This window comes from Sphingomonas crocodyli (genome assembly GCF_004005865.1).
Classification (GTDB): domain Bacteria; phylum Pseudomonadota; class Alphaproteobacteria; order Sphingomonadales; family Sphingomonadaceae; genus Rhizorhabdus; species Rhizorhabdus crocodyli.
In genome coordinates this window covers 562,365-618,575 of the sequence record NZ_SACN01000002.1, presented here as the reverse complement: position 1 = coordinate 618,575, position 56,211 = coordinate 562,365, and the positions used below count along the sequence as shown (strand labels likewise).

Annotated in this window: 56 protein-coding genes, 1 tRNA gene, 2 pseudogenes and 1 riboswitch (2 of these 60 running past the window's edge); of the genes and pseudogenes, 18 read left to right on the top strand and 41 right to left on the bottom strand. The window is 64.8% G+C overall.

Features of this window, described 5'->3' with window-relative positions; translation table 11 throughout:
* A protein-coding gene (locus EOD43_RS17595) for a vWA domain-containing protein (protein ID WP_127745327.1) crosses the window boundary here: on the top strand, nt 1–1,159 show its 3' portion. It extends 62 nt beyond the left edge of the window; the window shows 1,159 of its 1,221 coding nt (coding positions 63–1,221); its start codon lies off the left edge, out of view; the stop codon is at nt 1,157–1,159.
* 103 nt (nt 1,160–1,262) lie between these two features.
* Here EOD43_RS17595 and EOD43_RS17590 read toward each other — a convergent pair whose 3' ends face one another.
* The 5 genes from EOD43_RS17590 to EOD43_RS17570 all read right to left on the bottom strand — a co-directional run bounded on the left by EOD43_RS17590 (nt 1,263) and on the right by EOD43_RS17570 (nt 5,856).
* A complete protein-coding gene (locus tag EOD43_RS17590) occupies nt 1,263–1,541 on the bottom strand; it encodes a hypothetical protein (protein WP_127745326.1) in 279 nt (92 codons plus the stop codon).
* Nucleotides 1,542–1,608: 67 nt separating this feature from the next.
* Nucleotides 1,609–1,836 (bottom strand): ribbon-helix-helix domain-containing protein, encoded by a 228-nt coding sequence (locus tag EOD43_RS17585; protein ID WP_127745325.1) that lies wholly within the window; start codon nt 1,834–1,836, stop codon nt 1,609–1,611.
* A gap of 13 nt (nt 1,837–1,849) precedes the next feature.
* Complete coding sequence (phbB, locus tag EOD43_RS17580; protein WP_127745324.1) at nt 1,850–2,572, bottom strand: acetoacetyl-CoA reductase; 723 nt, start codon at nt 2,570–2,572, stop codon at nt 1,850–1,852.
* 33 nt (nt 2,573–2,605) lie between these two features.
* Nucleotides 2,606–3,574 carry a ferrochelatase gene (gene hemH / locus EOD43_RS17575; RefSeq protein WP_240653304.1) on the bottom strand — a complete coding sequence of 323 codons (969 nt, stop codon included), beginning with the start codon at nt 3,572–3,574 and terminating at the stop codon, nt 2,606–2,608.
* Nucleotides 3,575–3,585: 11 nt separating this feature from the next.
* Nucleotides 3,586–5,856, bottom strand: coding sequence for a xanthine dehydrogenase family protein molybdopterin-binding subunit (locus tag EOD43_RS17570; protein WP_127745322.1), 2,271 nt, complete (start codon nt 5,854–5,856; stop codon nt 3,586–3,588).
* 52 nt (nt 5,857–5,908) lie between these two features.
* Here EOD43_RS17570 and EOD43_RS17565 point away from each other — a divergent pair, with 52 nt between their 5' ends.
* Entirely contained in the window at nt 5,909–6,259 is a 351-nt protein-coding gene (locus EOD43_RS17565) for a GFA family protein (protein WP_127745321.1), read from the top strand.
* A gap of 150 nt (nt 6,260–6,409) precedes the next feature.
* Here the strand turns inward: EOD43_RS17565 and EOD43_RS17560 are convergent, their stop codons facing one another.
* Nucleotides 6,410–7,078 (bottom strand): hypothetical protein, encoded by a 669-nt coding sequence (locus EOD43_RS17560; RefSeq protein WP_127745320.1) that lies wholly within the window; start codon nt 7,076–7,078, stop codon nt 6,410–6,412.
* 151 nt (nt 7,079–7,229) lie between these two features.
* Between EOD43_RS17560 and lgt the strand changes: the two genes are divergently transcribed.
* From lgt to pgeF, 3 genes are all read left to right on the top strand, one after another.
* Nucleotides 7,230–8,072, top strand: a complete 843-nt coding sequence (gene lgt, locus EOD43_RS17555; protein WP_127745319.1) for a prolipoprotein diacylglyceryl transferase — start codon at nt 7,230–7,232, stop codon at nt 8,070–8,072.
* A gap of 35 nt (nt 8,073–8,107) precedes the next feature.
* On the top strand, nt 8,108–9,154 hold the full coding sequence (locus EOD43_RS17550; protein WP_127745318.1) for a class I SAM-dependent methyltransferase: 1,047 nt from the start codon (nt 8,108–8,110) through the stop codon (nt 9,152–9,154).
* Nucleotides 9,155–9,318: 164 nt separating this feature from the next.
* On the top strand, nt 9,319–10,083 hold the full coding sequence (gene pgeF / locus EOD43_RS17545; protein WP_127745317.1) for a peptidoglycan editing factor PgeF: 765 nt from the start codon (nt 9,319–9,321) through the stop codon (nt 10,081–10,083).
* 36 nt (nt 10,084–10,119) lie between these two features.
* Here pgeF and EOD43_RS17540 read toward each other — a convergent pair whose 3' ends face one another.
* Entirely contained in the window at nt 10,120–10,896 is a 777-nt protein-coding gene (locus EOD43_RS17540; RefSeq protein ID WP_164857296.1) for a DUF1134 domain-containing protein, read from the bottom strand.
* 127 nt (nt 10,897–11,023) lie between these two features.
* Between EOD43_RS17540 and EOD43_RS17535 the strand changes: the two genes are divergently transcribed.
* Nucleotides 11,024–11,115, top strand: a tRNA-Ser gene (locus EOD43_RS17535).
* A gap of 140 nt (nt 11,116–11,255) precedes the next feature.
* Here the strand turns inward: EOD43_RS17535 and EOD43_RS17530 are convergent.
* The 10 genes and pseudogenes from EOD43_RS17530 to EOD43_RS24225 all read right to left on the bottom strand — a co-directional run.
* Nucleotides 11,256–11,669: a BRO-N domain-containing protein gene (locus EOD43_RS17530; RefSeq protein WP_127745315.1), complete on the bottom strand. Its 414-nt coding sequence runs from the start codon at nt 11,667–11,669 to the stop codon at nt 11,256–11,258.
* Nucleotides 11,670–11,791: 122 nt separating this feature from the next.
* Complete coding sequence (locus EOD43_RS17525; protein ID WP_127745314.1) at nt 11,792–12,142, bottom strand: response regulator; 351 nt, start codon at nt 12,140–12,142, stop codon at nt 11,792–11,794.
* Between the two features lie 74 nt (nt 12,143–12,216).
* Nucleotides 12,217–12,411: a DUF6961 family protein gene (locus EOD43_RS24230; RefSeq protein ID WP_420822457.1), complete on the bottom strand. Its 195-nt coding sequence runs from the start codon at nt 12,409–12,411 to the stop codon at nt 12,217–12,219.
* Nucleotides 12,408–13,052 carry an SOS response-associated peptidase gene (locus tag EOD43_RS17520; RefSeq protein ID WP_127745313.1) on the bottom strand — a complete coding sequence of 215 codons (645 nt, stop codon included), beginning with the start codon at nt 13,050–13,052 and terminating at the stop codon, nt 12,408–12,410. The genes EOD43_RS24230 and EOD43_RS17520 overlap by 4 nt, the downstream gene beginning before the upstream one ends.
* A gap of 21 nt (nt 13,053–13,073) precedes the next feature.
* The gene (locus tag EOD43_RS17515) at nt 13,074–13,877 is read right to left on the bottom strand and encodes a hypothetical protein (protein WP_127745312.1); all 804 of its coding nucleotides are present in this window, start codon (nt 13,875–13,877) and stop codon (nt 13,074–13,076) included.
* Entirely contained in the window at nt 13,867–14,121 is a 255-nt protein-coding gene (locus EOD43_RS17510) for a hypothetical protein (protein ID WP_206363581.1), read from the bottom strand. The genes EOD43_RS17515 and EOD43_RS17510 overlap by 11 nt, the downstream gene beginning before the upstream one ends.
* Before the next feature lie 90 nt (nt 14,122–14,211).
* Complete coding sequence (locus tag EOD43_RS17505) at nt 14,212–14,874, bottom strand: SOS response-associated peptidase family protein (protein ID WP_127745310.1); 663 nt, start codon at nt 14,872–14,874, stop codon at nt 14,212–14,214.
* A 345-nt stretch (nt 14,875–15,219) separates the two neighbouring features.
* The gene (locus EOD43_RS24150) at nt 15,220–15,429 is read right to left on the bottom strand and encodes a DUF6771 family protein (RefSeq protein WP_127745309.1); all 210 of its coding nucleotides are present in this window, start codon (nt 15,427–15,429) and stop codon (nt 15,220–15,222) included.
* Nucleotides 15,430–15,456: 27 nt separating this feature from the next.
* Nucleotides 15,457–15,909, bottom strand: coding sequence for a hypothetical protein (locus EOD43_RS23985; protein WP_240653299.1), 453 nt, complete (start codon nt 15,907–15,909; stop codon nt 15,457–15,459).
* A 258-nt stretch (nt 15,910–16,167) separates the two neighbouring features.
* Nucleotides 16,168–16,314 (bottom strand): annotated as a pseudogene (locus EOD43_RS24225) (HNH endonuclease); the annotation flags it as partial.
* A 619-nt stretch (nt 16,315–16,933) separates the two neighbouring features.
* On the opposite strand from EOD43_RS24225, the gene EOD43_RS17490 reads away from it, so the two are divergent.
* Entirely contained in the window at nt 16,934–17,242 is a 309-nt protein-coding gene (locus EOD43_RS17490) for a hypothetical protein (RefSeq protein WP_127745307.1), read from the top strand.
* 22 nt (nt 17,243–17,264) lie between these two features.
* On the opposite strand, the gene EOD43_RS17485 is transcribed toward EOD43_RS17490, so the two are convergent.
* The 15 genes and pseudogenes from EOD43_RS17485 to EOD43_RS17415 all read right to left on the bottom strand — a co-directional run bounded on the left by EOD43_RS17485 (nt 17,265) and on the right by EOD43_RS17415 (nt 32,952).
* Complete coding sequence (locus EOD43_RS17485; RefSeq protein WP_127745306.1) at nt 17,265–17,915, bottom strand: HNH endonuclease; 651 nt, start codon at nt 17,913–17,915, stop codon at nt 17,265–17,267.
* A gap of 183 nt (nt 17,916–18,098) precedes the next feature.
* Complete coding sequence (locus EOD43_RS17480; protein WP_127745305.1) at nt 18,099–18,671, bottom strand: recombinase family protein; 573 nt, start codon at nt 18,669–18,671, stop codon at nt 18,099–18,101.
* Entirely contained in the window at nt 18,671–18,973 is a 303-nt protein-coding gene (locus EOD43_RS17475; protein ID WP_127745304.1) for a hypothetical protein, read from the bottom strand. Before EOD43_RS17475 ends, EOD43_RS17480 begins: the two co-directional genes overlap by 1 nt.
* Nucleotides 18,974–19,333: 360 nt before the next feature.
* Nucleotides 19,334–19,723, bottom strand: coding sequence for a hypothetical protein (locus EOD43_RS17470; RefSeq protein WP_127745303.1), 390 nt, complete (start codon nt 19,721–19,723; stop codon nt 19,334–19,336).
* 195 nt (nt 19,724–19,918) lie between these two features.
* Nucleotides 19,919–24,103, bottom strand: coding sequence for a hypothetical protein (locus tag EOD43_RS17465; RefSeq protein ID WP_127745302.1), 4,185 nt, complete (start codon nt 24,101–24,103; stop codon nt 19,919–19,921).
* A 1-nt stretch (nt 24,104) separates the two neighbouring features.
* Entirely contained in the window at nt 24,105–25,709 is a 1,605-nt protein-coding gene (locus EOD43_RS17460) for a hypothetical protein (protein ID WP_127745301.1), read from the bottom strand.
* Entirely contained in the window at nt 25,706–25,960 is a 255-nt protein-coding gene (locus tag EOD43_RS17455) for a hypothetical protein (protein WP_127745300.1), read from the bottom strand. The genes EOD43_RS17460 and EOD43_RS17455 overlap by 4 nt, the downstream gene beginning before the upstream one ends.
* Nucleotides 25,953–26,213, bottom strand: a complete 261-nt coding sequence (locus tag EOD43_RS23905) for a hypothetical protein (RefSeq protein ID WP_206363580.1) — start codon at nt 26,211–26,213, stop codon at nt 25,953–25,955. Before EOD43_RS23905 ends, EOD43_RS17455 begins: the two co-directional genes overlap by 8 nt.
* A gap of 927 nt (nt 26,214–27,140) precedes the next feature.
* Nucleotides 27,141–27,572, bottom strand: a complete 432-nt coding sequence (locus EOD43_RS17445) for a hypothetical protein (RefSeq protein ID WP_127745299.1) — start codon at nt 27,570–27,572, stop codon at nt 27,141–27,143.
* Nucleotides 27,573–27,786: 214 nt separating this feature from the next.
* Nucleotides 27,787–28,035 (bottom strand): hypothetical protein, encoded by a 249-nt coding sequence (locus EOD43_RS17440; protein ID WP_127745298.1) that lies wholly within the window; start codon nt 28,033–28,035, stop codon nt 27,787–27,789.
* Nucleotides 28,036–28,189: 154 nt separating this feature from the next.
* Nucleotides 28,190–28,381 (bottom strand): annotated as a pseudogene (locus EOD43_RS24220) (BRO family protein); the annotation flags it as partial.
* A gap of 243 nt (nt 28,382–28,624) precedes the next feature.
* Nucleotides 28,625–28,909 carry an antA/AntB antirepressor family protein gene (locus EOD43_RS17430; RefSeq protein WP_164857294.1) on the bottom strand — a complete coding sequence of 95 codons (285 nt, stop codon included), beginning with the start codon at nt 28,907–28,909 and terminating at the stop codon, nt 28,625–28,627.
* A 73-nt stretch (nt 28,910–28,982) separates the two neighbouring features.
* On the bottom strand, nt 28,983–29,342 hold the full coding sequence (locus tag EOD43_RS24215; RefSeq protein ID WP_420822459.1) for an HNH endonuclease: 360 nt from the start codon (nt 29,340–29,342) through the stop codon (nt 28,983–28,985).
* Nucleotides 29,343–29,385: 43 nt separating this feature from the next.
* The gene (locus EOD43_RS17420; RefSeq protein WP_127745295.1) at nt 29,386–30,741 is read right to left on the bottom strand and encodes a DUF6538 domain-containing protein; all 1,356 of its coding nucleotides are present in this window, start codon (nt 30,739–30,741) and stop codon (nt 29,386–29,388) included.
* 162 nt (nt 30,742–30,903) lie between these two features.
* Nucleotides 30,904–32,952 carry a transglycosylase domain-containing protein gene (locus EOD43_RS17415; RefSeq protein ID WP_127745294.1) on the bottom strand — a complete coding sequence of 683 codons (2,049 nt, stop codon included), beginning with the start codon at nt 32,950–32,952 and terminating at the stop codon, nt 30,904–30,906.
* Nucleotides 32,953–33,032: 80 nt separating this feature from the next.
* Between EOD43_RS17415 and EOD43_RS17410 the strand changes: the two genes are divergently transcribed.
* The 5 genes from EOD43_RS17410 (at nt 33,033) to bluB (ending at nt 39,996) form a co-directional block, all read left to right on the top strand.
* On the top strand, nt 33,033–33,542 hold the full coding sequence (locus EOD43_RS17410; protein WP_240653297.1) for an acyl-CoA thioesterase: 510 nt from the start codon (nt 33,033–33,035) through the stop codon (nt 33,540–33,542).
* Nucleotides 33,543–33,548: 6 nt separating this feature from the next.
* Nucleotides 33,549–33,764, top strand: a riboswitch (cobalamin riboswitch).
* Between the two features lie 172 nt (nt 33,765–33,936).
* Nucleotides 33,937–34,971, top strand: coding sequence for a cobalamin biosynthesis protein CobW (cobW, locus tag EOD43_RS17405; RefSeq protein WP_127745293.1), 1,035 nt, complete (start codon nt 33,937–33,939; stop codon nt 34,969–34,971).
* Entirely contained in the window at nt 34,971–38,771 is a 3,801-nt protein-coding gene (gene cobN / locus EOD43_RS17400; protein ID WP_127745292.1) for a cobaltochelatase subunit CobN, read from the top strand. The genes cobW and cobN overlap by 1 nt, the downstream gene beginning before the upstream one ends.
* Before the next feature lie 2 nt (nt 38,772–38,773).
* The gene (cobO, locus tag EOD43_RS17395) at nt 38,774–39,382 is read left to right on the top strand and encodes a cob(I)yrinic acid a,c-diamide adenosyltransferase (RefSeq protein WP_127745291.1); all 609 of its coding nucleotides are present in this window, start codon (nt 38,774–38,776) and stop codon (nt 39,380–39,382) included.
* Nucleotides 39,383–39,402: 20 nt separating this feature from the next.
* Nucleotides 39,403–39,996: a 5,6-dimethylbenzimidazole synthase gene (gene bluB, locus EOD43_RS17390; protein WP_127745290.1), complete on the top strand. Its 594-nt coding sequence runs from the start codon at nt 39,403–39,405 to the stop codon at nt 39,994–39,996.
* Here bluB and EOD43_RS17385 read toward each other — a convergent pair.
* On the bottom strand, nt 39,993–41,279 hold the full coding sequence (locus tag EOD43_RS17385) for an Hsp70 family protein (RefSeq protein WP_127745289.1): 1,287 nt from the start codon (nt 41,277–41,279) through the stop codon (nt 39,993–39,995). The genes bluB and EOD43_RS17385 overlap by 4 nt on opposite strands.
* Before the next feature lie 143 nt (nt 41,280–41,422).
* Between EOD43_RS17385 and EOD43_RS17380 the strand changes: the two genes are divergently transcribed.
* Nucleotides 41,423–42,286, top strand: coding sequence for a class I SAM-dependent methyltransferase (locus EOD43_RS17380; protein WP_127745288.1), 864 nt, complete (start codon nt 41,423–41,425; stop codon nt 42,284–42,286).
* Here the strand turns inward: EOD43_RS17380 and EOD43_RS17375 are convergent.
* Nucleotides 42,283–43,317: an endonuclease/exonuclease/phosphatase family protein gene (locus EOD43_RS17375; RefSeq protein ID WP_127745287.1), complete on the bottom strand. Its 1,035-nt coding sequence runs from the start codon at nt 43,315–43,317 to the stop codon at nt 42,283–42,285. The genes EOD43_RS17380 and EOD43_RS17375 overlap by 4 nt on opposite strands.
* A 200-nt stretch (nt 43,318–43,517) precedes the next feature.
* On the opposite strand from EOD43_RS17375, the gene EOD43_RS17370 reads away from it, so the two are divergent.
* Nucleotides 43,518–45,563 (top strand): TonB-dependent receptor, encoded by a 2,046-nt coding sequence (locus EOD43_RS17370; protein WP_127745286.1) that lies wholly within the window; start codon nt 43,518–43,520, stop codon nt 45,561–45,563.
* Nucleotides 45,564–45,717: 154 nt separating this feature from the next.
* On the top strand, nt 45,718–46,707 hold the full coding sequence (locus EOD43_RS17365; RefSeq protein WP_127745285.1) for a Rieske 2Fe-2S domain-containing protein: 990 nt from the start codon (nt 45,718–45,720) through the stop codon (nt 46,705–46,707).
* A 175-nt stretch (nt 46,708–46,882) separates the two neighbouring features.
* On the opposite strand, the gene EOD43_RS17360 is transcribed toward EOD43_RS17365, so the two are convergent.
* From EOD43_RS17360 to thrC, 3 genes are read right to left on the bottom strand one after another with little or no spacing between them, the layout of a single operon-like run.
* Entirely contained in the window at nt 46,883–47,749 is an 867-nt protein-coding gene (locus tag EOD43_RS17360; protein WP_127745284.1) for a class I SAM-dependent methyltransferase, read from the bottom strand.
* Nucleotides 47,750–47,758: 9 nt separating this feature from the next.
* Nucleotides 47,759–48,991 carry a M16 family metallopeptidase gene (locus EOD43_RS17355; protein WP_127745283.1) on the bottom strand — a complete coding sequence of 411 codons (1,233 nt, stop codon included), beginning with the start codon at nt 48,989–48,991 and terminating at the stop codon, nt 47,759–47,761.
* Between the two features lie 6 nt (nt 48,992–48,997).
* Nucleotides 48,998–50,398 carry a threonine synthase gene (thrC, locus tag EOD43_RS17350; protein ID WP_127745282.1) on the bottom strand — a complete coding sequence of 467 codons (1,401 nt, stop codon included), beginning with the start codon at nt 50,396–50,398 and terminating at the stop codon, nt 48,998–49,000.
* Nucleotides 50,399–50,576: 178 nt separating this feature from the next.
* Between thrC and EOD43_RS17345 the strand changes: the two genes are divergently transcribed.
* From EOD43_RS17345 to EOD43_RS17335, 3 genes are all read left to right on the top strand, one after another.
* Nucleotides 50,577–50,930 (top strand): hypothetical protein, encoded by a 354-nt coding sequence (locus EOD43_RS17345; protein WP_127745281.1) that lies wholly within the window; start codon nt 50,577–50,579, stop codon nt 50,928–50,930.
* A 247-nt stretch (nt 50,931–51,177) separates the two neighbouring features.
* Entirely contained in the window at nt 51,178–52,803 is a 1,626-nt protein-coding gene (locus EOD43_RS17340; RefSeq protein WP_127745280.1) for a cation:proton antiporter domain-containing protein, read from the top strand.
* Between the two features lie 176 nt (nt 52,804–52,979).
* Nucleotides 52,980–54,245 carry an MFS transporter gene (locus tag EOD43_RS17335; RefSeq protein WP_240653293.1) on the top strand — a complete coding sequence of 422 codons (1,266 nt, stop codon included), beginning with the start codon at nt 52,980–52,982 and terminating at the stop codon, nt 54,243–54,245.
* A 127-nt stretch (nt 54,246–54,372) separates the two neighbouring features.
* Here the strand turns inward: EOD43_RS17335 and EOD43_RS17330 are convergent, their stop codons facing one another.
* The 4 genes from EOD43_RS17330 to EOD43_RS17315 form a co-directional block, all read right to left on the bottom strand.
* Nucleotides 54,373–55,065, bottom strand: a complete 693-nt coding sequence (locus EOD43_RS17330; protein ID WP_127745279.1) for an aspartate/glutamate racemase family protein — start codon at nt 55,063–55,065, stop codon at nt 54,373–54,375.
* Nucleotides 55,062–55,685, bottom strand: a complete 624-nt coding sequence (locus tag EOD43_RS17325) for an SURF1 family protein (RefSeq protein ID WP_127745278.1) — start codon at nt 55,683–55,685, stop codon at nt 55,062–55,064. The genes EOD43_RS17330 and EOD43_RS17325 overlap by 4 nt, the downstream gene beginning before the upstream one ends.
* On the bottom strand, nt 55,682–56,053 hold the full coding sequence (locus EOD43_RS17320; RefSeq protein ID WP_127745277.1) for a DUF983 domain-containing protein: 372 nt from the start codon (nt 56,051–56,053) through the stop codon (nt 55,682–55,684). Before EOD43_RS17320 ends, EOD43_RS17325 begins: the two co-directional genes overlap by 4 nt.
* 76 nt (nt 56,054–56,129) lie before the next feature.
* Nucleotides 56,130–56,211: the final stretch of a cytochrome c oxidase subunit 3 gene (locus EOD43_RS17315; protein ID WP_127745276.1), read on the bottom strand. It continues 788 nt past the right edge of the window; 82 of the gene's 870 nt are visible here — the last part of the coding sequence; its start codon lies off the right edge, out of view; its stop codon occupies nt 56,130–56,132.

Sequence of the window (56,211 nt, the reverse complement as noted above, 5' to 3'; positions counted from 1 at the left end):
GCAAGAAGGATTGCCCCATATGCCGCCATACCGGACCTGGCTTGGTATTGCGGCTGGCCTGATCGCCCTCTCGGCATGCGGCCGGAGCGACGGCGGCGGCAACGCCACCACGCCGGATCAACTGTCGGACACGGCAACCGCACCATCCACCGCGCGCGACTATATCGCCCAGTTCATCACCGACGATCCCGACGCCTGCTTCCGCGAGGTCAGCCTTGAGCAGCCGAAGTTAACAGGCAAATCCGAAGCTCCCGCGATTTCCGGCGTTCCTACCCGCGTCGTCATCTTGATCGACGGATCGGGATCGATGGCCGCCCGGATCGGCGGGCGCACGAAGCTCGCTCTGGCTCGGGAGGCCGCGCTCGCCTTCATCGACGGACTGCCGCCCAGCACCGAAGCATCCCTGCTGGTCTTCGGGCAGCAGGGCGACAATCGCGAGACGGGCAAGGCACGCTCCTGCGCAGGCATCGACACCCTCGTTCCCCCCACGCAGGATCGCGCGGCGCTGCAATCCGCGGTCGGCCAACTCCGTGCTGTCGGCTGGACCCCGCTCGCCGCCGCTCTGTCGCGCGGTCAGGACTTGCTGAAGCGATCCGATGTCCGGGGCGAGCAGATCATCTACGTCGTGTCGGACGGGGAGGAGACCTGTGGCGGCGATCCGGTCGGCGTCGCAAGGCGCATCAATGGCGGCGCGACGCGGGCCATCGTCAACATCATCGGCTTCGGCCTGCCATCCCGCGAGGCGGCGGCGCTGCAGGCGGTCGCCTCGGCCGGCGGCGGCACCTTCGTCAATCTGCAGACCGAACAGGCGGTCGATCGGACGCTTGCAGCCGTACGCGAATCCAATCGTCATTCGGCGAATATGGTTCGGGCAAGCAATGCGGCGAGCGGCAATGCGGTGCGCTCGTCCGACGCCGCCAGCGACGCCGCGCTCTGCATCAGCAACATCGCCTCAAAGGAGTCGCTGCGTTTGAGCAACGATCTGTCGAGGCGCGGCACGGAGGGGCGGTATCCGTCATATGCGACGGAGGCGCTGAGGCTGATGCAGCAACGCCACGCCGATCTCCTCCAGCGCGAATCCGCCTTCAGCAAGCGGCTGATGCGCGACGACGAGAAGATGCGTGACGAGATCGATCGCGCCGAGGCGGCCGCGCGCTGATCAGGTCGGGCTCTTTCGAACGCGGCCAACTGCCAGCCTCACTCGCCCCATCCTCTCGAGAGGCAAGCCCGCAGCCCACATTACACCCGGACTTATCCAGAGATCATATGCGGGGCCTTCGCCAAACGCGGAACAGCAGGGCGAAGCCAAGGGCAAAACAACCCACCCCAATCCAGCCAGCGAAGAACGGCAGTTCGGCGACACAATGATCAAAACAGAATTCTGCAGGCGGCCGAACACCGAAAAATCGACTGAACTCCGACCAGTTCCCCATCACCGCAGCATAAATATAGGCGCGAACAATCGCTGCCTGGATGACCCAAGCAACTGCAGAAGCGACGAAAAGCAGGATCGCGCCTAGCAATCTTTTGTCTCTAGCCATGCCCTGCTCCGAGATTGCGGGCCTTGCATGACACTTGATATCGCGCCGATCAACCGACCGGCTATCCTCACCCCTCCCTCAACGCCCGCCGGAACAGCCATACGCGGATCGCGCTGGCGAGGTTGGGCAGGTCGTCCTGCTCGATCCGCTCGACGTCGATCCGCGCGACGAGGGCGTTGAGGGGAAGCCCCTCCTCCCCCGCTGCGCGGACCAGCGCGTCCCAGAAGATCGGTTCGAGCGTGATCGAGGTGGCGTGGCCCGCGATGCTGACCGATCGTTTCACCGGTCCAGACATCAGCGATCGACCATCAATACATGTGCTGGCCACCGTTGATCGACATGGTCGATCCGGTGATGAAGCCCGCATCCTCGCCGCACAGGAAGGTCACGCCGCGCGCGATCTCGTCGGCATGGCCAAGGCGGCCGACCGGCACCTTGGCGACGATCTTCGCCAGCACGTCCTGCGGGACGGCGGCGACCATGTCGGTGTCGATATAGCCCGGCGCGATCGCGTTGACGGTCACGCCCGCCTTGGCGCCTTCCTGCGCCAGCGCCTTGGTGAAGCCGTGGATGCCCGATTTGGCGGCGGCATAATTGACCTGGCCATACTGCCCCGCCTGCCCGTTCACCGAGCCCACATTGACGATCCGGCCCCAGCCGCGCGAACGCATGCCCAGGAACACGCCCTTGGCCATGTTGAAGCAACCACCCAGGTTAACGTCCATCACCTCTTTCCAATCCTGATAGGTCATTTTCAGGATGGTGCCGTCGCGCGTGATGCCGGCATTGTTGACCAGGATGTCGACCGGGCCGACTTCGGCCTCGATCTGTTCGATATTCGACTGGCAGGCATCGAAATCGCCGACATTCCACTTGCGGGCGATGATGCCGGTGCGATCGGTGAACTCCTGCGCCTTGGCGTCATTGCCGGCATAGTTGGCGACGACGGTGACACCCTTCTTCTGCAGGGCGAGGCTGATCGCCTCACCTATGCCACGAGTCCCGCCGGTAACGATTGCGACCCGTGCCATATTCACTCTCCCACAATGAGTTTCGAACCGAGCTTAAGAGGGCGCGAGCCAGCCATCAAGCTCACGAGTCAAGAGAATTTCGAACATTTCCAGACTGGCCGCCCCGTCATTGAGACAAGCCATGTAGGCGAAGTTTGTTCCACCCGCGGAAAGAAAAGTCTCGCGCCCGCGGATCGCGATTTCTTCCAGCGTTTCCAGACAGTCGGCGGAAAAACCCGGCGCGAACACCGCAACCTTCCGCATCCCCTGCCCCGGCAATGCTGCAAGGGTCGTATCGGTGGCCGGCTCTAGCCACTTGGCGCGTCCGAACCGTGACTGGAAGGTTACATTTAGCGGACGACCAAGGGCTTCACCCAACAGCCGTGCGGTCTCAAGGCATTGATCGGCATAGGGATCGCCCAGGGTTCGTGTCCGCTCCGGCATGCCGTGGAAGCTGGCGACCAGCATGTCGGGCACGAAATCGAGCGCGGCGAGGCTGTCCTCCACCGACGTCTTGAGCGCGGCGATATAGGCCGGGTCGGCATAATAAGGCGGCAGCGTGCGGATCGCGGGCTGCCAGCGCATCTCCCCCAGCGCCGCATAAGCCGCGTCCTGCACGCTCGCGGTCGTCGCCCCGCAATATTGGGGGTACAGCGGCGCGATCAGGATGCGATCGCACCCTTTCGCCTTCATCGCCGCCAGCCGATCGCCGATCGCGGGATTGCCATAGCGCATGGCGTAGTCGACCACCACGCGATCACCGAAATGCGCCGCGATCGCCGCCGTCTGCCGCTTCGTTATCGCGGCCAGCGGCGATCCCTCTTCGGTCCACACCTGTTGATAGGCGTGCGCCGATTTCTTCGGCCGGGTGTTCAGCACGATCCCGCGCAATATCGGCTGCCAGATGATCTGCGGGATCTCCACGACGCGCGGGTCCGACAGGAATTCGGCCAGATAGCGTTTCACCGCCGGCGCGGTCGGCGCGTCGGGGGTGCCGAGATTGACGAGCAGGAGGCCGATCATGCGCCCGTCACTCATGCATCTGCCAGACGCAGCGGCAGGTTGCGCAGGCGCTTGCCCGTCGCCGCGAAGATGGCATTGGCGATGGCGGGCGCGACCGGCGGCACCGCAATCTCGCCCGCGCCCCCCGCCGCATGCGGGGATTCGATCAGCTCGACCCGTATCTCGGGCGTATCGGTCAGCATCGGCAATCCCAGCCCGTCGAAATTTTGCGCCACGACCATCCCGTCATTGAGTTCGATCGGCATGCCGAACGCGTTGGACATGCCGAAGATGATCCCACCTTCGATCTGCTGCAGCACGATGTCCGGATGGATCACATGCCCGCAATCGACCGCGGCGCTGACGGTCAGCACCTTGACCATCTGATCGGCCGTCACCTCGACCTCGACCATCATCGCGACATGGCTGCCGAAGCAGCTATGGACCGCAATCCCCTGCCCGACGCCCGGCTGCCCGCCCTGCCAGCCGCCCAGCGCGGTCGCGGTCGTCAGGCAATGCGCCAGCCGGGGGGCGTTCGACAAAGCCGCCATGCGGAACGACAGCGGATCGAGCCCCGCCTGCAACGCCAGTTCGTCGGCAAAACTCTCATTGAAGAACGCCGTGTAGCTGTTGGCGACCGAACGCCACCAGCCCGTCCCCACCCCGGTCGTCGCGGCGGCATGGCTCACCGCCAGCGCGGGCGTCGCATAAGGCGGAGACGCACCTTCGACGGCGCCGCCCTCCGGCCCATGTTCGCCGGGCGCCTTCAGCTGCAATCGATCCTGCGCCTCGGCCTGGCTGGGCGGCGCGGCGATCGTAGCTTCCCACCCCGCAATCGTCCCGCCGGGGCCGATCCGCCCGCGCATCCGGCCCAGTGCAGGGGGCCGGAAGCGGCTGACGTGGATATCCTCGCGCCGGGGATAGACGAGCTGGACGGGCTTGCCCGCCTTCTTCGCGATGATCGCCGCCTCGCACGCCGCATCGACCTCGACCTTGCGGCCGAAGCCGCCGCCCAGCAGGGTCGGGTAAAGCGTCACCCGCGCCTCATCCATCCCCATCGTCTTGGCGACGGCGGCGCGGCAGATCCCCGCCGCCTGCGTCGGCACCCACACTTCCAGCCGATCGCCGGTGAAGCGCGCGGTCGCGGTCAGCGTCTCCATCGGCGCATGCGCGAGCATCGGCACCGAATAGGTCGCGGTCACGACATTGCTGCCGCCCAGCGCGCTTTCGATCTCGCCCTTCTCGACAAACGTCTTGGCGTTACCGCCCCCATTAAGCGTGGCATCGAGCGCGGCCTTGAGCGCACGCGATATCGTGATGTCGTTCGGGCGCGGGCCGGCGGTTTCGAAATCGGTCTGCAATTTCTGCAGGCCGGTATCCGCCGCCCACCAGTTCGTGCCGATCACCGCGATGAACTTCGGATCGATCACCACGCCCGCGACGCCCGGCGTCGCCTCGGCGTCGGCCAGCACATATTTGGCGGGCTTGCTGCCGCCATAGGGGCCGTGCGCGATCGAGGCATAGAGCATGCCCGGCAGGCGCACGTCCGCGCCGAAGCGCGCCGATCCATCCACCTTCGACGGCAGATCGAGCCGCGGCACCGAGGTGCCCACGATCGTGCGTTCGCCCGGCTCGCGCAGCGGCACCGGATCGGGCGGGGTAAGCGTCGCCGCCTCGGCCGCCAGTTCGGCGAAGCGCAGCCGATCCTCGCCGCGCACGACGAAGCCGTCCTTCGTATCGCACGCCGCCCAGTCGATCCCCCACCGTTTCGCCGCGACCATGCACAGCAGCGAGCGGGCAACCGCCCCCGCCTCGCGCAGCGGCGCTTCGAACGCGCGGATCGATGTGGATCCGCCGGTCAGGATCAAATTGCTGCGCATCGCGATCTCGCGCGCCGCCCAATGCGCGACGCTGCCCATGAAGGCGGGCACCTTCCCCGACAGCGCCTCTTCGATGATGAAGCTGTTGGCATAAACGGGCGACACTGGCGCCGGCTCGACGCCTACCGTCCGCCAGTCCGCGCCCAGCTCATCGGCCAAGATCTGCGGCAGCGAGGTATAGACGCCCTGCCCCATCTCCGCCTGCGGCACCGCGACGATCACGCGACCGTCCGCGCCGATCTTGAGGTACGCGCCGAAGATCGTCTCGCCGGGGGCGGCGGTCAGGTCGCTGCGATAGGTGCGCGGCCACAAGGCCCAGCCGACGACCAGGCCCGCGCCCACGCCGCCGCCGATCAGCAGCTTGCGCCGCGTGATCCCCTTGCCTTCCGATCCCCGTTTTTCGTTGGGTGCTTGCCCGTGCATCGGCCCATGATAGGGTCGGCCATCGCCCAAAGGAAGCGCGGAGGCTCGTGAAATGTCCTATTCCGGAAGCTGCCACTGCGGCGCGGTCGCCTTCACCGTCAACGCTGACACGCCAACCCAGGCGATGAGCTGCAACTGCTCGCACTGTTCACGCAAGGGCTTCCTGTTGAGCTTCGTGCCGGTCGAGCAATTCACCCTGACCTCAGGCGAAGCGGCGCTCAAAAGCTACCTCTTCAACAAGCATAATATCGAACACCGCTTCTGCACGACCTGCGGCACCCAAGCCTTCGCCCACGGCAAGATGCCCAACGGCTCCGAAGTCCGCGCCATCAACCTGCGCTGCGTTCCTACGATCGATATCGACGCGCTGGAGCTGCAGAAGGTGGACGGCGCGAGTTTTTGACCCTCCAAATCCTCTCCCGGAGGGAGAGGGGGACCACGCCAAAGGCGTGGTGGAGAGGTATTAGCCGGCAGCGATGGTCTAAGGGGCGAATACCCCTCCACCGGCTGCGCCGGTCCCCCTCCCCCTCCGGCGGAGGATTTTTTAGGGGGACTATCGTGACTGCGGAGGCTTCGCCGTCGCGATCATGGCAACCGGACGAACCGCTTCCCGAGCCAAGGTTGCCAGACCGTATCGATGGTAGCTCAGCGCATTTCCGTTCGAGATGAGGAGTGCGATGGCATTGTCGTCGATCAGTTCAGGCGCATCGAGTGCGGTTACGCCACGCGCCGCCCATGCCTGCTGGCCGGTCGCCACATTACCAATGAGGACGTCATATCTGGGCGTTGTCTCCGGCCTGTCGTCCCCGACAAGCGCCACATATGCCCGCCCAACCCCGTTGCCATCGTCAGCCGAGGCAGGAAGTATGTACCACTGAACCAGTTTCCGCTTGTTGTCTGGCAGGACATATCGGCTTTTGCCATTTCGAAGATCGATCAGCAGGACGTTGCGATCCTGCTGCTCAGAATAGGCGGCTGCATCGTTCGCCTGGGTTTTGATCGCCAAGAGCGACGTACCGCCAATTATCTTCGCATCGCTCAAGCTTGGCAGATTGTTAGCACTCTCAAATGCTGTCGGCCGTGCGGTCTCCTCGATCAAATGAGGCGTGCGCCCGATCACCTGCCATGCGCCGAAACCCAATAAGCCCAGTCCCATTGTGCCGCATAGCGCTACGACGAAGGCGTTGTAGCGCCATAGCTTCCGATACAATGAGCGCGGCACAGCGACCTCCCCAACGTCCCTTGCACGGCAGGCTAGCTTCATCGTCGCGGGACGCCAGTACAATCTCAGAGACCACATCCGAGCACGTCCGGGGTGACGCGCGCGGATCCCCCCGCTATGCCCCTCCCAAACGAACAACCGGGACGCACCCTTGATCCTGCAAATCCTGGCCGACGCGAGTTCGGCGATCCGTTTCACCGATCTCGGGCTCGATCCGATCGCGCTGTCGATCGGGCCGGTGGCGATACGGTGGTATTCGCTCGGCTATATCGCCGGGATCATGATCGGCTGGTGGTATCTCACCAAGCTGATCGCGCAGCCCAATGCGCCGATGGCGCGGCGGCATGCCGATGATTTCGTCTTCTATGCGACGTTGGGCATCCTGCTGGGCGGGCGCGTGGGATATGTGCTGTTCTATCAGCCCGAGCTGCTGCAGAACCCGATCGAGGTGCTGAAACTCTGGCAGGGCGGTATGTCGTTTCACGGCGGGGCGTTCGGCACCTTCCTTGCGATCATCTACCTCGCGAAGAAGAACGGGCTGAGCATCCTGCGCTTCGGTGATTATGTCGCGTGCTGCGGGCCGTTCGGGCTGTTCTTCGTCCGCATCGCCAATTTCATCAATGGTGAGCTGTGGGGCCGGCCGACCGACGTGCCGTGGGCGGTGATCTTCCCCGACGCGCCCGATCAACTGCCGCGCCACCCGAGCCAGCTATACGAAGCGGGGCTGGAGGGGATCGTCCTGTTCTGCGTCCTGTCCTTCCTGTTCTGGCGCACCGACGCGCGGCTGAAGCCGGGCCTGCTGGGCGGCGTCTTCCTGCTCGGCTACGGCCTGATCCGTTTCGGGCTGGAGTTCGTGCGCGAGCCGGACGTGCAGCTGGGCACGCTCAGCTGGGGGCTGACGATGGGGCAGACGCTGACCATCCCGATGCTGGTCGGCGGCGCATACCTGATCCTCACATCGGGCAAGCGCAAAGTCGTTTCGGTCGTCGATTAACCTTTTAACGACCTGTTTCTGCTAAGGCGCTGCGCATGGAGAGCCCTGCCGAACTGGCGGATCGGCTGATCGCGCGCATCGCCGCCGACGGACCGATCCCGGTCGCCGACTATATGGAGGCGGCGAACATCATCTATTACGGATCGCACGACCCCTTTGGCGTGCAGGGCGATTTCATCACCTCGCCCGAGGTGAGCCAGATGTTCGGCGAGCTGATCGGCATCTGGATCGCCGATCTGTGGACCCGCGCGGGCAAGCCCGACATCGCCTATGTCGAACTGGGGCCGGGGCGCGGGACGCTGGCCGCCGATGCGCTGCGCGCGATGCGATCGCAGGGGCTGGAACCGCCGGTCCACTTCGTCGAGACCAGCCCGGTGCTGCGCAAGCTGCAGGCTGAGCGCGTGCCCAACGCCATCTGGCACGACGATGTCCGCACTTTGCCCGACGATATCGCGCTGACCATCGTCGCCAACGAATTCTTCGATGCGCTGCCGTTCCGCCAATATGTGATGACCTATGGCGGCTGGCGCGAGCGGATGGTGCGGTGGAAGGACGATGCCTTTGGCCCTGTCCCCGGCGACGAACCCGCCGAGGATCGCGTGCCGGACCATCTCCACGGCGCGGTGGCGGGCAGCATCTACGAAACATCGCCGGTGGGCCTTGAGATCGCGCAGCGCCTCGCGCGGCGGATCGCGCGGCAGGGCGGCGCGCTGCTCGCGATCGATTATGGGCATGAGGATTATGATGCGGGCGATACGCTGCAGGCGCTGAACGCACATGCCTATGCCGACGTCTTCGCCAATCCGGGCGCGAACGATCTGACCGCGCATGTCGATTTCACCGCGCTCGGCAAGGCCGCGCAGACCGGCGGCGCGCGCGTCCACGGACCCGTAAGCCAGGCCTTCTTCCTCTCCACGCTGGGCATCGCTGCCCGCGCCGCCGCGCTCGGCCGGCTCCACCCCGACCGGATGGACGACATCGGCCTCGCCCACCGCCGCCTTGTGAACGAGGAGGAGATGGGCACCCTATTCCGCGCACTGGCGATGGTGGCGCCGAGGTGGCCGAACCCGGCGGGCTTTTAAAGATCCTCCCCGATACGGGGAGGTGGCGCCGAAGGCGACGGAGGGGGCGGGAGACTGGACGCATCGCCTGTGGCCTGCCCCCCTCCACCGCTTCGCGGTCCCCCTCCCCGTGCCGGGGAGGATTTAGGTTGGGCCGCACGCCTCACGCCGCTAAAGCATCCCCCATGCACCCCCACCCCATCCAGACCCCGCTCCTCGCCCACACGCCGCACGGCTTTTTCGGCCGCGAAGGGGGCGTTTCGACGGGGATCCATGCCGGCCTGAACATCGGCCTGGGTTCGGATGACGATCGCGACGCGATCCTCGAAAATCGCCGGCGCGTGGTGGAGGCGGTGACGCCGGGGCGCAGCCTCGTCACCGTCCATCAGGTGCATTCGCCCGACTGCGTGGTGGCCGACATCTGGGCCGACGATGCGCGCCCGCATGCCGACGCGATCGTCACCGACAATCCGGCCTATCTGATCGGCATATTGACCGCCGATTGCGTCCCCGTCCTCTTCGCCGATGCCGAACGCAACATCGTCGGCGCGGCGCATGCGGGGTGGAAGGGCGCGCTGACCGGCGTGACCGATCGCACGATCGAGGCGATGGAAAAGCTGGGCGCGAAGCGCGACGCGATCGTCGCCGCGATCGGCCCCTGCATCGCACGGGCCAGCTATGAGGTCGACGACGCCTTCGTCCGCCGCTTCGGCGAGGACGACCCCGCCAACGAACGCTTCTTCGCCGAAGGCCGCCGCGCGGGCCACGCGCAGTTCGATATCGAGGCTTATGTCGTCCACCGCCTTGCCACAGCCGGCCTCGGCCGCGTCATGGCGCTGGGCGAAGACACCTACGCGCAGGAAAGCCGCTTCTTCAGCTTCCGCCGCGCCACGCACAAAGGCGAGAGCGGCTATGGACGGCAGATTTCGGTGATCGGAGCGGCTGCTTAATACCTCCCCTCCCTTAAAGGGAGGGGTGAGTTGGGATCAGAACGGCAGCCACTTCGATTCCCGCGTGATGTTCATGTAGCCGACGTTCACGCCCAGTCGCCAGCCGACGCCCAGGCGGATCGGGATCAGCACCACGTCGCCACGGCGCAGATAGCTGGCCGTGAAGCCGCCGATCACATAGGCCGTGCCCTCCGCCGCCGGATAGCGGTGGAACAGATCGCCGCTGTCGTAGAGATTATAGACCAGCACGAAGCTCTTGGCGCCGTTCGCGCCGAAATCGAAGCCCAGCGACGGCCCGGTCCAGTAAACCGGCATCTGCCCCTCGACCTTGTGGAACAGGGTGCCCGAGCCGTAACGCAGGCCCACGACCACCGCGCCGCCGACTTCGCGGCCCGCAATGTAACCGTTGGGCTGGCCCTGATCCTTCAGAACCTTTTCGATCATCTTGGCGAGGCCCTCGGCCCCCTTGCCGAACACGCCTTCGGCGGCGGCGACGACATCGTCCTGATTATAGGTGCCGCCCTGCGACGCCTGCGCCGCATCGGCGCGCAGCGTGCTGGCCGGGGCGGGCGTGGCCTCCGCAGTCGCGGCGGCATCGGCGGTCGACGGAGTCGCCGGCGGTGCGGCCGGGGCGCCATCCTCGGCCACCGGATCGGCCGGAGCCAGATCGGCCTGCGCGGCGGCATTGGGATCGACCGTCTTCACGGCCTGCGCCGCGACGGGCGCGAGCGGCAGGGCCAGCGCCGACAGCAGGGCGATCCCCACAATCCCGAACCGCGACATCGCCCCCATCCTCATCCTCCAACTGATCATCGGAGGCGACCTTATCCGCCTTCCGCCTGTCGCTGCAATGAACGAACGACGGGAAGGTTTCGAGACGAGTCAAAGCGCTGTTGATCCCGCCCCTACTCCCGGTTATAGCGCCCGCTCTGCCGTTCGCGGACACGTGGGTGAGTGGCTGAAACCAACGGTTTGCTAAACCGTCGTACCCTGAATAGGGTACCCCGGGTTCGAATCCCGGCGTGTCCGCCAGCGCCCTAATGGGCCGCATAAACGTAGTGAAATCAACACTTTAGCTAATTCTGCGCGAGCTTCGTGTACCCCACGATGTACCCCAAGCTCGTACCCCGCCGCCCGAGAATCATTCTCGGCGCACGACAAGAGCGTCATTGTCAGCACGGGCGCGGACGAACATTCGAGCCCGCACCGCAGCCAGAGGCAACACCCCAGATAAATCTTTGGGCGTTCGGTGCGACATACCCACCGTTGTCCATCACTTGCGGCAGCACCTCATGGCGCACCCAGCGGTTGAACTCCTTCGCCTCAGGCTTGCTGCTACGCTCCACCAGCCGAAGCATGCCGGGCCGCGACACCGCGTTGACGGGCGCACCAGCCCCCATCCCACATTCAAATCTTTTGAGGGTGGACTTTTCATCCGCATCGAGCACCCGCAGCGCCATCGTGGTGTTCGACAAGCCGAGGCATTTGCACACGTCTGATGCAACGAACCATGCTTCGCCGTTGATCTTCACGCCGCGCAGCTGTGTGCCGTTGAAGGTGAACATGGGGATAACGTTGGTGGTCATAAGGTCGCTGCGGGCGGGAGGGGCGTTTGGCCGCTACCCTCTCCCCCGCCGTGACGAGGGGGCTCAATCACACCCGCAGCGCCCCGCAGGATATCAAATGGCCATCCCGAGGCAATCTGGGCCTACGCCGATCCTGCGATGGCGGCGTTAAATTGGCTCAGAGAAAACGGCTTAGCCAAATACGATATCCCAGCAGGAAGATCGTCGGGCCGCTCGCGGCCTGAGACTACTACTACCTTTAAGCTGGGCTGCCGCCTCAATGCCTCTCTCGCGACGTTCAGCCCGGAGCCGCCGTTTGCCAGCGTCAAATCGCTAACGAGTAGGGAAAATTGCTCCGCTTCGAGGCAGGCGATGGCCGAAGGCTCATCTCCAATTATCGTTGAGGAATGCCCTAGCTCTTCCAGCATATCGGCCATCATCGGCCCTAAAATCGGGCTATCTTCCACGATTAGAGCGGAGTTGTCGCCATCCATGTCTGCGGTCCGCTATAATTCGCCTGATAACGAATAACCCGCCGAACGGCTGAAGGTTGCCTTTTGGCAGCTTCTCACTGCACCGTGGAACCCACCCGGCCCTCAAGCTTCCCCAAGCAATCCAGAATCATCACCCACGTCCGCCCGCCCGCATCGTCGCCGGCCGCGAACAACTCGTCAGCCCGCCTGCTCGCGTAAAACCAAGCGTCTTCCCCTTTGGTCCTGAGGACCAACAAAGCGCAGGCCCATATTTCCTTATCGCCGATCATAGTAGCAGCGTGGGCTCAGGCGCTCGGGTACGCTTAATCCACGGCTCCTCAGTCCGCCGCATCTCGATCAGATCGCTGGGGAACCCTTTATCCTGAATGGCCACAACGTCCTCGAAGACCCCATTAAGCCACCTATCGTACTCATCAGGCATCAGCAGCACCGGCATGCGATCATGCACCGGGCGGATGGCCTCATTGCAGTCTGTCATCACGCCAGAATAGACCGGCCCCCACTCCGCGCTGTCACGCCACAGGCCTGCCCAAGCGAAGATCGGCTGGCCCTTCACGCTGAACCATGTGCGCGTCTTGGCTCCCTTCGCCCCCTCAGCCTCCGCAAAGCCCGACAGGGGTATCAGGCATCTCGCAGAGGGCTTGCGGGCTGCTCCGATCCACATGGGCTTCCTTAGGTCCGCGATGTTGTTCACCGGCTTCGGCTTGGAGGTCGGGGCCATCGACTTGAGCCGCAGGGGCCACCCCCAAGTCATCGACTGGAGCTGGCGGACACCTTCGGTTTCCCTGACGACTAGTCCTGGGGTGCCCGGATAGACTTCCTCTGGGGCGTTAGATGTGGAGGCTGCGCGGACCCCGAAGTGCGCAGCGACCTCATCTCGGCTGGGGCGGACGGTGTAGAGATTGCACATGATAAACAGCGCGCACTTTCCTCAGAACATCGACAGCAGAGGCGACCAGACCGATGGCGATGCTAATGCTGTGCCCGCCGCTCCGCCAAGCGCCCCTTCGATTATTGTCTTGAGAGACTTCCCCGCAGCTTTGATGATTGAGGGCTCCGGCTCATCAATCAATTGTGCCTCAATAGTGGCAACCTGCGCATCAGCCTTCCGCCGTTGGGCGGGGTCAAGGCCCAATTCATCTGCATGGCGTCTGTAAGTGACGACGGCTGCTTGGAGATCTCCATGCGAATAGCTCGTAGTTTGCTCCCCGTGGCCGCCCGTGGAAATATGTTGAAGCGGTGAATTGTTTAGCGATCCTATATTATAGGTCACGCTAGCAGGGCTCGTACGCCCATCGGCCTGCGAACTTGGGAACCTTTCATTAAAATATGTCGCAAAATCTCGGTTAAATGGCACGATAACCGCTGTCGTAATCTTTCTTAGGTTACCGACAAGCTTAGGCCCACTGTAATAATAAAGAAATGCGAAATCCAAGAACCATCGCGTATCTTTCGCACCGCGCTCTATCAAGTGGATAATCAGCCCAAGTTCTTGCTCGATGTCTGTCGGCCAAGAAAGCCTCGCGCTCCCAAGCGAACTTCCACCCTGACCGGAATCCTCGATGAATTTGTCGAAGTCTGCCTTAGACTTGAGCTCGGCAACTACAGGCGCAATCCCAGCATCTCCAAAAGCCCGCGCGATGCGCTCCAGTGGGCGTTCGAAGGTGTTGTAGTCTGCCAACTGCAAATCTAGGACCGCATTGTTAATGTCTCGAAGCGCACTCTCAATCGTCATCTACGGCTCCCTCTCCGGCTCGTGCGTCCGCCGCGCGTCTAAGGATTTCCTGTCGGCATTTTTCCTTCATATTGACGACTAGCTTGCCAACCATTTCGTTCCGACTGTAATCGCCCACGCGAGAGTCGATGGCGGACTCTGTTTGTTGGATAGCGATCTCAATACTCTGAGGATCAGATGGGTTGAACTGGACGCCGCCTACGTTGCCGTCTAGCGCAGCCACCGCCTTTTCTAGCTCGATCATCTTTCGCCTTAAGTTATCGAGACCTTTGATGGGCATCGTTTTATCTCCCGCCAGCCAGCCGCCGTTTAACCGGCACTCGTAACCACGTTATCAAAACTCGAGGCCGAACTGTGCACCTGCAGATGGTGGCACGCCCTCGCTGCGCCACAAGTCCTTTGTTGGTTCCACCCGCATCCTGTCAGCGGCGACCGGCGCTCCAAACTGCATGTCGATAACGTCGGCAATCGATCCCCGCAGCCACCTATCATACTCCTGCGGCTCCACCAGCACCGGCATGCGGTCATTCGTCGGCGGGATCGCCTCATTGGCCTCCATCGTCATCCCGGCATAGACCGGCCCGAACTCCGGCGTGTTCCGGCAGAACCCCGCCCAAGCCATGATGGGTTGATCGAGCAGCGAGAACCATGTGCGGGTTTTCTCGCCGGGATCGCCGTCCGGGTTCGCAAAGTGCGTCAGGACGATCAGGCAGCGGTAGCGCGGATCGACCACCAGTTTGTCCCACAGGGGGTTGGTAAGGTCGGCTACGAGCCCGATGCGGCCTGTAGGGTCTCCACGCTCCCGCATTTCCCTTGTGCGCCTTGGGAAACCCCACAGCATGGACCGGAGATGCCTGCGGCCATCCCGCTCGATCACTACAAGACCCGGCCAGCCTTCGATGGTCTCGGGGGGCACTTCAAGGCCTTCCGATACCTCCGCGCCGAAGTGGTCCGCAACGGCCTTTAGGGTCGCTTGGATGGTATGCAGGCGGGACATCTCGTCTAGCCCCGATGCCTCGCGACGAACCGCTTCCAGTCCCTCTCGTTCGGCATGGGAAAGCGGTTGTCAGTCACCTTGTTTCGCGACGGCTGAAGGACGGCCCGCTTGACCTTCTGCCGTGCCTGCTCGGAACACGGACGGCACCAGAAGCGCCCTTGGGCCAGTCGGAAGGCTTGGTCCCAATCCCGCACCGTGAAGTGCTGCCAGAGCCCATGAGGATCGAACACGGCCACATGGTTACACCCTCGGGCGGTGCAGATCACTTGGACCGTGTAGTGCATCATAGCGGCCTCCCAGATCGCCGTGGGATGCTTCAGGCCATCGCGGTACAGCGCCACGACATCACCGTCCCTGAGGCTCCGGAAGGGGGAGCGGCAGGGTCTTTCGGTCCCTCTCGTCCACCTCAAGGCCCAGCCGGTCCACTATAGTCGCTGCGAGGGCGTCTGCGGCCTGTTCGCGCATACGGGCATTGGGGACCGTGAGGCCCACGCGAGCCCATCCGGGGGCGTTCAGGAGGATGTCAGCGAGGCGGGGGATTGTGAGTCGTTCCATCAACATATGAGAACATAGAGGGAACGATCATGCAAGGTTTGGGGGCGGTTCGGGGATGCCTATGGCATTCGAATGGTACCGCGCGGCTTCCCGCTGAGCCCACTGTTCGTTGGCCCTTCCCACGATCACTAAGGCCGTTGGCAGCCCTAGAGATGACAGTAGGCAGATCGAAACCGATAGAAGGTAGTCGGCTTTCGCGCCATAATGCGGATGCCCGAGGTGCAGCTGGACCCGGTGCAGTTCTGTGGGATCACCTATGTGGGCCGGTGACGATCCCACGTATGTGTAAATGTCCTTCTGCTGACCTAAGAGCACCGGCGGCAGGAACGATGAAAAGCTTTCGATTCCGAACTCCGCCACAGTGCACGCGTGCGCGATTTTGGCTAGGGTGAGCGCCAGAGCGTCAGGGTCGAAGTCCTGCTTGAACGTGTAGGTATTTGAGCCGAGCAACGGCCATCTGGAGTTATCGTCGGGCTGCATTTGGCGAGCTTCGACCGTAGCGCCCACATAACTATCTGCCCGCTCAGGAGGGTCTCGGAACATCCCAGGCGGTGCAAAATGAACGACAGGAAGTATTGTTACCGCCTCGCTTGGGTTGAGAGATATCTCTAGGCCCGTGGCAGCATCGCGAGCCAACACCGTTTTGGGTCGCTCTGAGGGTCGCCGGGTCGGGAAGTTCAGCCGCACGCGGATGCTGCCAAACATCTTGCGAGTAAGTCTCTGCTCAAATGCTCCGGTGACAGCCGCACATGGCCGACAGCTTGCTTCGGGTAGCCTAGCTGTCCCCCCGAGACTGTAAGGGACAATGTGCTCCACCGTTAAGCCGTCGCGGCTACCACAGTAGATGCACTGACCGACTGGGCTGTAGCTCCGAGGCGAACTCATACTCTCAGTACATCAACCCGCTGTCACAACTCCCGGCGAGTGCGTGGGATGCGCCTTCAAATGAGCCGAGACATCCCTGTCCGCGTCGGCGCGATCTGAGCGGTTCGGACCAACCCAGCCGCCTGTCACACCATCGCTGGGGCAATCTTGGCAAGCTGCATAGTAGACGGTCGTCGGAGTGCCTGCATCTGATCCCCCGCCGGTGCGCTTTGGTCCGGTGCCGGGCGACGATTCGGTCCAGTCATCGCCAATAGTCTCAGCGCCATCAGGGACCGCTGGGTCTGCCTTAAACGGTGAACTGCCGGATGATTGTGTCATCGTCTCCTCCTTCGAGAACCAGTAGGGCGGCGTGAGGCTAACACGGAAGCATTGCGGCTCCAAAGGCACACGGGAATAACGCGGATGAGCCTAGCCGTGACAGGTCCGACCTTTTGCTGCGGGCACCGGGGAGCGTTTAGCCGCATCCTCTAGCCCCGCCGCAGCGAGGGCCGGAAAGCTTGCCCACAGCGGCCTCAGGTTACCCCAAGGCCTCACCTTCGCAAGCCTCACATGCGCTGGTCTCGGGCAGCAGGATTGCTACAGCCACCCGCAGTCCACTCATGGAGGCACTACGAAACGCTTGGCAGTCCTCATGTTAGCTTGGTGTTCGTCGGCCCACGCCTACGATCTGGGCAACCTGCTGCGGGAGAAGCCAGACGGCACCTTCAGCACCCCCAAACCGCTCTTTGAGGTCGAGCGGTGCTTGCTGCTGCGAGACTGGCGCGATTCCGTGTTCGTGTATCGAACCCCAGACCGCCCCGACGAGAGCCTCGTCTATTTCACGGGTGGCTTCAACGAACCCCGCGCGATTGAGCTTAGGAGGACTGCAGGAGGCACTGAGGTCGCCGTTCACAGCATCGCGGTTGCGAAGGCGCAGGAGTGCGGCTGAGCCGATCCCCAACGAGGTAGCCTTAGTCGACATGCCGCCAAGATTTCCTCGCGACGACGGCATGAATCGCCGCAGCAGTCACGCCATACCGCGTGGCCAGCTCCTTGTTCGTTTCCGTACTAGCGCGGATCGCCCGAACGTCTTCCTTGGTCAGCTTTCGCTTGTGCTCCCCGTTAGGCTTGGCGTCCCGAGCCCCCGGCAGCTGTGCCCATGTCTGGCCTCTGACGGCGCGGCGAGCCGTCGACTGCGACACATTAAAGCGCGCAGCAATCTCTTCGATTCTGCCGCCCAGTTGCCGCATTGCTGCTGCGCGCTCTCGACGTTGCGCGAACGGCGTGCGGCAAGACCGTCGACGGCCTGCCTTAATCGTGTCGTCAGCATTCTCGGCGTGCGTCCCTACGGCAAGATGGTCTGGACGACAGCACGCGGGGTTGCTGCAAAGATGGCGGATAGGGAACTCGGTGGGCGGCAGGTCACCCATTGATACGAGGTAAGCGCACCGGTGCGCACGATGCTGCTTCCCCTCAAAATAGAGGCCGTATCCGTACCCATCGGAGTTGACGCCTTTCGTCCAGTTCCAGCAGCCGCTGACGGTGTCCAGAGTTACGCGGGCTTCCATCTTAGCAGCTAATTCGGGGTGATAGACGCGAGTAAAGCGTGGAATGTAGGTCATTAGTGTCTCCTTGAAATGAAGCAGTGATTTTCAAACGAAGCAGGGCCGTAGACACCCGCGCGCTGACTGATGGCCCAATCGAAGGCCGGGCAGATCCGCCGAACCGCAGGCCAGCAGAAACAGAAACGGACCCCGAGGGTGTCCCGAGGTCCGCTTGAGGTGTCCTGTGGTGATCTGGGAGCGTTAGGCGGGTTCGGCCTTCTCCCGCTCTGCCCTAAGCACCTTGTGGACGGTCACGCGATTGCAGCCGACTTCGCGAGCAATATCCGCCGGTTTCATGCCCTCGCCTGAAAGGCGCAGGATCGCCGCCCTGTCCAACTTTGCAGGACGGCCACGATACTTCTCGGGGTTGGCGGTCATGGCCTTATCAATGCCATCCCGCTGACGTTCCTTGCGTAGCGCAGTCTCAAATTCAGCAACCGCGCCCAAGATGCCCAGGACAAGTTTTCCCATGCTGGACGTCGTGTCGACGGCGCCCTGCTGGATGCACTGAAAGAACACGCCCTTCGCGCTCAAGCGATCCACGATGGCATAGAGGTCAGAGCCTGAACGGGCGAGCCGGTCTAGGCGGGTAACGACGAGAGTGTCGCCGGAGCGGACGAAGTTAATCGCCTGCTCCAGCGCCTCCCGCCCCTCCGTCGTCGTGCCCGACTTCTTCTCCGCAAATACCTCCTCGCACCCGGCTTCGCGGAGGAGGGCCTCCTGAACGTCAAGCGATTGCCCGACTGAGGAGACACGTGCGTAGCCGACACGCATCAGGCTTGCCCGATGACATCGGTAAGTACGAACCCGTGCGCCGCAGCGTCCTTTCGGCGGGCTGCGCGAAGCTGCTTCTTGTGAATGCTGGGGCTGCGACGGCGACGGCCTTCGGCCTTCTCTTCGGTTGCCAACTCGCGGCTACGTAGACGCTCCCACTGAGCGAACGCCTCCCGCTGGGCCTCGCAGAAATCGGTAGGCCAGTCACCCCAGACCACCTTGGCGAAGCGGGCGCGGACACCTTCTGCGATCAGGTCGGGGTAGGCGTCGGTGATCTGGGTCGATGTCGTAAACTGCAGCATGAGCGGTGATCCCCTTAACATTGAACCTACACCCGCCAGCCATCGTAGCCATTGGGTCTAGACCATGACTAGATGGCGTAGCGTATTTTCGATGTCAACCCTTAGGCTACCATAAAAACGTAGCTGACCTGCGTTGCCCTCGACTATACCCATTGAATACGCCCGCCCTTGCGAAGCCCCTGCCCCTCTTTTCATGGAGGGCCTAGCCCGCCGGGCCGCCGCCGATTGCAGTAGGATTTCCCAACGGATTTCGAGGGCCGAGCGGTGCACCCACACCCCCACGGGGGGAAGGGCCGTGATCGTCTCTCCCATATGCCGCTTCGGATTTTTGCAGCAAAAGTGACGGGAGCCTCCGGCTGGCTAGATCGCCTTCAGGAACTTCGGCACACCCTCAATCACCTGCCGCCCCCTGTAACTCAGACATAATAGCTTGCGGCGTCCGTCGAAGGGGCAAGAGCGCCTAACAAGCCACCCAAGCCCTCCGGGCCGCTTCGCGCTCGGAGGAAGAAAGACGGCATAGGTTTCCTTCAGCGATCCCCCGCTGACGTCCCCAACCATCTCCAAGAGTTCCGTCATGGTTTGCGGTTTCTTCGCTAAGTCGCAAAGCGCAGCAGCCGCGAAGAACGCCATTTGGGACATGGCCAGCCGGGAGGGACTTTGACGAGCCATATAAGTGCAGCACAGGCTCCATCGACCCAACGCCTTCAGCTCGCCAGCCAAGCCCGGCTGTGCCCCCAACTTGTCTTCCATTGGCCCTCCCGATGATCCGGAAGATGCACTGGGGCACGATGCTAAATCAACCGTGCCAAAGGAGCCAAATAGGTCTGCCAGCTCAAACCCTTAGCGTGATCCGAAACCCCGCAAGGAGAGACCATTCAGGGCAATTTTTTGACGGAGCGGCATAGTTCGAGGTGGGGCAGGCACCACCGGCACCTACCCCATCCTTCAGTTCCCCGCAGGTTCCCCCACGGTAATCCCCAGCTCCTTCGCGAAGCGAAGCGTCTCCGCATCCGCTTCCTCCACGGTTCGGCTCTGGCCGAGGAAGAGGTCGCGGTTGCGGGCCTTGAGGACATCGAAGGCGAACTTCTTGTCCTCTTGGATGAGCTGCTCAGTCGCGAGGCGGGCGTAACCCCGAACGGCATTCCGAACGGCGTCGAGCTTCTGCTCGCGTCCAGCGGTCGCCCACTCGGGGAGGCCGACGAGAGCCGTCAGCTTGCCTTCAGCCGTCAGACCAGAGGCGTCCGTGACGACCTGCCCCTTCAGTTCGAGCCATCGGCTGTACTGTGCCGAGGTCATCTCTACCCCGCGCTGCTTGCGCGAGGCAGCAGGCAAGTCGAAGTACAGGTCTGCCAGTTCGCGCTCCAACACGTCGTCCACCTCAGGGCCAGCGCGCACGCCGAACATGCGTTCGCCGGGCAGCATGTCGAGGGGACGCCCGAGGAGCGGGTCGCGCTTCACCGGCAAGGTGGCGGAGCCCCAAGACCCCTTCAGCCAACCTTCGATCAGCCCTTGGGCCTCCCGAACTTCGCCGTTGATGGCCTTGTCGAACTGACGCTGCACGCCGGAGCCAGGAACGAAACGCTGTCCCATGCCTGCCGCCAGTCGATCCAGCTTGGTCCCGAACGCCGCCTCATTGGTGGCCGCCATCGTCTCGATCAGCGGCGACATGCTCTGCAGCCAGCTCTTCGAGAGGATGCTCTTGAAGACCGCCCACATGCCCGCCTCGAAGACGCGCTCGGGGAGCCCGTCGTCGCTGTCAGAGGTGTGCCGCAGGCTTTCGACAAAGTCGGCCGAGAGACCCAGAACGGTCCCGAGGGGATCAGCTCGGTTGAACTCCCAGACATCACCGCCGATGCGGATGCTGTAGCTGGGGCGGGTCAGACGGGCCGAGTTGCGGATACCTCCGTTGTACCCGACGATGTCTTGGGTCGTGGTGAAGTAGATCCCCATCAGCATCATGCTGGTGGCGAGCGTGTAGCGAGCGGCGATCTCACCCCGAAGGGTAGTGTCGCCGGATGCCCACGCTTCCCTCACGGTGTTCTTGAGGAGGCCGAGGGGCGTGAAGTCGACGAGGGACCGCTCAAGGATGCGCAAGGGCGTCCGAATGAACGGCAATACGATGGTGCCGACGATGGGGACTTCACCCATTGCTGCCAGCGCATGCGCACCTCGCCACTCCACGTCATCCTGAAACAGGACTGACTTGGCAAAGTCCCTGCCCTCGTTCTCAAGCACGGCCTCAACGCCCGCATCGAAAGGCTCAGCGGTCGTCCCGTCGAGATGCTCGGCGAGGTCCATCGACCGCGCCTTCACATAGTCGAGGAGGGCCGCCCCCTTCAGTTCAGCTTCCATCGCTTCTTCGACGGCTTTGTCGATGGCGGCGGTGTGGGCACCTGCACGGAATGCGAGGCTCCCCATGAACTGGTCAGGGGCGTTGATGAACGCCGAGGTCATCAGGCGGCTGGCGCTGCCGGGGACGTTGATGGTCGTGGCGACAGCGCGCCCAAACCACCTCAGCCCCTCTTGCCCAAACCGGCCAACGGGCCAGTCTTCGGCCTCAGCAAGCACTGAGCGGAGGCGCTCGGGGCTGACGTACCAGCCGAAGCCCTGCCGGGTTTCGTCGCGCACGACACCTCGCACCACTCCGTCACCCGCCTTGATGGACGCCGCCTGGGCGCGCTTGGCGAACGCCTCGAAGCCTGCCGTGTCCGACAGGGCCGCGAGTTCGTTCAGCCCTTCCTTCTGGAGGAGCTTCCAAGTGTTCGTCATGGCGTCGGTGAAGGCGACCATCGGAGCGTGGACGTTCGCCCAGCTCTTCAGGAGATGCACCCGCGCTGCGAGCGCGTTGTCACCGCCCAGCCCCAGCCTCGACATGGCCATGTGGCCGGTCGATGCGAGGAGGTGGGTCATCGACTTCAACCCGAGCTGGGTCGCGCCCGACAGGACGTTGAAGTAGGCGGTCCCTGTCGAGAAGAGGTTGCCGATGGTGTCCCGAACGGCGGCGTCAGCCCTATTCAGGGCATTGCCATTGCGGACCTTAATGATCCGCGAGAGGGCCGGAAGGTCACCCTTCACCTCCTTCAGTTGGTTCAACAGGCGGAGCTTGCCCGCATCCGTCGCGACGTCCTGAAACAGGTCCGTGTACGCCTTCTGCGCCTTCTCCATCGTGTCGAGCTGCTTCCAATCGAGACCGAGCTGCTTGGCCACTGCACGCGGTTCGAGGCCGTGCTTGGTCGCGATGTCTCCCAGAGCTGCACTGTCCAGCTCATGCTGGGAGAGCTTCTCTAGGAACTCGATCACCTCGGGAGCAGACTGATCCACTTCCTTCGCGGCACGGGCGGCGTCCTTCGCATCCTTGGCGGCCTGTTTTTCGGCCTGTTTTGCTGCAACGCGCGCATCACGCGCCGCGTCCCTAGCGGCAAGTGCCCGAGCCTTCGCCAACGCGTCGGAAGCCTGCGCTGTGACGACTTTTCCGGCCTTTGTGACCTCCATCCGCATCTGCAGCGATTGGAGAGCCCGACCGACCTCACTGCCAGCGCCCCGAAGGACACCCAGCAGGTGAGCGTGGCGGTGGAGGTCTTCGAGGAACTGGTTGTAGGCTTTGCCCGCCGATCCCGCCGCCATCTCAGCGATGGCTTCGTCAACGCTACCCAGCAGCTTGTGAGCATGCTGACCAACGATAATACGCGCGCCCGTGAGCTTACCCGCCAGACCGGCGGTGTTCTGCATGACCCCCATGAGGACACGGGGCGACATGGCGAGCGCACGCGCTGACTTGATGGTCTCAGCGTTGGTGACGTGGATGCCCGTGCGGCCCGTTTTCTGGGTGATGCCATCGAGCAGCGTCCCAAGGCTGTCTTGGATCGCGATCAGCTTCGTCGGGTCGTCGAGCAGCTCGTAGTTGAGTTTCAGGGGATCGATGCCGAGTTGGTCGAGCGCGTTGTGCGGGTTCTCGACCAAGGCGGTCGCCAGCCGGTCGAGTTCGGCAGGGTCAGTAACATTGCCGACCACGCCCTTCGCATAGTCCATGAAGTCGTCGAGGGTCTCGATCCGCTTCGGTGCTGGGACCATCCGCGCTGCGTCGGCCGTAGAGGCTCCCTCGGTGGCCATTGGGAGCACCGGAGGAGCATCCGCATTCCCCGAAGGAGGCACCGCCTGGACTGCAGGTTCGACCGCCTTCGGTCCCGCCCCAGCCTTCGCCGGAGCATCGACATCATTGGCACCCTTGGGCACTGACACCGCGCCGACCTGATCCGCCGGGCGCTCACCTCCCGGCAGTCGCACGGGGCTATCCCCGAGGTCCGCGCGGGCATCCGCCAGCGTCCGCTTGATCGTGAGGTCGGACTGAGCCGCCTCCACCAGCGCGCGGCTTTCGGCACTGACAGAGCGAAGGTCGCGATACATGCGGAAGGCAGCGCCACCCGCAGCCATCGCGGCTTCCATACCGATGTCCAGCGGTAGGTTCGTCACCGCTGCCTTGACGCGAGTGGTGATGCCGTCTTCGTCGTTATGCGCCGCTAGGAAGTCGAGGGTCTCGCTATCGATGTTGAAGGTGTCCCGAAGAATTCCTGCGAGATTGTTCGCCGCTGGATCGACGTTAGCGAGGTTGGCGACAGTGCCCGCTGCAACGGCCTTGGCTGCCTTACCAACCGTGGTGACAGCCTCGACCCCGCGCATCGTCCGCATCGCCGCAGTGAAGGGCACGACGAACGAGCCGATGCCTCGGACTACCTTTTCAGCGGTCCCCGCGTTCTCTGAGCCGCGAGGCTGCGGGAGCTTGGCATCCATGAAGTCGCCGCCGACCGCCGCCGTGCGGCGCTGGTATTCGTCCCAGCGGACCACCTCAGCCACGCCGTTCGTGGCGAGCTTGCCCAGCACAAGGCTGGGGGCGTTGGTCTTCTCGGCAAGGTAGTCACCTGCGTCGTCAACGAAGTCGATGGCACCCTGCGCAGCGTCGCGCACCGCGCCCACACCTGCGCGCCAGAGGGAGAAGCCTTCCTTGGCGGCAGGTGTCGCGCGCGAGGCGTTGGCTTGCGCGAGTGCGGCGTCGCCGTGCTGCCTCGCTTCGATCAGACGCCGCTGCCGAAGGAGACCTTGATACTCTCGCTCATCGGCAGAGGTCCACGTCATGCTACTTCCCTTGTTGCTGTTTACGACGCGCTTCGAGCGCGGCGATGCGGCTATCGACCGAAGTGGCCGAAGGCAGCTTCTGGTTCTTCACGATGCGGGCGGCTTCGGCTGGGCGCTTGCCCTCGTCGAAGACTAGGTCGTGGTATTGCGAGAGGGCTTCTTGAACGAACACAGGGTCGCCCTTGGGGTTTGATAGGAGCGCCCCCGGTCCCTGCCGTCGCGCCCATTCGGCTACGCTCTGGCCGTAGCCACGGACATCGGGTCGATTGTTGATAGTCGTCAGGCCGTCGCGGTACGCGCTAAAGAGCGCGCCCATGTGGCTCGCGACCGCCTTCCCGCCACCTAGATCGCCCCGGCGCTGTAGCCTCTCGATTTCCTTGCCGAACGCCTCCGAGTTCATCGGCCCGTTCCCAAGCTTCCAGTTGATCGCGAGGGACGTAATCCCAACGGCGACTTCTGCGTCCCGGCGGTCCTGTTGGTCGGCCAGAGCGGAGCGGCGGCGCGAAGCGGCCTCGCGGGCTTCGCTCTCAAGATGGTTCTTCATCGAAAGGCCGACCGAGGGTGCGATATCGCCGCGCTCGATCATCTGGCCAATCTCGCCAACCGAAGGCTTATTGCCCGAAACCATGCGAGAGTAGAGGGCGTTGGCCCCTTCTTCCCAGCGGTCAGTACGCTCGCGGGTGATACGCTCCTCGCGGGCATCCTCGACAGCTTCCGCTGCCATTCGAAGCTGCGCCGTCACCCGTGCGCCGAAGAGCGGCGTTTTGCCGTCTTCTTTCTTCCGCTCGATCAGATCGAGGAGACCCTCAAGGTTCTCGTCTTGCTTTGCGCGGGCGACCACTGCCGTGACCCATTCGCCGATGGCAGCGGTCTTGTTGATCTGTGGCGGCAGGCTTTTGACGAATGCGTCGACATCATACGCGCCACCTGCGGGCTTCAGGTCGATAGACCCCGCGATGGCGCGGTTGAGCGCCTGCGACGCTTCCTCCTGCCGCATATTCTCTGCAACCTGAGGAAGCAGCTCCTGCGATAGCTGCGCCATGTGAGATGCGGCTTTGGCTCGACCTTCCGTGGTGAAAAGCCTGACATTGCGTGTCGCGCCAGTCTCAGGGTCAACAAAGATACCTTGATGGTGCCGCCGGATAATCTCGCGAGCGTCTTCGATGTCGTAAGGCTCGCCTGAGTTGGCGAGAGCCGCGATGTCAGTCTTGATCGCGCTGGTGACGTTGACCAGCTCTTCTGACATCAATCCATCTGTGCGCCACTTCCGGTAGGCTGCATGTTCGGCCATCTTCGTATCGTCCACCACGCCATTGAAGGCGTCGTCATTGGCCTGATCGCGGTCCTCTTTCGCCTCCCGCTCAAGACGCTGGACGAGCGTTTCCTGAAGTGCCCCGCCGACCGCTCCAGCCGCCTTCGAGACACCGCCGAGAACCCGAACGAGTTCCTCAGCCCCACCATCACCCCGCCGACCATTGCGCAGGTCTGCGAAGACCTGAAGCTCTGGCGCAGTGGTGTTTCGGCGGCTTGGGATGATCCCGTCTGAGTTCTTGCCAGGGCGACTTTGCGTGGTCAGCCGCGCGTCGATACGCGATACGTCGTTCATCGGTGCTTCGCCTGCTCGACGCTATCGAACAAGAGCTGCTCAATGCCCACGGAGTGGATCGTCAGGTCAACCTCTCCAGCGGCTGCGCTGATGCGCGCCTCTTCACGCAGCTTCTGCCGAGTAGCGCCTTCATCAGCGGCAACGCCCGACCGCCGCTTGGGACGCGGCCAGAATGCCGCAACGAGACCGACCACCCCAACTGCCAGTGCAGCACCCGAGATGAAGCTGATGATGACAGCGAGATTAAACATGGGTCACGTCCAGGATGCGGGTGGAGTTAAGCGCCCGGTCGAGCTTGGCGCGGATGACCGAGATGGCGGCGAGGTCGTACCTACCGTCCACGACGCAACTGCGGGGGACGGGGCGAACGGAGTGAAGAGCGCAGTTCGATGATGCGCAGGCAGCAACCTGTTCGCGCCAGTTGCCGACCGACAGGCGGTCGTAGATGCACTCGCGGCATTTGGCGTTGATCGCCGCCGCACGAGAAGTTCGGGAGGTTGTCATAGATGTCCTACTTGAACGCCCAGCCGCCATCGCGCCGCCGGGACGGCAGCGGAGACAGGGGAGCATGTTCGGTTTTGATGTTGATGCGGCATCGGGTTGAAGGTCGATGCGACGGAAGTAAGGTGCGTATGCCCGCGATGGTCGTGGGCCATTGTACTCTAGCCGGGGACTATCCCTGATTTTTCAACTACTCACGTCACCGGTAATCGGTGGGGTGCTAGCCCTCTTTGCAGCAGGAATCGGCCTCTTGGCCGCTTACATTTCACTTGAGACGGCGAGGCTGGAGCAACAGACCGCCCTCATCACTCTCAACGCTGCAAAGCAGTCTGTCCGCGCAGAATAAACGTGGGGAACGGGGCCGAGTTGACGCTCGGTCCCAGACCCAACTCAGGCGATTATCGAAGCCGTTGGCGACGCCGCCGAGCGCGCTCCACCCCCGCCGCGCTGTCGCAGGAGCGGCAAGCCACTCGTTTCTGATCCCACTGCCGCCCATCGCGACCAAAGCCGACCAGAGGCTTCGGCGAGGAGCAGCTCCAGCAGAACTTGAAGCCATCCGGCAGGGAAACTGGGGGTGTCTTGCGGGGTCGCATGGGTGCCTCGGGATCGTCGGTGGTCAGGGTGGAGACCGAGCCGCAGAACGTTTCTCTCTCCGAGAGTGCGGCCTATTCGCGGGAACGCAAACTGGCGGCCGCGCGGGGGCTCAACCAGCACCATTTACGTCTGGCGCACGCCGTTGCACGCGAGCATCACACAGATCGCTCTTGGATGCCTTAGGTGCTCTCTGGGCGTCGTCAGCCTCGCCCCCTATGCCAGTTGAGGGACAACGCCGATCCGACGGACTACGCTCGGTGGGCCGCCAGCTGGATACGCACCTAAGGTATATCCCACCCTCCGAAAGTGCGGCCTAATCGAGCAGCACTCATCCTGTCAGTCCTTGGCGTGAATCCGTCGCACACTGTCGCGAAAGTTCAGCTCTGCCTTGGAGGACCGGGCGGCCGCAAAACTGTCCTTGGAGGAAAGCTCGACGTAGTACCGCGCCCCGTCCTCCGCAGCTGATGTCCATAGATCCCGTTTGCCGCCGCGCTGGTGAGACGGCGAAAGCTCGTCAATCGCTACAGTGAAGCTAGTGTAAAGGTCGCTCCTCGATAGCATGGCGACGCGCTGAACAAGCTGGTCGAACATCATCACAGCTGCGCTAGCTGACGCATGCGGTTGCCGTGAAGTAGACGCTCGCAGCAATTTTCTCACCAAATCAGCCAGCTCATGGCCGACATACTCGGGATTGGCGTTCGCATACGGCAACCGCTCGGCAAGTTCCCTGATCTCCGCGCGGCGCTTTTCCTCGGCCTGATCGTCCATATTATCCCATCATATCAACTTTCGGCAGATCACCATGCTGGCCGATTGTATCGCTCGATGAAAGGGCGAAAGGGTGTTCCGTTGCAATCGTCCCTAATCGTTGTCGTAGACCGGACAGCGGTCGGTCACGAAGCTGGACGAGGACCGATACCGGGACGTGAGAACGTCTGGCTGTGCCGGGCCGCGCTCCGCGCAAGCCCAGACAACCTCACCGTTAGCGCAGTGCCTCACCGCAGGCTGCTACCAACCCACGCAGTTCCACGATTGCCGACGTTAAACTTTCTGCGATTGCCACTTGGCGTTCGAGGTCCTCTTCTTCAGAGCCCCGGCCTATTGTCAGCAGATTTTGGGACGCGGCCTGTAGTTCGATCAGCGCATCGCTCGCGGACTTGAGGACTTCGACCGCCATGAGGCCATTGGAAACGAACGAACTGCCTGCGACGGTCGTGAAGTTGGTAGCCATGTGGTTCTCCAGAGGTTTGATGAGGCACTTCAGGTGCCTCGCCCGGAACATCGGAAAAGCGTTTCCTAGTTCGGGAGTGCGGCACAATTGGATGCCGCTATACGCTGTTTTAAGCCATGCTAGAGCGCCTTCCTCGCCTCCCGCTGCTCAGGGCTCAATTTTCGGTCAGCACGCCCTGAGGTGGGTCTCCGGCCACTGAACAGGCTTTGCACCTGCGGCTGTGTGCTTCCCCATGCGTGGGGTTGTCCATCACCTGCGGCAGCACCTCGTGGCGCACCCAGCGGCTGAACTGCTTCGCCCCGGCCTTGTTCGAACGCTCGATCAGCTTGAACAGGCCGGGGCGGGATACGAAAGATAGAACACTGTCAAACTTACCGAAGAGGTGGGCGACGACAGGGTAAAGGGTTTCTCCCCGGCCCCCCCTTACGAACCGTCATCCTCTCATCTCTGTCCAAGCGGCACGTGTGCTGGGTCGTCCCGCCCCTCGTCGTCAGCCCGAGACAGATGCAAGCGTCAGTCGCGACGAACCACGGCTCGCCGTCGATCTTCACCCCGCGAAGCTGAGTGCCGTTGAAGGTGAACATGGGGATTACGTTGGTAGGCGCTCCTGCGCCATCTGATGGGCCACCTTCTCCATCTCGATGAAGTACCGGCGGGTCGCTTGGCCACGCTCGGTGCGCTCCACCATCGACAGCTCCTTGGCCATGTCGACGGTGAGCAGGTAGTCGGTGCGGGGGCGGCCGCCGGTTTTGGACACGGATGTCCGAAAGTCCGTGCCGTCTTCGAACCCGTACTCTTCGACCCGGCGGCCAACCCACTTATGCACAGGTGTCGAGACCTTCAGCCACGCATGCAGCTGGCGAGCGTCGATCATGGTGACCCCGTCGCGATCCTGAGGGATCACTGCGGCGTCGAAGGCGTAGCTCCTGTGGACTGCAATCCGCGACCTACGCGCCGAAGTCGGTACTCGCAGGCGACCCCGCGTAAACCCAGCCGAACTTGACTTCAATCAGCGCCTGCCAAATGAGGTCGCAGCCGGTCGGCTGTCTATCTCCCCGATCCTCGTTACAGCGTCGGTGTTTCATGACGCCGTTTAGCGTGTGGTAGGTGCCACCTTGTGCGCGGGACGTGACATGGTCGAACGTGGGGGCATCAGGATGGCTTCGGCGCTGATCGTCAATGTCTGGCACCGACATTCCGCAGCCTGCGCAGATGCCTCCCTGAGCGGCATAGATTTTGACCAGCTGTCGGCGACGGCGATAGCGCCTCTTGCGAACGGGCGGCGAGGCCTCGCAAGGCGCTCTCATCGCGTCGCCCAACGCCGCTTCGTGCTGCCCTACGTCCGACACACTAGGCTTCGGGCGGGATCGTCACCGCCGAGACCGCAGCAATCAAATCCGCATCGCTTGCTCGGCCGGGATAGCGGCCCATCGTCAGACCACCCGGCAGGCTTTCCGTATCGTGCCCGACCAAGTCAGCCAGCGTCCACAGGGTGACCTTCGCGTCCCGCGCCTCGCGGATGAACCAACGCCGCCAGCTATGAAAATCGACGTTGGACTGACGTTGGCCATCCACTCGCTCATCAACGCCAACGCGCCGCCGAAAGCGGGTGTATGCCTTACTCGCTGGCATAGAACGCTCACGGATGGAGTCATCGGGTGGCTTCGGCAGGTCATCGATCAGGAAGTCTGTAGGCTTCTTCGAGGCGCTCCTGCGGGTGATGATCGCGGCAAGCTGAGGATGGATGGGCACGCGCCGTGCCGCCGCCTCGGTCTTTCCCTTCCCATCGGCGTTCACATCGAACCAGCCGTTGGCACAGTCTCGCACCTTCAGGCCGCAAATCTCCTCGATCCGCATTCCAGACAGGGCACCGATCCAAGCTAGGTCCAGCGAGCGCCCATCGGTTTCAGCTACCGGCTCCGCATAGAGGAGCTTGGCCACCTCTTCCGTCGTATAGGGTCGCTTGCCGCCCTTGCCGCCCGTGTCCATGACCATCGACACGCGCTTGCGGGTTTTGCCCACGCCCTTGAACTGATTCCCCCAGGGCGACGCGCTGACGTAGCCTTTGCCATCCAAGAACGCCCAGTACCCGCTCAGGAACTTCGTGTAGGTCGCCGCTGACGGCACCGCCATGCGCTTTAGCAGGTCTTGAACGAAACGCCCCGCTACCTTCCGGTCGATCCGCTCGACAGCCGTAGGTTCGTCATTTGCTTCCGCCCAGTCTTGATAGACTCGCACGGTGCGGCGGATGCCATCGATGGTCCGGGGGGCGAGCCCGCAGCCATCAAGGTAGCTTTCCAGCATCGTGTCGATGGGCGTCACAAGCCCGCTGGCAATTTCGGAGAACTGCTGCGCAGCCTTCCATCCGCGCTCCTTCTCAAGTTCCTCAGCCCGATCGGTCATCAGCAGAGACAGCGTGTCCTGCTCTCGCGACGATGCAGCTGAGGCGATGTCTTTACGCCATCCTAGGGCTTCTTTGGTCAGCCCGCCGCCGGACCTCTCGGCCGCCGTGAATTGCCCTTTAAGCTCATGGATGACCGCGTGCTTGATCCGCTCCGCATTGGCAGGGCTATCCGTTCCGAGGGAGCGTTTGAGCCGCGTTGCACCGACTACCTCCTGCAGCGCCTTGGGCACCGGGAGAGACACGCGGATGGTCCCGTGATGCCATTCGAGGTACTGCCCCAAACGGGCCTTGCGGGATGCCATGAGGAAGCCTTCGGGTTGCTCTGCGTACCCGCCGTGTACCCGTGTCGTGTACCCCAGCGCAAGGCCAAAATAGCCCGGTATACGGGGTTTTCTGGCTCAATTCATCGCTCGGCGCACACTCCCGGCGTGTCCGCCACGGCCTTTCCCGCCGTCGCAATCGCATCACTCGCCGAAGGGCGGGTCGTCCTCGCGCGGGCGTTCGCGCCCGTCGCCACGATCATCACGGCGATCGTCCCTGCCGCCGCCCAGGAAGCCGGGGATCAGCCCTTCGATGAAGCGTTCGAAGGGGGATTGTTCTTCCTCCTCCAAGGCTTCGAGCGCCTCGAGCGCGCGCTGTTCGGCGGCAAGGCGCATCGCCTCCTGCCGCGCGGCAATGTCGGCGCGCAGACCTTCGGGGATGTCGAGATCGGCCTCGCGCAGGCGCGCATTGCTCATGAAGCTGCGCCAGATTTCGGCCGGAAGCTGCCCGCCCGTCACGCCGCGCATCGCGCTGTTATCGTCATTGCCGACCCACACGCCCGTCACCAGCCCGCCGGCGAACCCGACATAGAGCGCGTCGCGGTGATTCTGGGTCGTGCCGGTCTTGCCGAAGGTGGGGATGCCCAATGCGGCGGCGCGGCCGGTGCCCTGGTTGGTCGCGCTCCACAGCAGATCGAGCATCTTTTCGCGCGTGCCGGGATAGAGTTGGGCGATCTGGCGCGGGGTGCGTTCGGCCAGGCCACTGGGTTCGACCGGATAGGTTCCGCCCGCAATCGCGGCATAAGCGGCGGTGAGTTCGATCAACGTCGTGCCCGACACGCCCAGCGCCATCGAAGGGCCGGAGGCGAGTTCGGAGCCGATGCCCAGCCGCTTGGCCGCATCGGCGACGTTGCTGCGCCCGACCATTTCGGCCACGCGCACCGCCGCGACATTGCTCGATTGGGCAAAGGCGCTGCGCATCGGGATCGGCGGGCCGTAGCGATTGCCGTAATTGTGCGGTTCCCAGCCGTCGATCGTCAGCCGGCTGTTATCGACCAGACTGTCGGGGCCATAGCCGCGCTCCATTGCCGCGAGATAGACGGCCAGCTTGAACGCCGATCCCGGCTGGCGCTTCGCCTGCGTCGCGCGATTGAAGGGACTCGCGCGGTAGCTGCGCCCGCCGATCAGCGCGACGACCTCGCCATTGGGGCGCATCGCGACGAGCGCGGCCTGCGTGGCATGAACGCCACCGCCCCAGCGCGAGAGGATATTGGTGAGCGCCTTGACCGCGGCCTTTTGAAGGGTGGGGTCGAGCGTGGTGCGGACGGTGACTTCGCCCTTCCCTTCCTGCGCCTGCTCCTCGATCTGCGGGGCGACCCAGTCGACGAAATAGGTGCCGGCGGGCAGTTCGTCGGTCGCGACATTGGGGCGGGCGGGCCGGATGCGGGCGAGTTCTTCGGGGGTGATCATCCCCTCCTCCGCCATCGCCGCCAGCACCAGTTTCGACCGCGCCTGCGCGCCCTCCAGATTGCCGACGGGGTTGAGGCGGCTGGGCGCCTTCACCATCCCCGCGAGCATCGCTGCCTGCGCCGCGTTCAGCTTTTCGGGATTCTTGCGAAAATAATGATGCGCGGCGGCGCGCAGGCCATAAGCGCCGTCGCCGAAATAGATGGACGACAGATAGCGCGAGAGAATCTCGTCCTTGCTGAGCCACGCGTCGAGCCAGAGCGCGAGGACGAATTCCTGCACCTTGCGGCCGATCTTGCGGTCCGAGGTGAGAAAGTCGGTCTTGGCGAGCTGCTGCGTGATCGTGGAGCCGCCCTGCACCACGCCGCCCGCACGCATGTTGCGCCAGAAAGCGCGGATCAGCCCGCGCGGATCGACGCCCATATGGCTGGCGAAGCGGCGATCCTCGATCGCGATGAAGGCGCCCTTCACCTCGACCGGCAAAGTCGCGGCGTCGACCGGTGCCTCGCGCGTGCCGCGCCGCGCGATCGGGGTTCCGTCGCTGGCGAGGTAGAGGAAGCTGGGCTTGCGCGGCGGCTGCATATCGCCCCACGGCGGCGCGACCCAACTGGCCCACAGGATCGCGAAGGCGAACAGCCCGGCAAAGGCGATGCCGGTCCACTTGCCGATCCGCCGCCACGGCAGACCGCGCAAGGCATCGCGCAGCCTTTGCTGCCACGGGGCGGGCGGCGCGACCGGTTCGTCGCCCCCTTCGGGATCGGGGGTCGGCGCGTCAGCTTTTGGCAAGCGGAACCAGGAAATCACAAATCGCCCATGATGTGCCGATCTGATAGCGGATCGGACCTTTCGCGGCGTTGAATGGCCGCATGACAGGGTCTTTGACGATGGATTGGGATTTTTCAACTCGCCGACTGGGGTTCCGGCCCGACGGGACGCCGATCGCAGGGGGAATCGCGCCCGACCGACGCTTCCGCGCGACCTTCCGCGTCGAGCCGCAGCATATCGACGAGATGGGCCATGTGAACAATGCGGTGTGGCTGCTGTGGCTGCAGGATATCGCGGCCGCCCACTGGTATGCCGCCGCGCGCGACGAGGATCGCGACCGGCTGGTCGGCATCGTGCTGAAGCATGAGATCGACTATCGCGCCAATGTGGGCGTGGGCGCCGAGATCATTGTCGAAACCTGGATCGACGGCCTGCCGCAGGGGCTGCGCTGCACCCGCATGGCGCGCTTTACCGATGCGACGGGCAAGCTGTTGGTATCGACGACATCGCAATGGGGGATGCTCGATCGCGAGACGGGGCGGCTGGCGCGGATCGGCGCCGATGTCGTCACGCCCTTCCTGCCGCTTGCGGGGGCGGGCGATCCTTCCTAAAGCCGCGTTCGATCGCGTCGGTTCCCCGCAAGGGGATTGAATGGGAATGCGGTGCGGATGCCTGGCATCCCAATCCGCGGCTGTCCCTGCAACTGTAAGCGGCGAGCGCGATGCACAGGCCGGTCCTTCCCGACCGGCAGCCACTGGACCGACAGGTCTGGGAAGGCGTGCATCGGGTGACGACCCGCGAGCCAGGAGACCTGCCGGCGTCTGGTCGCTCTTGCCCTGGCCCAGGGGATGGCCACGGCACGGCTTGTCCGGCTGAGCGACGTGCAAGCGGCGGGGGCCGCGTGGGACGTGCGTGTCGGTCGCTTCAGGCGTCCGGCCGACAGGCGCGTCGTGCCGAAAGGCCTAGCCCCCCGCCTTGTCGTCCGACGCCGGAAGGATCGACAAGATGAGTAAGATTCCAGCCACCGTCATCACCGGATTCCTGGGGGCGGGCAAGACCACCCTGATCCGCCACCTGCTGCAGAACGCCAAGGGCCGCCGCCTCGCGCTCGTCATCAACGAGTTCGGCGATGTCGGCGTCGACGGCGAACTGGTGAAGGGCTGCAATGACGAGGCATGCCCCGAGGACGATATCGTCGAACTGGCGAACGGCTGCATCTGCTGCACCGTGGCCGACGATTTCCTGCCGACGATGATGAAGCTGCTCGATCGGCCGAATCCGCCCGAACATATCATCATCGAGACGTCGGGCCTCGCCCTGCCCAAGCCGCTGGTGAAGGCGTTCCAATGGCCCGACATCCGCACGCGGGCGACCGTGGACGGCGTGGTCGCGCTGATCGATGCCGATGCGGTGGCGGCGGGGCGCTTCGCGACCGACGAGGCTGCGCTGGCGGCGGCGCGCGCGGCCGATCCGACGCTGGACCATGACAGCCCGCTGGAGGAGTTGTTCGAGGAACAGCTCGCCTGCGCCGACATGGTCGTGCTCAACAAGACCGATCTGGTTTCGGCCGATGCGCTGGCGGGTGTCGAGCAGCAGGTCGGGGCCGAGACGCGCCCCGGCGTGAAGATCGTGCGTGCCGATCATGGCGCGGTCGACATCGCCGCCCTTCTGGGCATCACCGCGGCGGCCGAGGACGATCTGGATTCGCGCAAATCGCACATCGACGATGGCGAGGAGCATGACCATGACGACTTCGACAGCTTCGTGCAGACCGGCGGCGAGGTGACCGATCTCGACGCCCTGCTCGGGACAATGGCCGACGTGATCGCCAAGCACGACGTGCTGCGCATCAAGGGGATGGTCGCGGTGGCGGGCAAGCCCAGCCGCCTGATCATCCAGGCGGTCGGCCCGCGCATCCAGCATTTCTACGATCGCGCGTGGAAGGGCGACGAGGCGCGCAAGACCAGCCTGGTCGTGATCGGCCAGAAGGGGCTGGACCGCGCCGCGATCGAGGCCGAATTGGGCGCCGCGATCGCCTGATGCATCTGCTGGCCGCCACTCCGGGGACGGTATCGAACGGCGACGAGGCGATCGACCTCGATCAGTCGCCAGGCGACATCGTGTTCCTGACGGTGGCGGACAGCGAACTCGCCTGCTTCGCGCAGGCGGTGGCGACCTTGGGCGATGGCGCGCCGCGCGTGCGCCTCGCCAACCTGCTCCAGTTGAAGCATCCCTATTCGGTCGACCTCTATGTCGAAAAGGTGATCGCGCGCGCCAAATTCGTGTGCGTCGTCCTGCTCGGCGGCAAGGCGTACTGGCCCTACGGGATCGACGAGATTGCGCGGGTGGCGCGGGAGGAGGGGATCGCCTTTGCCGCAATCGCCGACGGGCGCGAGGGCGATCCGACGCTCGATCTCGCCTGCACCGTCGCGCCCGATATGGTCGAACGGCTGCGCGATTATCTGCGGCAGGGGGGCGTCGCCAACGCCGCCAATTTCCTGCGCCACGCCGCGCAATTGATCGGTCGCGACATCGGCACGCCCGACGATCCGGTGCCGATCGCCGATGCGGGCCTCTATGTGCGCGGGGTCGATCGGCCGACGATCGCCGACGTGCGGGCGCGCTGGATGCCGGGGCGGCCGACCGCTTTGCTCTGCTTCTATCGCGCGCTGATGATCGCGGGGACGCTCGACGCGGTCGATGCGCTGGTGGCGGCGCTGGAGGGGCAAGGGCTGAACGTCGTCGCGGTCCATGTCCGCGCGCTGCGCGAGCCGTTCGCGATCGATCTGCTGCGCGGGGTGATCGGCGAAGTCGCGCCCGACGTGATCCTGAACGCTACGTCGTTCGCCGCCTCGTCTCCGGGCGAAAGCCGGATCGCGAGCGTGCTGGAGCAGGCCGACTGCCCAATCCTGCAGACCGTGTTCGCGGGCGCGATCGAGGGCGACTGGCGCGACAGCCCGCGTGGCCTGGGTCCGCGCGATCTGGCGATGAACGTCGCGCTGCCCGAGGTCGACGGGCGCCTCTTCACCCGCGCGGTGGCGTTCAAGGCGGCCGAACGCTTCGACGCGGCGACCGAATGCGGGATCGTGGTGCCCAAGGTCGCGCCCGATCGCGTCGCCTTCGTCGCCGATCTCGCGGCGCACTGGGCGCGGCTGCGGGTGACGGCGAAGGCCGATCGCAACGTCGCGCTGGTGCTGGCCAACTATCCCAATCGCGACGGGCGGATCGGCAATGGCGTGGGCCTCGACACGCCCGCCAGCGCCGCCGCGATCCTGAAGGCGCTGGGCGATGCGGGATACGATGTCGGCAACGCGCCGACCGATGGCGCGGCGCTGATGGCGATCATGCTGGCGGGCGTGACCAATGCGGCGGACTCGCGCGATCGGCCGGCCGAGGTGCGGCTGTCGCTGGCCGACTATCGCGCCGGTTTTGATGCGATGCCGGCCGAGGTGCGCGCGGCGGTGGACGAACGCTGGGGCGATGCGGCGGCCGATCCGTTCGTGCGCGACGGCGCCTTCCATCTGGCGGTGCATCGCTTCGGCAATGTCGCGGTCGCGGTGCAGCCGGCGCGTGGCTATAATATCGATCCCAAGACGAGCTATCACGATCCCGCGCTCGTCCCGCCGCATGCCTATCTGGCGTTCCACATCTGGATGAACCGGCATTTCGGCGCGCACGCCGTCGTCCATGTCGGCAAGCATGGCAATCTGGAATGGCTGCCGGGCAAGGCGCTGGCTTTGTCCGAGACCTGCTTTCCCGAAGTGTGCGCAGGGCCGGTGCCGCAGCTTTATCCCTTCATCGTCAACGATCCGGGCGAAGGCACGCAGGCGAAGCGGCGGATCGGCGCGGCGATCATCGACCATCTGACCCCGCCCCTCACCCGCGCCGAAAGCTATGGGCCGTTGAAGGCGCTCGAGGCGCTGGTCGACGAATATTATCTGGCGGCGGGGATGGACCCGCGCCGGTTGAACCACCTGAAGGGCGAAATCCTCGATCTGGCACGGTCGCAGGGTCTGGATACCGATGCAGGCGCGAGCGGCGATGGCGAGGATGCACTGTCGGCGATCGACAATTATCTGTGTGAGCTGAAGGAAATGCAGATCCGCGATGGGCTGCACATCTTCACGAGGTCGCCCACCGAACGACTGCGCACCGACCTCCTGATCGCCTTGTCCCGCACGCCGCGCGGGCATGATGCGCCGGGGCAGGCTTCGCTGCTGCGCGCGATGGCGGACGATCTGGGGCTGGACTTCGATCCGCTCGATTGCGTGATGGGGGAGGCCTGGCGCGGGCCGCGGCCTGACGTGCTGGCGGCGGTGGCGAGCGATCCGTGGCGGACGACCGGCGACACGATCGAACGCCTCGAATTGCTGGCAACTGCCCTCGTCTCCTCCCTTCGTCACCCCGGACTTGATCCGGGGTCCCGCTTCTTCTCTGACGCGGACAAAGTTAGCGGGACCCCGGATCAAGTCCGGGGTGACGATGTGGGGGAGAGGACGTCATCCGTTATCGCGTCGATCCGCGATGACCTCGCTCCGCGCGTTGACGCCTGTGGCAACGCCGAGCAGGCCGCCTTGCTCGCGGGCCTCGACGGGCGTTTCGTCACCCCCGGCCCGTCCGGCGCGCCGACGCGCGGGCGGCCCGATGTGCTGCCGACCGGGCGCAATTTCTACTCGGTCGACACGCGCTCCGTCCCGACCGCGACCGCGTGGGATCTGGGGCAGCGTTCCGCACAGTTGCTGGTCGACGATTATTTCCAGCGCGAGGGGGATTGGCCCAAGGCGATGGCGCTGAGCGCGTGGGGCACCGCGAACATGCGGACCGGAGGGGACGATATCGCGCAGGCGCTGGCGCTGATGGGGGTGCGGCCGACGTGGGACTGGACGTCGGGCCGCGTCACGGGGTTCGAGGTGATGAAAGTCGCCGAGCTGCGCCGCCCGCGCGTCGACGTGACCTTCCGCGTATCGGGCTTCTTCCGCGATGCCTTCCCCGAGCAGATCGACCTGCTCGACAGCGCGGCGCGCGCGGTGATGGCGCTCGACGAACCGATCGAGGACAATCCCGCCGCCGCGCGCCATCGGGCAGAGACGGCGCGGCTGATCGATCAGGGCGCGGAGGCGAAGGCGGCGGCACTGCGCGCGGGCTTCCGCGTGTTCGGCTCCAAGCCCGGCGCTTATGGCGCGGGGCTGCAGGCGATGATCGACGAGAAATTGTGGCACGACCGCGCCGACCTGGCGAACGTCTATCTCGACTGGGGCAGCTATGCCTATGGCGCGGGCGTGGAGGGCGATGCCGAGCGCGAGCTGTTCACGCAGCGGCTCGCCTCCGCTGACGCCGTGGTCCAAAACCAGGACAATCGCGAGCACGACCTGCTCGACAGCGACGATTATTACCAGTTCGAAGGCGGCATCGCCTCGGCCGTAGAGCATCTCTCGGGCAAGCGCCCGCGCGCTTATCACAACGATCACAGCCGCCCCGAACGCCCGGTCGTCCGCACGCTGGAGGACGAGATCGGCCGGGTGGTGCGCGCGCGCGTGACCAATCCCAAGTGGATCGCGGGGGTGATGCGCCACGGCTATAAGGGCGCGTTCGAGATTGCGGCGTCGGTCGACTATCTGTTCGCCTTCGCCGCGACCACGCATGCGGTGCGCGATCATCATTTCGACGCGGTCCACGCCGCCTTCATCGAGGATGAGGCCGTGCGCGCCTTCATGGCGGACGCCAACCCGGCGGCGTTGCGCGAGACGGCGGCCCGGCTCGCCGAGGCGCTGCAGCGCGGGCTATGGAAGCCGAAATCGAACAGCGCGGGCATGCTGCTCGCCGAGATTGCAGGAGAGTGACGATGGCCGAGCGGACCGAGGAACAGCACAAGGCGAAGATGCAGAAGCTGCAGGCCGCGCATGACAAGATGGTCGCGGCCAAGACGATCGAAAAGGGCCTGCTGATCGTCCACACCGGCAAGGGCAAGGGCAAGACCACCGCCGCTCTCGGCATGGTCGTGCGCGCGATCGGACATGGCAAGAAGGTGGGCGTCGTCCAGTTCGTGAAGGGCGCGATGGCGACGGGCGAAAAGGCGGTGTTCGATGCCTTCCCGAACCAGATCGAGTTCAAGCCGATGGGCGAAGGCTTCACCTGGGACACGCAGGACCGCGCCCGCGACATCGCGGTGGCGCGCGAGGCGTGGGACGAGGTGAAGCGCATGATCCTCGACCCCAGCTATGACATGGTGCTGGCGGACGAGCTGAACATCGTCCTGCGCTACGACTATCTGCCGGTCGACGAAGTGATCGAGGTGCTGAAGGCGAAGCCCGAGATGACCCATGTCATCGTCACCGGCCGCAACGCGCCCGACGCGGTGATCGAGATCGCCGACCTGGTGACCGAGATGACCCTGGTGAAGCACCCCTTCCGCGAACAGGGCGTGAAGGCGCAGGCGGGGGTCGAGTTCTGACCGGAGACGATCTCGAGACGCTGCTCAGCTGGCGGCGCGACGTTCGGCACTTCGACACGCGACCGATCGACGCGGCGGTGATCGATCGGCTGTTCGAACTTGCGCAACTGGCGCCATCGGTGGGCAATGCGCAGCCGTGGCGCTTCGTGCGGGTGAAGACGCAGGCGTTGCGCGCGACGCTGGCGGAGCATGTCGATGAGCGGGCGCGGGCGGCAGGCGAGACCTATGGCGAGAGCGAGCGGGCGGCGCTCTACGCCTCGCTCAAGCTGCACGGATTGCGCGAGGCGCCCGAGATCGTCGCGGTCTTCTGCGACGAGGAGCCGCCGCAGGGCCACGGCCTGGGCCGCGCGACGATGCCCGAGGCGCTGCGTTATTCGACGGTGCTGGCGATCCACACGCTCTGGCTCGCCGCGCAGAATGAGGGGATCGGGCTCGGCTGGGTTTCGATCGTCGATCCGGCTTTCGTGACCGACCTGCTCGACGTGCCCGCGCAATGGCGCTTCGTCGCTTTGCTATGCATCGGCTATCCGATCGCGCCGTCCGACACGCCCGAACTCGAACGGCGCGGCTGGCAGGCCCGCGGCGACTGGCGCGCGAATATCAGTGAGCGTTAGGCGGTCCACTCTGCGAGGTCCGGCTCGCCGCCAATGAGCGCGAGGCCGTGGGCGATTGAGGTGAGTTCGCCGCCGGTTGCGATGCGATCGCTGCCGAAGCGCCGGTCGAACAGAGCGCGGATCGCGGGGATGAGCGAGGAGCCGCCGGTCAGGAACACGCGGTCGATTTCGTTGGCCGACACGCCCGCGCGCTCCAGCCCCGCCTCCATCGCGGCCTCGATGCGGCGCAGATCGTCGGCGATCCAGGCTTCGAAATCGGTGCGGCGGACGTCGCCGTCGATTTCGATGTCGTCGCCCGCAAAATGGAACAGGGCGTGTTCCTCGCTGGAAAGCGCGCGCTTGAGGCGGCCGACCGCGTCATAGAGCGGGAAGCCCTGTTCATGTTCGATCAGCGCGATCATCCGGCCGATCGGTTCGGGATCGACCGCGTCGCGCTGGAGCCGACGCAGTTCGTCCATCGTCTTGCGATTGCGCATCAAGGCGAGGCGCGACCAATCGGCGAAATCGTTGAAATAGCCGCCGGGGATTTCGAGCGTCTTGCCGAACGATCGGTAGGAGCCGCCCTTGCCCAGCATCGGCAGCACCAGATGTTCGACGATGCGGCGATCGAAGCGGTCGCCCGCAATGCCGATGCCCGATGAGGCGAGCGGGACGCAGCGGCGCGGGGCGCCCGGTTCGGCCACGCGCACGATCGAGAAATCGGTGGTGCCGCCGCCGAAATCGGCGACCAGGATCGTCGCAGGCTCGGTGAGGCGCGAGGCGTAGGAGTAAGCGGCGCCGAGCGGCTCATAGACATAGTGAAGCTCGACCCCGAAATTGTCGAACATCAGGTCGTAGCGTTGGCGCGCCAGCGCGGGATCGGGGCGGCCACCGGCATATTCGACCGGGCGGCCGATGATGATCCGCTGCGGCCGATTGTCGAGCTGCCCGCCCGCATGTGCCACCAGCTTCTGCAGGAACAGGCGGCCCATATCCTCGAACCGGAAGGGCTTTCCGAAGATCAGGGCGCGTTCGAAGGCGGCGCTGGCCGCGACCGTCTTGAACGACTGGACGAAGCGGCTGTCGAGCGGGGATTGGAGATATTCGGCGATCGCCCACGGCCCCGCTTCATGCGCAATCCCGTTCCAGCCGCGCTCCTCCTCCCAGAAACAAATCGCCGATCGGAAGATCGCGCCGGTCGCTTCCTCGCCCGCAAACTCGATCAGATGCGCGCCGCCCGCGCCGTCGGCCAAGGCCGCGACGGTGTTGGTGGTGCCGAAATCGAGGCCGAGCACGCCGGACACTTGGGTCTCCTGAACAGGGCGGGCGCCTATGGCATGGCGTGCCGCGAGCGACAAGTTTCGGTCCTCATCCGATCAATCTATTATTGATAATGACTCGCAATAGTATATACTGACACCCCATCAGATTGATAGGAGACCGGAGCATGAACGCGAACGCGCAGCAGGTGATCGACTGGAACGGCGATAGCGGCGCAAGCTGGGTCGCCTATCAGGAACAGCTCGATCGGATGCTCGAACCCTATGGTGCGGCGGCCTTCGCCAAGGCGGCGATCCGGTGCGGCGATCATGTGCTCGATATCGGTTGCGGTGCCGGCGAAAGCACGCTGGCGATCGCGTGGGAGACGGGGCCGACCGGCCGCGCGCTGGGCATCGACATATCCGAGCCGCTGATCCGCCGCGCGCGCGAACGCGTGTGGGATACGATGTCGCAGGCCGAGTTCCGGATTGCGGATGCGAGCAATGCGCCGCTGCCGGTGGCGGGGTTCGATTGCCTGTTCTCGCGCTTCGGGGTGATGTTCTTCGACGATCCGGTCGCCGCCTTCACCCATCTGCGCACCACGTTGAAGCCCGGCGGACGGATCGTCTTCGCCTGCTGGCGCGGGGCGGCGGAGAATGACTGGGCGACGTTGCCGCTGCAGGCGATCGAGGGGATCGTGCCGCCCCCGGCCAAGCCATCGCCCGCAGCACCCGGCCCGTTCTCCTTCGGCGATCCCGATCGGGTGCGCGACATATTGGCTAAGGCGGGTTTCGGCGGAATCGATATCGAGCCGGTCGATCATCCCGTCGTCTTCGGCGAAGGCGCGACCGGGGCCGCGGCGGTCGACGACGCGCTCGACCGCGCCTTTGCGGTGGGGCCGCTGCGCCGCGCGCTGGCGGGGCAACCCGATCTGGTGGTGGTGAAGGCAGCCGCCGCCGTCCACGCCGCCTTCACGCGCAAGCTGGTCGACAATCGGGTGCTGATTGACGGAGCGGGCTGGATCGTCTCCGCGCGCAACCGGGCACACTAACTCCGCTCACTAACCCGATAGACGACGCTGTAGCCTATATGATCGGACAGCATCGTTCCGTCCGCCTCGCGCCCGAACAGGGGCAGGCGGCGGACGGGGCGGATGGCGGTGGCGTCGGTCCCGGCGAAGAATTGCCAGTCGGTCGCGTGGGCGAGCGGCAGGTTCGACGCGATCGGCAGATCGAGGCCGCATTCGCCCCTGCCCTGCCCGCAGAACATCGCAGGTTTGCGCACCACGCCCATCGCGGTCGCAGGCGCCATGTTCCAGCGGCGGCCATGCGCCTGAAGCGCCTCCAGCCGGCCGATAGAATGGACGTTGAAGTCGCCCGCGAACAGGCGGACGTGTTTCGTGCCGCCAATCAGCCGATCGACAGCATCGAGTTGCGCGCGATAGGCGGTGAGGTTGCGCTGCGGCGACGTCATCGAGCTTTTGCGGCAGTTGAGATGGGTGGTCGCGATCTCGATCGGTTCGGCCATGCCGGGCGCCTTGACCGTCGCGACCAGCACGCCCTTGTTCGCGCCGCAATCGAGCCCCGCGCAGGCGGCGAACGCGGCCGATCGGGTGGCGAGGATCGGAAAGTCGGAGAAGATGGCGAGGCCGCTCGACAGGACGGGCGCGCTGCGCTCGCCCAGATACCAGCTGCGCTTCGCGACGAAATCGGCCGGCAACGGCATGTCGGTGCGCGACGCTTCCGCCGCCGGACCGAATGCCTGATAGCGATAGCCGGCCAGCCGCCCGATCGCGCGCGCATCCTCCGTAAAGGCTTCCTGCAGCACCACGATATGCGGCGCGACGCCCGCCTGCCGCAGCATGCGCAGCCGTTCGGCGATGCGGGCGAGATCCTCGCCACGGCCCGACTTGATCGGCCAGGGCAGCGCCTCGACATTGTAGGTGAGGACGCTGATCTCATCGGCGCGATGGTGGAGTTCGGGCGCGATGGCCTTTTCGCCCAGCCGCTGCACGCCGGGGCTGATCGGTGACGACCAGATCGCGCCGACCATCGCCAGCGCCGCCAGCAAGCCTGCCTTCATCGTTCGTCTCCGCCGCGATCGAAGTCACGGCGCTTTTGCGCGAAAAATGTTTCAGTCGCCCGGTCATCCGCATGTCAAAACGGTTGCTGAACGCATCCGACACAAGTCGATGAACAGCATGAGAGGTCGACGAACGGCTCTGGCCCCCAACGGGGCTTACTTTATTTCCCGATCATGCCTTTTATTACATCGTTGATCGCATGATGCGTCGTTTCAAGCCGCAGCTTTTCCTGGCTTTAGGCGCGATTACGGCCGCCGCATCGCCCGCCGCCGCGCAGACGGCGGTGAATGCTTATCCGGCCAGCTTCTTTACCCCCTTTTCCCCCGCCAACGCGCTGGAGATCGTACGGCGCGTGCCCGGCTTCGTGATCGAGAAGGTCGACGAGGATATTCGCGGCTTCAGCCAGGCGGCGGGCAATGTCGTGATCAACGGGCAGCGACCGATCTCGAAATCGGACAGTATCGAGGTGATCCTGTCACGCATCCCCGCCAACCGCGTCGTGCGGGTCGAGGTGGGATCGGGCGAACGCTTCGGATCCGAATATACCGCCAAGGCGCAGGTGCTGAACCTGGTGCTGAGCGATGCGGGCGGGATCGCGGGCACGGCGGAGGGCACGATCCGGCGCGACTTTCGTGGGCGGCTGACGCCCGAGGCGAGCCTGGCCGGGCTGCTGCGACGGGGCAAATCGACCTTCAACTTGTCCGCGCAGCTGACCAACGGCGTCTATACCGAGGAGGGGTTCGACCGGATCACCACCCTGCCCGCCGGCACGCTGCGCGAGTTTCGCGACAAGGTGAACACGCAGACCGAGCCGACCTATGCGCTGTCGGGCAGCTGGGCCTATGATGGCGGTACCAACCGCACCGCGCATCTGAACGCACGGATCGCGCAGGCGAACTTCAAGCTCGATCAGCGCAACAACGTTTTCCCCGCCACCGGCCCGGCCCGCAACGACGCGCTGACCCAGCGTTTCGACGTGCGGCGGATCGAGATTGGCGGCGATGTGACGCGGCCGCTGGCGGGCGGCGGGATCAAGCTGGTGGGTCTCGCCACACGGCGCGACCGCGATCTGGCCGACACCATCTTCCTGCGCGCGAACGGCGCGTCGCTGGGCGGCAACCAGCAGACGACCGACGATGTGAGCGAGGAGACGCTGGCGCGGCTTTCGTGGAACCGTGCGAACCTGCTCGGCTGGTCGGTCGAGATCGGGGGCGAGGCCGCGCTCAACAAGCTGGACAGCGATGTCGGCCTGTTCGACGTGACGCCCGGCGGCACGCGCAACCGCATCGACCTGCCGATCGATCAGGCGGTGGTGAAGGAGAAGCGCGGCGAATTGTTCATCAATGCGGGACGCCCGATCACGAAGACACTGCGCGCCGATTTGGGCTTCACCTACGAAGCGTCGCGCCTGACGGTGAGCGGCGATGCGCAGGCCGAACGGACTTTGCGTTTCCCCAAGCCCAAGGTAACGATCGACTGGCGCCCGCGCGGCGGATGGCACGCGCAGCTTTCGGTGTCGCGCACAGTCGCGCAGCTTCAGTTCGAAGATTTCATCAGCAGCGCGACCCTGGCCGCCGAACAGATCAACGGCGGCAACGCCAATCTGGTGCCCCAGCGCGCGTGGGAGGTGCTGGCGACGATCGAGCGGCCGATCCTGGGCGATGGCCTGATCAAGATCGAGCTGGGCCATGACAAGGTGCAGAAGGTGCAGGATCGCGTGCCGACACCCGAAGGATTCGACGCGCCCGGCAATCTGGGCAATGGCGACAAGTGGATCGCGCGCGCGAAGGTCGATGCGCCACTCAAGAACTTCGGGATCAAGGGCGGGCGGCTGACGCTCTACGGATCCTATGTCGGAACGTCGGTGGTCGATCCCTATACGTTGGAGAAAAGGCCATTCTCCAATTTCGATGCCTTCTATTTCGAGATCAATTTCCGGCAGGATCTGGGCAAGTTTGCCTGGGGCGTGGATGCGGAGGGCAACACCCATTCGACCACGTTCCGCCGCAACGAACGCGACCGTTTCTCGCGCCGCAATCCCGATACCAGCGTCTTCGTGGAATATCGGCCGACCGGGCGCACCACGCTGAACCTGACGCTGAACAACATCACGCAGGCGCCATCCTATCGCCGGCGCACCTTCTTCTTCCCCGATCGCACCAACCCCGATCCGGGCCAGTTGGAGATCCGCCAGCGCAACCGCCACATATTGCCGACGCTGAAGATCAAGCACAGTTTCGGATAATCGACCGATTTTCCGAATTGGCGTCAAAAATTATCGCCTCCTGCCTTGACGGCGGGCGCGATCCATTATGTGATGGCCCCGCTCAAAACAGAAAAAGGCTGGCCGTCCGCGCGCCGGTTCGTGTGCGGATCGCCTCCGGCGAGGAGAAGACACGATGAACGAGATGAGCCCCATTGAATTGCCGCCGATCCCGATGTCGCATCGCGACCAGACCGTCGGCTTCGGCAAAGGCTGGTATTGCGTCGCCGAAAGCGCCGAGATCAGCGCCGACACCTTGCTGCCCGTATCCTATTTCGACCGCGAGCTGATCGTGTTCCGCGACAAGAATGGCGATGCGAAGGTGGCCGACGCCTATTGCCCGCATCTGGGCGCGCATCTGGCGAGCGCGGACGGCTGCATCGATGCGGGCGAGATCGTCTGCCCGTTCCACAAGTGGCGCTTCGACGCGACGAGCGGCAAGTGCAACTCGATCCCCTATACCAAGTTCGTTCCCCCGCAGGCGAAGCTGAGCTTCTACCCGACGATGGAGATGAACGGCATGGTGCTGATGTGGTGGCACAATGCCGGCGCGGCGCCCGAGGCCAAGCCGTACAACGTGATCGAGGCGCATTCGGACAAGGTGTGGCTGCCCGCGTTCGAGCGCAGCTTCGAAACCACCGTGCCGCTGCGTGACCTGCATGAAAACATCTTCGACACTGCGCATATCCAGCAGCTTCACCGCAGCAACGGCATGCCCGAGATCGCCGACGTCGTGCGCCACGATTTCGGCCTCGAGGTCAATTTCGAAGCGATGCCCGATGGCGAGCGCACCGCGATCCACTTCATGCAGTTCAACTTCAGCGGGATGAGCATGGTCAGCCATGTCGTGCTCGGCACCGGCTATGGCTTTTGCCAGAACAACACGATCACCCCGATCGACCGCGAACGCAGCCTGATGCGGATCCGCATGTTCATGCTCGACACCGGTTCGCCCGAAATGAACGAGCAGATCGGCAAGGCCTTCGCCGCGCGCGTGATGACCGAGATCGATCAGGACATGAAGGTGCTGAACTTCAAGAAGCACCTCGAACGCCCGCTGATCTGCGCCGGCGACGGCCCGATCATGAAGTGGCGCGAATATGCCGAGGAATTGCTGGCGGCGTAATCGCGCCCTTTAAACTCCCCTCCCTGCCTGGGGAGGGGTTGGGGGTGGGTAAGAAAGGGTCGGGGGTCGATCCCCCGGCCTTTTCTTTTATCGAGCGGCGGAGAGTCTTTTGGCGCGCAGACGCGCGCACCCACCCCTCAATCCCCTCCCTAGGCAGGGAGGGGAGATAATAGGATCAGTCGTTCACCCAGCGCGCGAAGATAGCGGTGGGGAGCAGGAGGCCGCGGGCTTCCTCTCGCACCGCCATTTCGCCGACTTCGATGCGACCACCGAGGTCGCCGAGCATCTGTTCGAGTAGCGCCCCGATCGCCAGCGCCGACATGCGCACCGCATAGACGGTGAGGACCAGGAAACGCGAATTGCGATCCAGCACGTTGCGGCAATGCTGGATCAGGCCGGGAAGATGTTCCTCCAGCCGCCAGACTTCCCCATCCGGCCCGCGCCCGAATTTGGGCGGATCGAGGATGATGCCGTCATAGCGACGCGCCCGGCGCACTTCGCGGGCGGCGAACTTCACCGCGTCGTCGACCATCCAGCGGATCGGGCGATCGGACATGTCGGACAGGAAGGCATTGGCCTTGCCCGCCTCGACCGATTTCTTGGACGCATCGACATGCGTGACGCGCGCGCCCTTGCCCGCCAGCGCCAGCGTGCCGACGCCGGTATAGCCGAACAGGTTGAGCATCTCGCTGCCCTCCTGCGTGCGTTCGCGCGCCCATCCCCATTGGGGCATCATGTCGGGGAAGAAGGCGAGATGACGGAAGGGCGTGTTCTGCGCGAGGAAGCGAACCTCCTCCCACTTCAGATGCCAGCCGCCGCGCGGCACATCGCGCGAGAGATGCCACTTGCCGCCGCCATCCTCATCGGACGCGGCGATGAAGTCGCCATCGGCCTGCCAGTCGGACGTGGCGGGCGCCCACATCGCCTGCGGTTCGGGGCGGATGAAGCGAAAGCGGCCGAACCGCTCCAGCTTGCGCCCATGCCCGCTGTCGATCAGGCCGTAATCGTCCCAGGGTTCGGTGATGAGGGTCTTCAGTTCCATATCAATGCGTCACGCCGCCGCCTTCAGCGCGGGGCCGACCGTCGCCAGCGTCTCGCGCCCGGTGAGGATGCGGGTGCCGACGGCGCGGACCTGATCGACCTGGCAGGCATCGATCCGCGCGACGATGGTGGAGAGATCGAGCGGCTTGCCGTGAACCAGCGTCTGGAAACCCAGCCGGTCGGCGCGGCCTTGTACCGATTCCAGCGCCATCAGGATCGTCGCCTTGATCTGCGCCTTGGCGCGCGCGAGTTCGACGTCGCTCAGGGTCGCGGCCGTATCGTGCAGGATCGATCGTGACAGGTTCACCGCACCCGCCGCCTCGGCCCGCGCGGTCGCAAGATAGACGGTCATCATCCCGGTATCGCGCCACGCCGAAACCGAACTGCCGACCGAATAAGCGAGGCCACGCTCCTCACGCACCGCCTGGAACAGCCGCGAGGAAGAACCCTCGCCTGCCGCCTGGCTGAACAGCATCAGCGCGTAATAATCGGGATCGAGATAGGACAGGCCTTCATGCCCGAACAGGATGTGCGCCGATTCCAGCCGGCGCCGCTCGACGAAGTTGCCGCCTTCATAGACGGCCACGTCGGCCACCGGGCGGGGTGCCTGCTCCATGTCGCCGAAGCGGGTTTCGGCGAGCGCCACGAGCGCGTCGAAATCGACCTTGCCCGCCGCCGCCAGCACCATCGCGTCGGGCCGGTAATGCCGTTCGGTCCAGCCGAACAGATCGTCGCGGCCAATCGCCGCGATCGTTTCCTCGTCGCCCAGCACCGGGCGGCCGAAGGCCTGCTTTGGCCAGGCGGTCGAGTGGAAATGATCGTTGATGATATCGTCGGGCTGGTCGCGCGCCTCGCCCAGTTCCTGCAGCACCACATCCTTTTCGCGGACGAGGTCGCTCGGTTCGAAATGCGGCTTGCGGATCAGATCGGCGATCAGGCCGACGCCCAAAGGCGTATCATCGGCCAGCAGCCGCGCCTGAAACACCGTCTGATCGCGCGAGGTATAGGCGTTCAGATAGCCGCCGACATTTTCGATCGCTTCGCTGATCTCGCGCGCGTTACGGCCGCCCGCACCCTTGAACACCATATGTTCGAACAGGTGCGCGAGGCCATTGGTGCGCGCCTCCTCATGCCGCGCGCCGCAATCGACGTGCAGGCCGATGGCGACCGTCTCCACCCCCGCCATCGGATCGGCGGCGACGGTGAAGCCGTTGGGCAGGCGATGGATCAAAGGAGCCGACATGGCGACTTAAGCGTCAGCCCCGACTTGGTCGGCGACGAAGCCTTCGATCGCTTCCATCGTCGCGGGCAAGGTCGCGTAACGCTCCTCGCGCTCGAACAGGTTGCCGACACGGCCGGGCAGCGTCGGGCGCACGCCGGTCGCGCGCTCGACGGCGTCGCCGAACTTGGCCGGGTGCGCGGTCGCCAGCGTCACGACGGGAACGTCGGCCGGCAGATCGGCATCCTGCGCGGCAGCGAAGCCGATCGCGGTGTGCGGATCGAGCAGTTCGCCCGCCTTGTCCTGCCCCCAGCGCATCGCCAGCGCCATGCGATCGGCGTCGACGCGGGTGCTGGCGAACAGCCCTTCGACCTCACCGCGCATCGCGGCGGGGATGGCGAGCTTCTTCGTCTCCTCGAATCCGCGCATCGACGCGGCGAGCGCCGCGCCATCGCGGCCATGCATGTCGAACAACAGGCGTTCGAAGTTCGAACTGACCTGAATATCCATCGATGGCGCCGCCGTGGGCGTGACCGTGCCGACCGAATAATCACCGGCAGAAAGCGCGCGGTGGAGGATGTCGTTGACGTTGGTGGCGACGATCAGCTTGGCGACCGGAAGCCCCATCTTCGACGCGACATAGCCCGCGAACACATCGCCGAAATTGCCGGTGGGCACCGAGAAGGCGACGGGGCGATCGGGCGCGCCAAGGCGCACGGCCGAATAGAAATAATAGACGACCTGCGCCATCAACCGCGCCCAGTTGATCGAATTGACCGCGGCGATGTTGTAGCGTGTGGCGAAGCTCTGATGCGCGAACATAGCCTTCACCAACGCCTGAGCATCGTCGAAGCTGCCTTCGATCGCGATATTGTGGACGTTGGGGGCGAGCACCGTCGTCATCTGCCGACGCTGCACCTCGGACACGCGGCCCTTGGGGTGGAGCATGAAGATGTCGATCTTCGCACGGCCCGCCACCGCATCGATCGCGGCCGAGCCGGTGTCGCCGCTGGTCGCGCCCACGATCGTCAGATGCGTATCGCGATCGCGCAGGAAGCGTTCGAACAGCAGGCCGAGTAGCTGGAGCGCGACATCCTTGAACGCGAGCGTCGGGCCGTGGAACAGCTCCATCACCCACTGGCGATGATCGAGCTGCTTGAGCGGCACGACCGCAGCGTGGCTGAAGCGGCCATAGGCCGTCTCGCACAGGCCCTTGAGTTCCTCGTCGGTCAGCGCGCCCGCGACGAAGGGACGCATGACCGCGACCGCCGTATCGACATAGGACAAGCCCTTGAGCGCCGCGATCTCATCGCGCGAAAATCCCGGCCAGCTTTCGGGGACATAAAGCCCCCCGTCGCTGGCGAGCCCCGCAAGCGTGACATCCTCGAATCCCATCCGGGGTGCGGCCCCGCGCGTGCTGACATACTGCATGATCGGCGGGCCTTAGGCTTTGCGGCGCACAGGGGCAAGAAGAACGGGGTTTTTACGGTGAAAAGGCAGGCGATCGACCCCCGCGGGGGAACAATTTCCGCCCACAACACTTGGCCGATATGGTAAGACAGCGAAGGCAATGATCGAAACGACCGCAATTCCAGGCCCGAAGCCGCGAGTGAAACCTCGCTACAGCTTCGTCGTCGCGGCCTGGGTGGCGTTGTGGACCGCAATCCTCTGCGCGTTGCCCAGCGGGGCGATCTCTTCACCCAAGATGGTGGGATCGGCCTTCGATCCGGCGACCACCAGCGTGGCGCTCAAATCGCGGTCGCAGACCGTCGCCCGGCAATCGGCCGCGCGGCACACCCCGCCCGCCCCCGACATCCACATTCCCGATCGGCGCGCGATCATCCTGACGATGGCGGTCGCGCCCGTCGCGATTGCGCCCGCTTTCGTCCTGCCGTTCGTCGCGACGGACCTGCCCGGCCACTCACGCGGCAACGCCCGGCCCCGCGCCCCGCCGCACGCCTGATCCCGTCCGAACGGCCGCTTTCGCGCGGCGACTCTATCCCGTTGGTTTATCCCAATCGGAGGTGTTTATGGACAGGCGAAAGCCACCCGGATGGTTCCGTTTCGCCCTGTGGGGCGGCGTGGCCGCCGCCGCGGGCATCATCGGCGCGCTGATCAGCGCCGCCGTACAATGAAGATCCGCGACCCTTTTGAATGACCCCGTGGGGCGGCCGACCGGTGGCCGCCCCAACATGTGAAAGCGAGCCGCCATGCCGCATCATACCCCATTGGTCGCGACGATCGTCGCCGGCCTTGTCGTCGCCTTCATCTTCGGCGCGCTCGCGCACCGGATGCGCATATCGCCGATCGCGGGCTATCTGCTCGCCGGCGTCGCGGTGGGCCCCTTCACCCCCGGCTTCGTCGCCCATTCGGGCCTGGCCAACGAACTGGCCGAAATCGGCGTGATCCTGCTGATGTTCGGCGTCGGCCTCCACTTCTCGCTGCGCGACCTGCTGTCGGTGAAAAAGATCGCGGTGCCCGGCGCGATCGGGCAGATCGCGGCGGCGACATTGATGGGCATGGGGCTCGGCTGGCTGTTCGGCTGGACTCCCGTCGCGGGCTTCGTCTTCGGCCTGGCGCTGTCGGTCGCGAGTACCGTGGTGCTGCTGCGCGCGATGCAGTCGCTCGATCTGGTCGATACCGAACGCGGGCGGATCGCGGTCGGCTGGTTGATCGTCGAGGATCTGGTGATGGTGCTGGCGCTCGTCCTGCTGCCGGTCCTCGCCCGTTCCACCAGCGGCGAAGGCGCGAGCGGGACGACCGAAATCGCGATGGCGCTGGGCGGCACGCTGCTGAAGGTCGGCGGGTTCCTGGCGCTGATCCTGATCGTCGGGCGGCGCTTCATCCCCTCGACGCTCCACTGGGTCGCGCATAGCGGATCGCGCGAGCTGTTCCGCCTCGCCGTCCTCGCCATCGCACTGGGCGTCGCTTTCGGCGCGGCCGTGGTGTTCGGGGTCAGCTTCGCACTGGGCGCCTTCTTCGCGGGCATGATCCTGGGCGAAACCGAACTGAGCCGCCGCGCGACCGAAGAGACGCTGCCGCTGCGCGACGCCTTCGCGGTGTTGTTCTTCGTGTCGGTGGGCATGTTGTTCAATCCCAGCATCGTCGTCGAACAGCCGCTGGGCGTGCTGGCGACGGTGGGGATCATCGTGGTCGGCAAATCGATCGCGGCCTATGCGATCGTCCGCGCCTTCGGCCATTCGAGCCACAAGGCGATCACGATCGCGGCCAGCCTTGCGCAGATCGGCGAATTCTCGTTCATCCTGATCACGCTGGGCGCCAATCTGGAAATCTTGCCGGCAGACGCTCGCGACATGGTGCTGGCGGGCGCGATGATCTCAATCTTCCTCAACCCGATCATCTTCTCCTTCGTGCCCCGGCGCGAGGCCGAGGATGCCGAGCCGGAGGCGGAGACCGAGCAGAAGCCGGCGCGCAAGGGGCATTGGATCCTGGTCGGTTACGGCCGTGTCGGCCGCCAGCTGGCCAGCGACATCAGCGAGAAGGCGCGGTCCTTCGTCATCATCGAAGGCGAAAAGGACATGGCCGAGCGCGCCCGCAAATCGGGTTACGAGGTCGTGACCGGCAACGCCGTCGAACAGAAGACGTTGCGCGCGGCAGGCGCGGACCATGCCAGCGTGATCCTGATCGCGATCCCCGAAGGATTCGAGGCGGGCGCGGTGCTGGAACAGGCGCGTGCGATCTGCCCCAACATCCGCGTCATCGCCCGATCGCATTCGGATGCCGAATATGAGCATCTGGAGAAACTGGGCGCCGACTGCGTGATCTCCGGCGAACGCGAAATCGCGCGACGCATGGCGGAGTTGTGTGTGGGGTGATGTGCCCTAGATCCTCCCCCGGAGGGGGAGGGGGACCGGCGAAGCCGGTGGAGGGGTAGTCACAACAACCGCACCGGCTCGCTGCCGGCCAATACCTCTCCACCACCCTTCGGGTGGTCCCCCTCTCCCTCCGGGAGAGGATTTGAGAAGGCTCTGCCCTCGACTACACTCCCCCGATGACCACCCCACTCCACCGCCCGATCTCGCGCACGTCGATGGCGATAGCGGCCTTTTCGACGGTGGTCGAGTGGTACGATTTCACGCTCTACCTCTATCTGGTCACGATCCTGTCGCGGCTGTTCTTCGGCGCGGGCGAGGCTTCGGTGGTGACGACCTTGGGCGGCTTTGCGATCGCCTATCTGCTGCGGCCGATCGGCGCGATCCTGTTCGGGCATATCGGCGACCGATATGGGCGGCGGCGCGCGATGCTGGGATCGATGGCGCTGATGACCGCGGCGATGCTGGCGACCGCGCTGCTCCCCACGCGCGAGGCGATCGGACCGGGGGCGGGCGTCGCGCTGATCCTGCTCCGCTGCGTCATGGCCTTCGCGGTGGGCGGCGAATATACGGGGGTGGTCGCCTATCTGATCGAAGGTGCTGCGCCCAACAGGCGCGGGCTGATCACCTCCTCGGCCTCGGCGGCGAGCGAGCTGGGCGCCTTGCTCGCCGTCGGCATATCCGCCGTGACCGTCGCGAGCATCGCCCCGGCCGCGCTCGACAGCTGGGGCTGGCGCATCCCCTTCCTGATCGGCGCGGCACTGGCCGGCGCGGTCCTGATCATGCGCGCGAGCATGGAGGAGAGCCCCGAATTCGAGCGGCAGCGCGCCGAAGGATCGGTGCCCGCCAACCCGATCGCCCATGCCGCACGCCATCATCGCGCCGCCATCGCACGCGGCTTTGCGATCTCGGCGCTGGGATCGATCAGCTATTATGTCGGCATCACCTATGTCCCCGCCTTCCTGACTGCGACGCGCACGATGGGGGAAGCCGATGCGCTGAGCCTGTCGACGATCGCGGCCGTGGTGGTGATCGCGGTGACGCCGTTGGTCGGCCTGCTGTCCGATCGGATCGGGCGGCGGCCGGTGCTGATCGCCGTCGGGCTGGGCGGGGCGATCCTGCCGATCGCCTTGTTCGGAACGATGGCGGGCGCAGGCTTCGGCGCGGTGCTGGCGGGGGCCGTGGCGCTCGCGGGTCTGGGCGGCGCGGTGAGCGCGGTCGGGGCGGTCGCGACGGCGGAATTGCTGCCCGGCGAAGGGCGGCTCAGCGGCCTCGCCTTCGGCGCGACGGGCGCGACCGCGATCTTCGGCGGGGTGACGCCGTGGCTCGCCCACCTGCTGATCACGCGCACCGGATCGCCGCTGGTGCCGGGCGTGATGATCGCGGCGGTCGCGTTGTGCGTGCTGCCGGTGTTGTGGCGGATGCCGGAGACCAAACCATCCTGAAATCCTCCCCGGTACGGGGAGGTGGCGCCGAAGGCGACGGAGGGGGTTCGCCACAAGCGACAACACCCAGCCTCCTGCCCCCTCCACCATGCTCCGCATGGTCCCCCTCCCCGTTCCGGGGAGGACTTTAGGAGAGAGCCGCCTCCACCGCCGCTGCCGCGTGCAGCGTCGTCGTGTCGAACAGGGGCACGGTGCTGTCGTCCTCCCCCACCAGCAGCATGATTTCGGTGCAGCCGAGGATGATCGCCTGCGCGCCCTGCGCCACCAGACGCGCGATGACGCCGCGATATTCCTCGCGCGATTCGTCGCGGACGATGCCGGCGATCAGCTCGTCATAGATGATGCGGTGGACGGTCGCGCGATCGGCGTCGCTCGGCACGATCACCTCGCCGCCGATCCCGGCCGCGATACGTTCGCGGTAGAAGGGCTTTTCCATCGTGAAGGCGGTGCCGAGCAGGCCCACCTTGTCAAAACCCGCCGCGCGGATCGCCGCCGCCGTGACATCGCCGATGTGGAGCAGCGGGATCGCGATCGCGGCCTGCACCGCATCGGCGGCGATGTGCATCGTGTTGGTGGCGATCAGCAGCATGTCCGCGCCACCCGCCTCGATATGCCTGGCCTCGGCGACCATCATCGCCTCCAGTCCCGCCCAGTCGCCGTCATGCTGGCGCGTGGCGATCTCCGCGAAATCGACCGAGAGCATCAGCGTGCGCGCCGAATGCGGGGGGCCGAGCCGATCGCGCACCCCACGGTTGATGAGCGCGTAATAAGCGGCGGAGCTTTCCCAGCTCATCCCGCCCAATATGCCGATCGTCTTCACCTTTGCCTCCAGCGACGGCGCAGTGCGATGATGTAGATGATCACCGCCACGCTCGCGAACAGGAACCACTGCACCGCATAGCTGCGATGGTTGTTGGGGATGTCTCCGATTTCGGGCGGCAGGCTCGGCTGATAGCCGGGCACCGGGCTTTCCATGACGACAAGCCAGGGGAGCGGATGGCCGGCGCCCTTGATCACACGCGCGGCCAGTTCGGGATCGGGCACGAGGCGGCCGATCGAGGCGAGCGCGGTGCCGTTGGACGGGGGCACCGGCTTTGCGCTGATCCCGCTCCACCCGATATCCGCCATCATCGTCCGCCCGTCGGCCAGCGCGCAGCCGACGAAGTTGCGGAAGCCGGTTTCGGACCGCTGGTTACGCCCGCCCTGCTGGATCGGCGCGCTCGTGACCGTGCAGGCGACATGCGCGCGGCGGAAGGCGACGCTGTCGATCGCATCGTCTGCGGGAATGCCCGGAACCGGATCCTTGCCGACCGCGGCGGTGTAGGTGGCGAGCATGCCTTCCTTCCACTCGGCACGGCGGACCTGCCACAGGCCGAGCCAGATCATCGTCGCGACCGCGGCGGCGACAAGGATGGTCGGGAGGATGGGAACCGGCTTCATGGCTTGATGATCCGCCCTTCGCGCGCGGCGTTGCGATATTCGAGCGCGAGCAGCAGCCCCTTGGCGAAGCGCAGCGACACGATTGTCAGCCCGATCGTGAGCGGCAGCCACAGGATCACATGCACCCACCAGGGCGGCGACACCGACAGTTCGACGACGATCGCCAGCACCGACACGATCGCGCCGATGATCAGGATCAGGAAGGCGGCCGCGCCATCGCCGACGTTGAACCCGTCATAATCGAGGTCACAGCCCCGGCAGCGGCTGGCGAAGCGCAGGAAGCCCGCGAACAGCCCCGGCGCGCCGCAACGCGGGCACAGGCCGCGCAGGGCGGCGTCGACCGGAGGGGGGGGCGTGAGGTCGCTCATCGCGCTGTCCCTAAACGACGAAGGGCGCGGTGACCATCGCCACCGCGCCCCTTTGTCTTGCGTCCGAAGCTTCGGATCAGCCGGCGTGAACCGCTGCGCCCCAGCCGCCCCAGACATAGACGACGACGAAGAGGAACAGCCACACGACGTCGACGAAG

Coding starts and splice junctions, on each gene's coding strand:
- EOD43_RS17590 (WP_127745326.1), bottom strand. CDS start 1,541: ATGGCTAGAGACAAAAGATTGCTAGGCGCGATCCTGCTTTTCGTCGCT.
- EOD43_RS17585 (WP_127745325.1), bottom strand. CDS start 1,836: ATGTCTGGACCGGTGAAACGATCGGTCAGCATCGCGGGCCACGCCACC.
- phbB (WP_127745324.1), bottom strand. CDS start 2,572: ATGGCACGGGTCGCAATCGTTACCGGCGGGACTCGTGGCATAGGTGAG.
- hemH (WP_240653304.1), bottom strand. CDS start 3,574: ATGATCGGCCTCCTGCTCGTCAATCTCGGCACCCCCGACGCGCCGACC.
- EOD43_RS17570 (WP_127745322.1), bottom strand. CDS start 5,856: ATGCACGGGCAAGCACCCAACGAAAAACGGGGATCGGAAGGCAAGGGG.
- EOD43_RS17565 (WP_127745321.1), top strand. CDS start 5,909: ATGTCCTATTCCGGAAGCTGCCACTGCGGCGCGGTCGCCTTCACCGTC.
- EOD43_RS17550 (WP_127745318.1), top strand. CDS start 8,108: ATGGAGAGCCCTGCCGAACTGGCGGATCGGCTGATCGCGCGCATCGCC.
- pgeF (WP_127745317.1), top strand. CDS start 9,319: ATGCACCCCCACCCCATCCAGACCCCGCTCCTCGCCCACACGCCGCAC.
- EOD43_RS17540 (WP_164857296.1), bottom strand. CDS start 10,896: ATGATCAGTTGGAGGATGAGGATGGGGGCGATGTCGCGGTTCGGGATT.
- EOD43_RS17530 (WP_127745315.1), bottom strand. CDS start 11,669: ATGACCACCAACGTTATCCCCATGTTCACCTTCAACGGCACACAGCTG.
- EOD43_RS17525 (WP_127745314.1), bottom strand. CDS start 12,142: ATGGATGGCGACAACTCCGCTCTAATCGTGGAAGATAGCCCGATTTTA.
- EOD43_RS24230 (WP_420822457.1), bottom strand. CDS start 12,411: ATGATCGGCGATAAGGAAATATGGGCCTGCGCTTTGTTGGTCCTCAGG.
- EOD43_RS17520 (WP_127745313.1), bottom strand. CDS start 13,052: ATGTGCAATCTCTACACCGTCCGCCCCAGCCGAGATGAGGTCGCTGCG.
- EOD43_RS17515 (WP_127745312.1), bottom strand. CDS start 13,877: ATGACGATTGAGAGTGCGCTTCGAGACATTAACAATGCGGTCCTAGAT.
- EOD43_RS17510 (WP_206363581.1), bottom strand. CDS start 14,121: ATGATCGAGCTAGAAAAGGCGGTGGCTGCGCTAGACGGCAACGTAGGC.
- EOD43_RS17505 (WP_127745310.1), bottom strand. CDS start 14,874: ATGTCCCGCCTGCATACCATCCAAGCGACCCTAAAGGCCGTTGCGGAC.
- EOD43_RS24150 (WP_127745309.1), bottom strand. CDS start 15,429: ATGGAACGACTCACAATCCCCCGCCTCGCTGACATCCTCCTGAACGCC.
- EOD43_RS23985 (WP_240653299.1), bottom strand. CDS start 15,909: ATGCAGCCCGACGATAACTCCAGATGGCCGTTGCTCGGCTCAAATACC.
- EOD43_RS17485 (WP_127745306.1), bottom strand. CDS start 17,915: ATGACCTACATTCCACGCTTTACTCGCGTCTATCACCCCGAATTAGCT.
- EOD43_RS17480 (WP_127745305.1), bottom strand. CDS start 18,671: ATGCGTGTCGGCTACGCACGTGTCTCCTCAGTCGGGCAATCGCTTGAC.
- EOD43_RS17475 (WP_127745304.1), bottom strand. CDS start 18,973: ATGCTGCAGTTTACGACATCGACCCAGATCACCGACGCCTACCCCGAC.
- EOD43_RS17470 (WP_127745303.1), bottom strand. CDS start 19,723: ATGGAAGACAAGTTGGGGGCACAGCCGGGCTTGGCTGGCGAGCTGAAG.
- EOD43_RS17465 (WP_127745302.1), bottom strand. CDS start 24,103: ATGACGTGGACCTCTGCCGATGAGCGAGAGTATCAAGGTCTCCTTCGG.
- EOD43_RS17460 (WP_127745301.1), bottom strand. CDS start 25,709: ATGAACGACGTATCGCGTATCGACGCGCGGCTGACCACGCAAAGTCGC.
- EOD43_RS17455 (WP_127745300.1), bottom strand. CDS start 25,960: ATGTTTAATCTCGCTGTCATCATCAGCTTCATCTCGGGTGCTGCACTG.
- EOD43_RS23905 (WP_206363580.1), bottom strand. CDS start 26,213: ATGACAACCTCCCGAACTTCTCGTGCGGCGGCGATCAACGCCAAATGC.
- EOD43_RS17445 (WP_127745299.1), bottom strand. CDS start 27,572: ATGGACGATCAGGCCGAGGAAAAGCGCCGCGCGGAGATCAGGGAACTT.
- EOD43_RS17440 (WP_127745298.1), bottom strand. CDS start 28,035: ATGGCTACCAACTTCACGACCGTCGCAGGCAGTTCGTTCGTTTCCAAT.
- EOD43_RS17430 (WP_164857294.1), bottom strand. CDS start 28,909: ATGATCGACGCTCGCCAGCTGCATGCGTGGCTGAAGGTCTCGACACCT.
- EOD43_RS24215 (WP_420822459.1), bottom strand. CDS start 29,342: ATGAGAGCGCCTTGCGAGGCCTCGCCGCCCGTTCGCAAGAGGCGCTAT.
- EOD43_RS17420 (WP_127745295.1), bottom strand. CDS start 30,741: ATGGCATCCCGCAAGGCCCGTTTGGGGCAGTACCTCGAATGGCATCAC.
- EOD43_RS17410 (WP_240653297.1), top strand. CDS start 33,033: ATGACAGGGTCTTTGACGATGGATTGGGATTTTTCAACTCGCCGACTG.
- cobW (WP_127745293.1), top strand. CDS start 33,937: ATGAGTAAGATTCCAGCCACCGTCATCACCGGATTCCTGGGGGCGGGC.
- cobN (WP_127745292.1), top strand. CDS start 34,971: ATGCATCTGCTGGCCGCCACTCCGGGGACGGTATCGAACGGCGACGAG.
- cobO (WP_127745291.1), top strand. CDS start 38,774: ATGGCCGAGCGGACCGAGGAACAGCACAAGGCGAAGATGCAGAAGCTG.
- EOD43_RS17380 (WP_127745288.1), top strand. CDS start 41,423: ATGAACGCGAACGCGCAGCAGGTGATCGACTGGAACGGCGATAGCGGC.
- EOD43_RS17375 (WP_127745287.1), bottom strand. CDS start 43,317: ATGAAGGCAGGCTTGCTGGCGGCGCTGGCGATGGTCGGCGCGATCTGG.
- EOD43_RS17370 (WP_127745286.1), top strand. CDS start 43,518: ATGATGCGTCGTTTCAAGCCGCAGCTTTTCCTGGCTTTAGGCGCGATT.
- EOD43_RS17365 (WP_127745285.1), top strand. CDS start 45,718: ATGAACGAGATGAGCCCCATTGAATTGCCGCCGATCCCGATGTCGCAT.
- EOD43_RS17360 (WP_127745284.1), bottom strand. CDS start 47,749: ATGGAACTGAAGACCCTCATCACCGAACCCTGGGACGATTACGGCCTG.
- EOD43_RS17355 (WP_127745283.1), bottom strand. CDS start 48,991: ATGTCGGCTCCTTTGATCCATCGCCTGCCCAACGGCTTCACCGTCGCC.
- thrC (WP_127745282.1), bottom strand. CDS start 50,398: ATGCAGTATGTCAGCACGCGCGGGGCCGCACCCCGGATGGGATTCGAG.
- EOD43_RS17340 (WP_127745280.1), top strand. CDS start 51,178: ATGCCGCATCATACCCCATTGGTCGCGACGATCGTCGCCGGCCTTGTC.
- EOD43_RS17335 (WP_240653293.1), top strand. CDS start 52,980: ATGACCACCCCACTCCACCGCCCGATCTCGCGCACGTCGATGGCGATA.
- EOD43_RS17325 (WP_127745278.1), bottom strand. CDS start 55,685: ATGAAGCCGGTTCCCATCCTCCCGACCATCCTTGTCGCCGCCGCGGTC.
- EOD43_RS17320 (WP_127745277.1), bottom strand. CDS start 56,053: ATGAGCGACCTCACGCCCCCCCCTCCGGTCGACGCCGCCCTGCGCGGC.